This window comes from Candidatus Thiothrix sulfatifontis, from assembly GCA_022828425.1.
GTDB lineage: Bacteria > Pseudomonadota > Gammaproteobacteria > Thiotrichales > Thiotrichaceae > Thiothrix > Thiothrix sulfatifontis.
The window spans coordinates 3,448,377-3,504,841 of record CP094685.1 but is presented as its reverse complement, the minus strand read 5'-3'; the positions used below and the strand labels follow the sequence as shown (position 1 = coordinate 3,504,841).

The window sequence follows — 56,465 nt, the reverse complement described above, 5'->3', positions numbered from 1 at the left end:
GGCTTGTGCCTGCCAATATGTCCAGCGGTTGGCTAATATCGGGATTATCCTGGCTGAACGGGTTACGCTCGGAAAGCAGGCTGGCAAGGGTGGCGGCGGCGTTCAGGTGTCCGGCTTGTGCGCCGCAAATCAGCAGGTGGGCGAGACGCGGATGCACGGGTAAATTGCACATCACTTGCCCGTGTGCCGTCAGCACCGTGGCTTTACCCTTGCGTGCAATCGCGCCGAGCGTTTCCAGCAAATCCAGTGCTTGTTGCCAAAGACCGGAAGGCGGCACATCCAGCCAGCGCAGTTCCGTCGGATCATCCACCCCCCATTGCAGCAATTGCAGGGCGAGTGGGGCGAGATCAGCGCGTAAGATTTCGGGGGTATTGTGCGCGGCAAGTTGTTCTTGCTGACTTTCCGTCCAAAGCCGGTAGCACACACCTGGGGCAAGGCGGCCTGCACGCCCGGCGCGTTGGGTGCTGGAAGCGCGGGAAATGCGGGTGGTGTGCAAGCCGGTCATGCCCGTGCCGGGGTCGAAACGGGCTTCGCGCACCAGCCCGGAATCCACCACCACATCCACGCCTTCGATGGTCAGGCTGGTTTCAGCAATGTTGGTTGCCAGCACCACTTTGCGTTCACCAGCACTTGAACCTGTGAGCGGCGCAATGGCTTGTTGCTGTTCGTCCAGCGTGAGGTTGCCGTACATGGGGCGTAAATGCACGCCGCGAATTTTGCGTTCCACCAGCCATGCGCCGAGAGCTTCGGTGGTGCGGTGAATTTCGCCTTGACCGGGCAGGAAGGCGAGGATGCTGCTGTCAGGGTTGTCGGTTAAGGCTTGCCGCAAGGTGGCAACCATGCGCTCAACGATACGCTCATTGGGTTTGGCTGCTTGCCCATAGCGTATGTTTACCGAATAAGTGCGGCCTGCACTGCGTACTACGGGTGCGTCATCCAGCAAGCTGGCAATCGCAACGCTATCCAAGGTGGCGGACATCACCAGCAGTTTCAGCGGATTGCTGTCGTCGCGGAACAGCTCGCGCCCTTTCAGACACAAGCTGAGGGCGAGGTCGGAATCGAGATTGCGCTCGTGAAATTCGTCGAAAATGACCAAACCAACGCCTTCCAGCGATGGGTCTTGCTGCAACTGGCGGGTAAGGATGCCTTCGGTAATGACTTCGATGCGGGTCTGGCGGCTGATTTTATGGTCGAGGCGCATCCGGTAGCCGACAGTTTGGCCTGCACCTTCGTTCAGCAGGCTTGCCATGCGGTGCGCGGCATTTTTGGCGGCAATGCGGCGCGGTTCGAGCATGAGGATTTTTTTACCGGCAAGCCACGGCTCATCCAGCAAGGCGAGTGGGACGCGGGTGGTTTTGCCCGCGCCCGGTGGGGCTTCCAGCACGACTTCGTGGCGTTCACGCAGGGCTTGTTTGAGGTCGTCGAGGACGGCATCAATGGGGCGGAGTAGTTCGTTACATAGCGTTTTCATGCTGGGCATGATAGCCAGTGACACCCGCCGCTGCCAGCAAATCAGCCACATCCGCCGCGATAATCTCAATCCCCATCCGCGCACAAAACCGTACTTCCTTGTCGGTCGGTTGCGGAATCAATGCCCAGCCTTTCGGTTCAGCCGAGGCATAGGTAATGTCCGACATCACCATACGGTCGGTGTCGCGTTGCAAGCGCATCCCGATGAACAAATATTGCTTGCCCTTGCGGTATTCCTTGAGGAAATCGGGGATCGCAAACCCACCCATCAGCTCGGTGATGTAATCCACATAATCCGCGTCGGAGGCAATGTAATTCGCATCCGGGCGCGGGCTACCCATTGGTTTGAAGAGGATTGGCAGTGCGGGATTGACCTCTTCCTGCGTAATCTCGCGGTAGCCGCCGCTGCCCACGTATTCGTTCAGCACGAAACGGTAATTCGTGCCAGAAATCCGCGCCGTTCCCGAATCAGGGTGTGCGGCTGGTCGGCATAGTATCCTGCAACTGGGTGTCGCGGTTGCTGTCGATCACGTAATGCGGCTGGATGCTGGCGAGCCAATCGTGCAACGGGGCGCGTGTCCACTTGCGCTTGCCGTAGGTGTCTTCGAGGAAGTTGTGCACGGCTTTGCGCCCGCGTTTCAGCTCCACATCCATCGCCGCACGCGGGAATTCCCACATCAGGCGTTGCGACATCGGCTTGCCGCCGTTCATGGCGAGGATCAGGCTGTCGCTGTCGGCAGGGATGGCAACGCCGCTCAGTTTATCGACCGAACCTTGCAGCGCACCTGCGCCGAGGTAGGGGACAATCGTGTTGTTGGCGATCCCGGCGAGCAGGGTTTGAAGCGTCATTTCTGACATGGTGATTCCTCGTGATAGTTGTCAATGCGATTATCGACAGGCGGCGTGAGCGATTTACGTCACTGGCGGCGTGAGCGATGTATGACATGTATGACATCACTCACGCGCTGGTTAAATCTGCCGTACTTGAATATTGAGTATTTGAATACGGTAGGCAATTTGGCGCGGGGTCATATTCAGCAATCGTGCTGCCTTGGCTTGCACCCAACCGGCTTCTTCCAGTGCCGCAATCACGCGCTCACGTTCGTCCAGATCCGGCGAATCCAGATCAATCTTGGGTGGTTGTTTGACAGTAGTGCTGCTGGTTTCTACCGGGAAATGGCTATCCAGCCCCGTCAGGCGGATCACCTGCTGATCAATATGCCCGTCGGTGCTGAGAATCGCGGCACGTTCCATGCAGTTTTCCAATTCACGCACATTGCCCGGCCAGCCGTGGTGCATCAGCGCACGAATCGCGCCATCGCCAATATCCAGCGGTCGCGCTTGCTTGTTGCTGATTTTATTGACCAGAAAGCGGGCAAGGTCGGGGATGTCTTCCAGCCGTTCGCGCAATGGAGGCATAATGATCGGCATCACGTTGAGGCGGTAATACAGGTCTTCACGGAATTCGCCCGCCCGCACTTCCTGTTCCAGATTGCGGTTGGTGGCGGCGATGACGCGCACATCGACGTGCAGGGTTTTGCTGCCGCCGACGCGCTCGAATTCGCCTTCCTGTAACACCCGCAGCAATTTGGCTTGGAACGCCGGGGTGATTTCGCCGATTTCATCCAGAAACAGCGTGCCGCCATCGGCTTGCTCGAAACGCCCTTTGCGTTGGCTGATTGCGCCAGTAAATGCACCTTTTTCATGCCCGAACAGTTCGGATTCCAACAAATTGTCCGGCAATGCGGCGCAGTTGAGTTTGATGAAAGCGTTGTTGGCACGCGGTGAATGGTAGTGGATGGCGTTGGCGATCAGCTCTTTACCCGTGCCGGATTCGCCGCGAATGAGTACCGTGGTGTTCCATTTGGCGACTTGCCGTGCTTGGTCGAACACCACCTGCATCACGCGAGTGCGTCCGATCAGGTTGGCGAAACCGGATTCGCCCTTGACCTTGCGGCGCAGCGAATCGCGTTCTTTTTGCAGTTCCTGTTTGTCGCTGGCGACTTCGTTGGCAAGGACTACATTTTGCCCGATCAGGTTGCCAATCATTTCAAGGAAACGGCGGCGTTCGCCCAGCAAATGCAGTTCGGCGGGCGGTTGCGCGGCTAATACGCCGACGATTTCATCGCCACGCGCACGGATCGGCACGGCAATCAGCGGCAACACCGGGTTGTATACGCCGAGTTTGTCGAGGAAACGCGGTTCATCGGCTAACTTGCGGATAATGAGCGGCTTATCCATTTCAATTGCCAGCCCCATAATGCCTTCGCCCGCCCGGTAGCGTACATTTTCTACGGTAAGTTTGTCGGCACGGTGCAATTCGAGCAGCAGCAAATCGCCGCTGTCGCCGTCCAGCAGGCTGACCATGCCGTGTTCGAGCTGCCCTTCTTCGTGCAGCACGCGCAACACTTCGCGCAAGGTTTCATTGAGGTTGAGGGAACGGCTTAACACCTTGCTGACGGCGTAAATGCAAGATAATTCGTCTTCCAGCAAGTTCAGGGTTTGTTGCAATTGCGCATTGTCGTGACTCATTCCATTGCCCCGTGGTTGGCTTTGAGGGGCAAATTAACGTGGATACGGCAACCGTTGGGGTAATCGGGGTCGATGTTGATGCTGCCGTTGTGGTTGTTGACGATTTCTTGCGCCATGCACAAGCCCATGCCGACATTGCCGTTGCCGCGTTTCCAGCCGCTGTGGAAGGGTTCAAACACTTTTAAGCGTAGCGCGGGGTGAATGCCAATGCCGTTGTCGGTGATTTCCACGCTCAGGCTGTCGCCGTGCAACCGGGTGTGAATGCGCAATTCGCGGTACACGCGCCCGGCTTCGTGCAGCGCGAGCAGGGCATTGTCGAGCAGGTAATTGAACATGCGCCGCAGCGAGGCTTCGTTGCCCATGATGGCGGGCAACACAGGTTCGGGTCGCCAATCGACGACCACGCCTTCTGAGAGCATCCGGTCAGTCGCAATAATCAGCAAGTCTTTGAGCACCTGATTGATGTTGACCAAGGAATACGTGCCGTGTTCGGCTCTGGGGATTGCCATGCGCATGGCGTTGATGGCGCGGTAGGACGATTCCAGTACTTGTTGCAGCACCGGGTACAAGGCTTCGGTGGAAGAAGGTGGCATCACCAGCGCGGCTTGGATGACATTGAGCGGGGTTTCCAGTTGGAAAATTGCGCCTGCCAAGGTTTCGCGGACGCTGCTGGTGAGTTCTTGTTCCGCCATTTGCACTTTGAGGTGTTGGATACGGGCGCGTTCCAGCTCGGCTTTGCGGGTGGTGATGTCGGTGGCAACCAAGAGCAAGTAATGCCCGCCGCCGTTGGTTAGCGCGAAATAGTTTTTGGCGGCATCGTCGAGTTCTTCAACATGAATGCCGGAGAGGGTGAACCAGCATTCGTTGCCATTGGGTGCGTCGAAACGGACTTGCACGTCGTGGAAGTTGTCGAAGGTTTCACCGTCGAGCGAGGGCAGGCGATCTTTGAGCGCGTCGAGGAATAGGTGGATGGGTTCGATGCTGCCGAATTCGACCTTGAGGCTTTTGTAGGCTTTGTTGTCCATCAGGATATTGCGGTTGCTGTCGAGCAATACCACGATAGCGGGGGCGAGGTCGAAAATGGTGTCGGAAAGGATTTTTTGGTGTTTGAGTTGCTGTTCGAGGTTGTGGATCACCGATATGTCGCGGTGCATTCCGAGGAAGTTGGTGATATTGCGCTGGGCATCCAGCACGGGGGCAACGGTGACTTCAGCGAGGTAGCGGTCGCCTGCTTTGTTGCGGTTAATCAGTGTGCCGCGCCATTCTTTGCCGCTTTGGATGGTGCGCCACAGGGTGCGGTAAATTTCCAGCGGAGTGGTTTTGCAGGACAGCACCGATTCGTTTTGCCCACAAATCTCGTCACGGGAATAGCCAGTTAATTCCTCAAACGCGCTGTTCACGTAGAGGATATTGGCGCGGGTGTCGGTGATGGAAATCGCAACGGGGGCTTGCTCCACGGTTTCGAGGATGGCTTGCAGCGATAAGCCGGGGGTCACATGCTCGAATCCGGCAATGTGCGAAATGTCGGCGTAGTGTTCGGCGAATGAGGTGCTTGGCTTGTGCATAACGGTTTCCACGGTTGCTGTGCATTATTACGGTAGTTTTCCAATTCACGCACATTGCCCGGCCAGCGGTGGTGCATCAGCGCACGAATCGCGCCGTCGCCAATATCCAGCGGTCGCGCTTGCTTGTTGCTGATTTTATTGACCAGAAAGCGGGCAAGGTCGGGGATGTCTTCCAGCCGTTCGCGCAATGGCGGCATAATGATCGGCATCACGTTGAGGCGGTAATACAGGTCTTCGCGGAATTCGCCCGCCCGCACTTCCTGTTCCAGATTGCGGTTGGTGGCGGCAATGACGCGCACATCAACGTGCAGGGTTTTGCTGCCGCCAACACGCTCGAATTCGCCTTCCTGCAATACTCGCAGCAATTTGGCTTGGAAGGCGGGGGTGATTTCGCCGATTTCATCCAGAAACAGCGTGCCGCCGTCGGCTTGCTCAAAACGCCCTTTGCGTTGGCTGACCGCGCCGGTAAATGCGCCTTTTTCATGCCCAAACAGTTCGGATTCCAACAAATTGTCCGGCAATGCGGCGCAGTTGAGTTTGATGAAAGCGTTGTTGGCACGCGGTGAATGGTAGTGGATGGCGTTGGCGATCAGCTCTTTACCCGTGCCGGATTCGCCGCGAATGAGTACGGTGGTGTTCCATTTCGCCACTTGCCGCGCTTGATCGAACACGACTTGCATGACGCGAGTGCGTCCGATCAGGTTGGCGAAACCGGATTCGCCCTTGACCTTGCGGCGCAGTGAATCGCGTTCTTTTTGCAGTTCCTGCTTGTCGCTGGCAACTTCGTTGGCAAGGACGACGTTTTGCCCGATCAGGTTGCCGATCATTTCGAGGAAACGGCGGCGTTCGCCCAGCAAATGCAGTTCGGCGGGCGGTTGTGCGGCTAATACGCCGACGATTTCATCGCCACGCGCGCGGATCGGCACGGCAATCAGCGGCAACACCGGGTTGTATACGCCGAGTTTGTCGAGAAAACGCGGTTCGTCGGCTAACTTGCGGATAATGAGCGGCTTATCCATTTCAATCGCCAGCCCCATAATGCCTTCGCCCGCCCGGTAGCGCACATTTTCTACGGTAAGTTTGTCGGCACGGTGCAATTCCAGCAGCAGCAAATCACCGCTGTCGCCATCCAGCAGGCTGACCATGCCGTGTTCGAGCTGCCCTTCTTCATGCAGCACGCGCAGCACTTCGCGCAAGGTTTCATTGAGGTTGAGGGAACGGCTTAACACCTTGCTGACGGCGTAAATGCAGGATAATTCGTCTTCCAGCAGGTTGAGGGTTTGTTGCAATTGTAGGTTGTCGTGACTCATTCCATCCCCTCGTTGTTGGCTTTGAGGGGTAAATTGACACGGATACGGCAACCGTTGGGGTAATCGGGGTCGATGCTGATGCTGCCGTTGTGGTTGTTGACGATTTCTTGCGCCATGCACAAGCCCATGCCGACATTGCCGTTGCCGCGTTTCCAGCCGCTGTGGAAAGGTTCAAACACTTTTAAGCGTAGCGCGGGGTGAATGCCAATGCCGTTGTCGGTGATTTCCACGCTCAGGCTGTCGCCGTGCAACCGGGTGTGAATGCGCAATTCGCGGTACACGCGTCCGGCTTCGTGCAGCGCGAGCAGGGCATTGTCGAGCAGGTAGTTGAACATGCGCCGCAAGGAGGCTTCGTTGCCCATGATGGTGGGTAGCACAGGTTCGGGTCGCCAATCGACGACTACACCTTCCGAGAGCATCCGGTCGGTGGCAATAATCAGCAAGTCTTTGAGCACCTGATTGATGTTGACCAAGGAATACGTGCCGTGTTCGGCTCTGGGGATTGCCATGCGCATGGCATTAATGGCGCGGTAAGACGATTCCAGCACTTGTTGCAACACCGGGTACAAGGCTTCGATGGAAGAAGGCGGCATGACCAGCGCGGCTTGGATGACATTGAGCGGGGTTTCCAGTTGGAAAATTGCGCCTGCCAAGGTTTCGCGGACGCTACTGGTGAGTTCTTGCTCCGCCATTTGCACTTTGAGGTGTTGGATGCGGGCGCGTTCCAGTTCGGCTTTGCGGGTGGTGATGTCGGTGGCAACCAACAGCAAGTAATGCCCGCCGCCGTTGGTTAGCGCGAAATAGTTTTTGGCGGCATCGTCGAGTTCTTCAACATGAATGCCGGAGAGGGTGAACCAGCATTCGTTGCCATTGGGTGCGTCGAAACGGACTTGCACGTCGTGGAAGTTGTCGAAGGTTTCACCGTCAAGCGAGGGCAGGCGATCTTTGAGCGCGTCGAGGAATAGGTGGATGGGTTCGATGCTGCCGAATTCGACCTTGAGGCTTTTGTAGGCTTTGTTATCCATCAAGATATTGCGGTTGCTGTCGAGCAATACCACGATAGCGGGGGCGAGGTCGAAAATGGTGTCGGAAAGGATTTTTTGGTGTTTGAGTTGCTGTTCGAGGTTGTGGATCACCGATATGTCGCGGTGCATTCCGAGGAAGTTGGTGATATTGCGCTGGGCATCCAGCACGGGGGCAACGGTGACTTCAGCGAGGTAGCGGTCGCCTGCTTTGTTGCGGTTAATCAGTGTGCCGCGCCATTCTTTGCCGCTTTGGATGGTGCGCCACAGGGTGCGGTAAATTTCCAGCGGAGTGGTTTTGCAGGACAGCACCGATTCGTTTTGCCCGCAAATCTCGTCGCGGGAATAGCCAGTTAATTCCTCAAACGCGCTGTTCACGTAGAGGATATTGGCGCGGGTGTCGGTGATGGAAATCGCAACGGGGGCTTGCTCCACGGTTTCGAGGATGGCTTGCAGCGATAAGCCGGGGGTCACATGCTCGAATCCGGCAATGTGCGAAATGTCGGCGTAGTGTTCGGCGAATGAGGTGCTTGGCTTGTGCATAACGGTTTCCACGGTTGCTGTGCATTATTACGGTGCAATAGGCGTGCCAGCCCTAACAACGCATGGTAAATGGTGGGTATCACGTTCGCTCCACCCACCCTACGTTGTCGCAAACCCGACAATTCCCCTCCTTTGTCACAAACCCCACCCCGCAAAATCCGCCCCAAACCCACGCCACGCAAGGCTTGCAGAGGCTGGCACGCTCCCTGCATTGCCTTTGCCACAGATGATTCTCAGGGAATGCGCAATGGAATATTTCATGATTCTGCTAGGTACGGTACTCGTGAACAACGTGGTGTTGGTCAAGTTCCTGGGGCTTTGCCCGTTCATGGGGGTTTCCAAGCAGATTGATTCGGCGATTGGCATGGGCATGGCGACGACGTTTGTGCTGACGCTGGCTTCGGTGGCGGGCTGGATGCTGGAGCATTGGGTGTTGCAGCCGTTTGATCTGGGTTTCCTGCGGATTTTGTCGTTTATTTTGGTGATTGCGGCGACGGTGCAGTTTACCGAAATGGTGATTAAGAAGGTGTCGCCTGCGTTGTATCAGGTGTTGGGGATTTTCCTGCCGCTGATTACCACCAATTGCGCGGTGCTGGGCGTGGCTTTGCTGAATGTGCAGGAAGCTCACAGTTTTCTGCAAACCTTGTTGTATGGCTTTGGGTCGGCGGTGGGGTTTACCTTGGTGCTGGTGATTTTTGCGGGTTTGCGGGAACGGCTGGCGTTGGCGCAAGTGCCAGCGGCGTTTGGCGGGTTGCCGATTGCGTTCATTGTTGCCGGGTTGCTGTCGCTGGCCTTTATGGGTTTTGCGGGGCTGGCGAGCCAATAGGAAAGGGAGAAAGAGCATGACTGCGATTCTGATTCTGATGACCTTGGGGTTGTTGCTGGGCGGGCTGTTAGGGCTGGCAGGACAGTATTTCAAGGTGGAAGGCAATCCGTTACAGGAAGAAATTGAATCACTGTTGCCTGGTTCGCAGTGTGGGCAGTGCGGCTTTCCCGGTTGCAGCCCGGCGGCGGAGGCGATTGCGAATGGTGCAGCCCCCGTGACCGCTTGCCCGCCCGGTGGCAAGGCGTTGGCGGAAACCTTGGCGGCGAAACTGGGGGTGAGTGTTGACCTTTCCGGCGTGGCGGATAAGGGGCCGATGATTGCGTATGTGCATGAAAACTTGTGCATCGGTTGCACCAAGTGCTTTAAGCGTTGCCCGACGGATGCGATTTTGGGCAGTTCCAAGCAGATTCATGCGGTGTTTGCGGATGCTTGCACCGGCTGTGAGAAGTGCTTTGAGGTTTGCCCGACGGAATGTATTGAAATGCGCCCGCTGACGCATACGGTGCAGACGTGGTATTGGCCGAGTCCGGCGGTGGGTAGCATCGCCTGAGCCGTGCTACAATCTGGAAGGTATATCCGCTAGATTGAGGCTTGAGAATGATCCTATTTCCCTACGGTATCAGCGATTTCCACCATATCCGCAGCAAAGGCATGTTGTATGTGGATCGCACTGCCTGCATTTCTAGGCTGGAGGCAGCGGGGCAGCAACTGGTCTTTCTGCGTCCGCGCCGTTTCGGAAAATCCTTGCTGCTATCCACGCTCGCCAATTATTACGACATCAACACGTCGGGTGAATTTGAAGCCCTGTTCGGCGGGTTAGCCGTTGGCAATAACCCCACACCCGAACACAACCAATACCTGATCCTGCGCTGGGATTTTTCCAAGGTGTCGGGGCAAGGTGATATTGAGCAAATCAAGCAGAATTTGTTTGAATACATCAACGCCACGATGCGCGAGTTTGTCGAAAAATATCGTTCTATCTTGACAACAACGCCCAACATCATCGATGACAATGGAATAGCCTCTTTCGATTCATTGGCGGGTGTGGTCAAAAACAGCGGTCACACCGTCTACCTGCTGATCGACGAATACGACAACTTCGCCAATGAAGTGCTGGTACATGATGCAGGCAACGCCAAGCGTTACTACGACCTGCTCGAAAGTGAGGGTATCGTCAAAACGCTGTTCAAAGTCATCAAAGGCAGCGTATCCGAAGGCAAAATTTCCCGCGTCTTCATTACGGGCGTATCGCCCCTCGTATTAAGCGACATGACTAGCGGCTACAACGTTGCCACCAATATTTCTTTGGATGAAGACTTTAACGGGCTGTGCGGGATTTCCGAAGAAGAATTAAGCGGATTGGTCAGCGAGGTATTAAACGATTGCCGTGTGTCCACTACGCCAGCAGCCACGGTGCTGGATACCATGCGCCAGTTTTACAATGGCTACCGCTTTTGCGCGGATGCCAGTTTCCCCACCGTTTACAATCCCACCTTGTGTTTCTACTTTTTACGGGCCTATCAAAAACGTTGCAAGCCCCCCGCCGAAATGCTGGATGGCAATTTGGCAATGGATGCCAGCCGTGTGCGTTACATCGCCAGCCTACCGGAGGGTGGCAATGTGATTGCCAATATCCTCGACGAACAAAACCCGGTGGTGTTGCCGTATTTGGAAACCCAGTTTGGGGTGGAACAATTACACAAGCTGCAAACCGACCCGCGCTACATGGCATCGTTACTGTATTTTTTTGGGGTATTGACCATCGGTGGCACGGCGGGGCCGTTGGAGGAGATGAAGCTGGAAGTCCCCAACCGCGTTATTTTCGCGCTGTATGTGGAGACCTTGCGCGAACAGGTATTGCCCGATTTGGCAGACCGCCGCCGCGTTGAAGCCCTTGCCAAGCAGTTCTACCAAACGGCGGATTTGCACCCTTTGGCGGACTACCTCGAAACCAGCTATTTCAAAGCCTTCAACAACCGTGACTACCGTTGGGGCAATGAACTGACCATCAAAACCGCCTTTATGAGCCTGTTGTACGATGATATGTATTACATCATGGACTCAGAGGCTGCTGTGCAACGGCGTTATGCCGATTTGCTGATGATTATCCGCCCTGATCAGCGTCGCCTTGCGGCCTTGCAGGATTTTGTGCTGGAATTCAAATACATAAAACTGAAGGCGCTGGGGCTGACGGCGGAAGAGGTACGGGCGCAAAGTCGTGAAGCCTTGCAACAACTGCCTGCTGTACAAGCCGCATTGCAGGCAGCGTTATTGCAATTGCAGGATTACCGCCGGGTGTTGGTGGAAAAATACCGTGAACCGCACCGCCTGCATTGCTTCGCGGTGGTGGCATTGGGCTTTGAGCGGTTGGTGTGGGAAATCTTGCCTTAGGTATGTCGCAAACCTAACATTTCTGCTGTTTTGTCGTAAATGATCCCAGCAGTTCTTAGCACTACTGTTCTTATTTCAATAAGATAGCCCGCTGGCACGCCTCCTGCATAACCCCTCCCATAGCCATTTCCGGGAAAATGTCATGGGATTCCTAGCCACCCAAAAAATCAGCAAGCTGTTCCGCATCCGTGGCGGCGTACACCCGCACGATTGCAAGACCCTAAGCGCGGACAAAGCCATCGAAGACCTGCCGATGCCCAGCCTGTTGCACATTCCCTTGCAGCAGCACATTGGCGCAGCGGCGAAACCGGCGGTCAAGCGCGGCGATCACGTCCTCAAGGGGCAGTTACTCGCTAACAGTCAGGGAATGATTTCCGCCCCCATCCATGCCCCCACCTCCGGGCGTGTCGTCGGGGTCGGGCATTACCCGGCGCACCACGCCTCCGGCCTGTCGGTACACACCATCACCCTGCAACCGGATGGCAAGGATGAATGGATAGCCCTCCATCCGCCCGCTGACCCATTCACCCTCGACCCTGCCGAAATCGCCACCCGCGTCGCTGCTGCCGGAATCGTCGGCATGGGCGGCGCAACCTTCCCCTCCGCCGTCAAGCTCAACCTGCGCAACCGTTACCAGTTGCACACGCTGGTGATCAACGGCGCGGAATGCGAACCCTACCTGACCTGCGATGACCGCATCATGCGCGAATATTCCGCCAACGTCATCGACGGCATCCGCCTCATGGCTTACGCGCTGGGGGTGGAAAACATCATCATCGGCATCGAAAACAACAAGCCGCAAGCACAAGCCGCGATGCGCGAAGCCGCCACCGCTTTCGCCAATATTCAAGTGGTCGGTTTACCAATGCGCTACCCGATGGGGTCGGAAAAACATCTGGTGCAAACCCTCACCGGGCTGGAAACGCCTGCGCGTGGCTTGACCGCCGACATCGGCATTGTGGTGCATAACCCGGCAACCGCCTTGGCAGTCCGCGATGCCCTGCGCGAAGGCAAACCGCTGGTGTCGCGTGTCATGACGGTTTCCGGCGGGGCAATCCAGCAACCGCGCAACCTGCGGGTCTTGCTCGGCACAAAAGTACAGGACGTGATTGACTACTGCCAAGGGTTCAGGGAAGAACCCTCCCGTTTGATCAGCGGTGGCCCCATGATGGGCAATGTGTTGCCCGATACCCGTGTGCCGACCGTCAAGGGTTGCAACGGCATCCTCGCCCTCACCGCCAAAGAAGTGTCCGAAAATCAGGAGTCGCCCTGCATCCGTTGCGCCAGTTGCGTGCAAGCCTGCCCGTGTGGGTTGTTGCCGCTGGAAATGGCAGCCAATGCCCGCGCTGGCAACCTCGATGCCGTCACCAAACTGGGGCTGATGGATTGCATCGCTTGCGGTTCATGTTCCTACGTTTGCCCCGCGCACATCCCGCTGGTGCAATATTTCAACTACGCCAAGGGTGAACTCGCCAACCGCCAACGCGCCAAGCACAAGCAGGACGAAACCAAACGCCTGATCGAACAGCGCAACGAACGCACGGCAGCCCAAGAACGTGCCAAAAAGGAAATGATGGAACGCCGTAAACTTGAAGCCGCCGCCAAGAAAGCGGCAGCCGCAGCCGTTAAACCCAAACAGGAGGCCAGCGCATGAGCCTGTTGATTTCCAGCCCGCACACCCATTCCGGCACAAGTGTCCAGAACACCATGTTGCTGGTGATGTTGGCACTTGCCCCCGCGACTATTTTTGGCTTGTACCTGTTCGGTTTGCCTGCCATCAGCCTGTTCCTGATCACCATCCTCGGCTGCGTGCTGGCGGAGGCGATGGCGTTGAAAATCATGGGCAAGCCCATAGGCAAATACCTCAGCGACGGCACAGCGATCCTCACCGGCTGGTTGCTGGCTCTGAGTTTGCCACCGACTGCGCCTTGGTGGATTGGGCTGCTGGGCGCATTCCTCGCCATCATCATTGGCAAGCAAGTGTTTGGTGGCATCGGGCAAAACCTGTTCAATCCGGCAATGGTGGCACGGGTGGCGTTGCTGATTTCTTTCCCGCTGGAAATGACCACGTGGGTGACGGTCGATGGCGTGAGTGGCGCAACGACGTTGGGGCATATTCGCACTGAAACTGGGCAGGGGCATACCTTGGCGAGTTTTGCCGACAGTTTGTCGAGTGTCAGCGATATGGGCTTGGGGATGATCGGCGGCAGTATGGGTGAAACCTCGGCGGTATTGCTGCTGCTGGGTGGGCTGTTCCTGCTGTGGAAGCGGGTGATTACTTGGCACATTCCGGTGTCGCTGCTTGGCACCTTGTTGCTGTTGGCGGGGATTATGCACGCCATTGACCCGGACGTTTATCCCGGTGTGGAAATACATCTGCTGGCGGGGGCGACCCTGTTGGGGGCGTTTTTCATCGCTACCGATTTGGTTACGTCACCCGTGTCAGCGACCGGGCAACTGATTTTCGGCGCGGGTTGTGGGCTGCTGGTGTACGTGATTCGTACATGGGCAGGCTACCCCGAAGGCATGGCGTTTGCTGTCATGTTGATGAATGCGCTGACCCCGCTGATTGACCACTATTTCCGTCCACGCATTTACGGACGTGACCGCAAGGGCGAACCGCTCAACTATGCCAGCGGGGAGAATAAATCATGACTACCGACACCAAAGATACCAAAACCCCGTTGCTGGAACGCATTCCCTATCAGGCGATTCTGTTGGGTGCGTGTGCTGCGATTGCTGCCGCGCTGCTGCTGGGCGTGGATAACGCCACCCGTGAACCGATTGCGCAGCGCAAGATGGAAGATTTGCAACAATCGCTGGCGCAAGTCGTGCCGGATGATTTGCACGATAACAATATGGTTGCCAAACCCTTGCTGCTCAAAGGCGCAGATGGCAAGGACGTGACGATCTACCAAGGTACAAAAGCAGGCAACGTCACCGCGCTGGTATGGGAAACCATCGGCTTCGGCTACGCGGGCGAAATCCGCACCATTATCGCACTTGACCCGCAAGGCAAAATCCTCGGTACGCGAGTGTTGTCGCACAAGGAAACACCGGGCTTAGGCGACAAGATCGAAGCCGCCAAGGATGACTGGATTACCAAATTTACTGGTTTGTCACTGGGCAACCCGTCCGAAGACCAGTGGAAGGTGAAAAAGGATGGCGGGCAATTTGACCAATTCAGCGGCGCAACCATTACCCCGCGTGCGGTAGTGAAAAGCCTGCACGAAGCATTGCAATTCTTTGCAGCCCACAAGGCGGAAATGCTGGAGGTGAAACCATGAGTACCGATTATAAAACGCTTACCCGTGACGGGTTGTGGGACAACAACGTGGTGTTTGCACAAGGCTTGGCGCTATGTCCGACACTGGCTGTGACCAGTACGGCGACGAACGGTTTGGGGATGGGGCTGGCAACCACGGCGGTGTTGGTGGTTTCCAACCTGTTGGTGTCGTCGGTGCGCAATATTGTCAGCCCTGCGGTGCGGATTCCGGTTTACATTGTGCTGATTGCCACACTGGTGACGCTGGTGGATATGGCTCTGAATGCGTGGGTGCATGAGTTGTACAAGGTGCTAGGGCTGTTCATTGCGCTGATCGTAGTCAACTGCGCGATTTTGGGGCGGGCGGAATCGTATGCGTCCAAGAATTCGCTCATACCGTCAATGGTGGATGGCTTGATGATGGGGTTGGGTTTCACGCTGGCCTTGGTGATCCTCGGTGGGGTGCGTGAAGTGCTGGGCAGCGGTACGTTGTTTGCCAGTGCATCGTTGTTGCTGGGCAAAGCATTTTCCTTTATGGAGCTGACCATTATCCCCGGTTACAAAGGCTTTTTGTTGATGATTTTGCCGCCGGGCGGGTTTATGGCACTGGGTTTCCTGCTCGCGGGTAAACGCATTCTGGACAAGCGCACGGCTGAAGCTCGCGAACGCAAAGCCAAGCACGCCGCCGAGCAAGCCTTGGCAGGAGACGCAGCATGAACGTCGGAATCGCTTACGCGGACAAATTCAAGCAAACCTGGTTGAAGCTGGAAGTGCCGGATGGCAGCAGCATCAAGGAGGCGATTGAGTTTTCGGGCTTGCTCAAGCAGTTCCCGGATATTGATCTGGAAAATCAGGCGGTGGGCATTTTCGGCAAGATCAGCAAGCTGGATACCAAAGTAGCGGATGGCGACCGGGTGGAAATTTATCGCCCGATTACGGCTGACCCGGAGACGGTGGAGCGGCGTGACCGCAATAATGATGATGATTAAGGAACTACCATGACTGAAACTGTCAGCTTTACCGGCTCAGGCTACGGCATCATTGCGCTGCTGATCTTTTTTGCCGCTTACACGCTTGTGATACTGGAAGAGCGTTTCCATTTGCGTAAATCCAAGCCTGTCATGTTCGCCGCCGGACTCATCTGGGTATTGGTTGCGCTGGCCTATGGCAGCGTGGGCAAGATCGAGGAAATGCAGGAAATCTTCAACCACAACTTGTTGGAATACGCCCAATTGTTGCTGTTCCTGCTGGCGGCGATGACCTACATCAGTACGCTGGAAGAGCGCAACATTTTTGAGGCGTTACGCGCCTGGCTGGTGTCGAAGGGCTTTTCGCTGTACTGGATTTTCTGGATTACCGGGATTCTGGCGTTTTTCATCTCCTCCGTGGCTGACAACCTGACCACTGCGCTGCTGATGTCGGCGGTGGTGATTGCGGTTGCGCCTAATCGTGCGGAATACCTTGCCATGTCGTGTGTCAATCTGGTGGTGGCGGCTAATGCGGGTGGGGCGTTTAGCCCGTTTGGGGACATTACTACGCTGATGGTGTGGCAGTCAGGTGTCGTCAAGTTCTGGGAATTTTTCAATCTGTTCGTGCCGTCACTGGTCAACTGGTTTGTGCCTGCTCTGGTGATGTCGTTTTTTATCGACAAGGGGCATCCTGATCCGTTGACAGCTACCGTTTCCATCAAGCGTGGTGGGTTGGTGATCCTTGCGCTGTTTATTGGCACTATCGTGACGGCGGTGACGTTCCACAACTCGCTGCATTTGCCACCTGTGCTGGGGATGATGACGGGTTTGGCGGCACTGCAATTGTTTGGCTGGTATCTGAAGGTTTCCGACAATATTCCCGACAACGACAAGGAAGCGGCGGAGGTCGGGCGTTTCGACATCTTTTCCCAGTTGCAGAAAGCCGAGTGGGATACGCTGCTGTTCTTCTACGGCGTGGTGCTTTGCGTCGGTGGGCTGGGTGCGCTGGGCTATCTGGCGCTGGTTTCCGACGTGATCTATACCGGCATGGGGCCAGTGTGGGCAGGCGTGCTGGTGGGGATCATTTCAGCGGTGGTGGACAATATCCCGGTGATGTTCGCCGTGTTGACCATGCACCCGGATATGTCGCTGGGTGGCTGGTTGCTGGTGACATTGACTGCCGGAGTCGGCGGCTCGCTGCTGTCGATTGGTTCGGCTGCTGGGGTGGCACTGATGGGTCAGGCTCGCGGCATGTATACCTTCAATTCTCATTTGAAATGGTCAGGTGCGATCATGCTGGGCTATATCGCCAGCATAGGGGTACACCTGTGGCTTAATGGTGTGTAACAGGAGCAAACACAATGGCAAAACCCGAAAAACACGTTTTCATTTGTACCCAGCAACGTCCACAGGGGCATCCACGCGGTTCTTGCGGGGCAGACCGGGATGCTTTCTCGGTGTTTGCCGCGTTTAGCATGGAACTGGATCAGCGTGGGCTGTTCAACAAGGTGCAGGTCACGTCCACCGGCTGCATGGGGCCGTGTAATCAGGGTGTCAGCGTGCTGGTGTACCCGGAAGGGGTGATGTATCGCGGCATTACGCAGGCGGATATTCCTGCGGTGATTGACCAGCATCTGGTGGGTGGCAAGCCGGTGGAAAGTTTGCTGATGCCTGCTGAGCATTGGGGTTGATTATGACCGCTAGTTTGGCAGACAAAATCAGTGCCGCCGCGCCGCAAGCCGCGAATATTTGTGCGGCGTTGAATCAGCAAATCCTCAAGCTGGGTTTTCCGCCGGAACGCGCCGATGTGACGCTGGGTAGCCATCTGCAATACAGCCTGGAGCGTGACCCGTTGTCGGGGTTGGATGCGCTGATCGGGGTGTGGATGCACCCCACCAGCGGCTACAAATTGGGGACGCTCATTTTTCACGTTGACGACAGTTTCTTCGCCGAATACGACGTATTGCAGCCGCACCCGACCAAGCGTAAGTGGTTTGTGGAGGCGGTGACAGTGTGGGGCAAGGATGACGACATCAAAGGCGACCCGCGTTTGTTGCCTGCCTTGGGGGAATAGCCTGTTGCGGTAACAGGCTAAGCCCAACGCCCAATAAACAGCTTCCCCCCGCCTTTTGCTCCATCAGTGTCCCCTTGTTCCTTAATCTTGAAGCGAATGGCTGCATTGTATGAGAAATTTCAGCACTTAGCCGGGCGAATTAGGGGCAAAACGCTTGGCTTCGTGGCGATGGAGCGCTGTTTGCAACGTTGGGTTTGCGCCGTACTGCTGTTCCCAGTGTTCCAACCAATGGCGGGTGCTGAGGTTGGCAGGCCAGCCGTGTGCGGCGGAACAGGCGTCTAATGCTTGGCGCACGCTTGGCACATCGAGATTTTGCTGCAAGGCTTGCTGGACTTGTCGCTTGTTATGCCAGCGGTGCAGACGGCGGTAGGTGAAGTATCCGGCGGTGCGAAACCCTAGCAACAGCAAGAGTCCGCCGCTAATGGCGAGTATCACCCGCCATGCCCATGCCAAAACCCACGGAGTCGGGGGCGCGTATTGTTGCTGTTCCAACCGTCCGGTTTCGGGGTCAAACCAATGCCATTGCAAGGTTGGTAACTCCAGCCGTCCGCTGCTTTGCGGCTTGAACGGGATGTGGTATTCGAGTCGGGATTGCTCACCTTTTTCGACTTTCGCAGGGAATAATTCCACCCCACTGCTGCGCATTTGTTTGAGAATTGGCGGAAATTGTGCCGTGTTTACTGCGTCGCTGTGCAAGCTGATGTGCCAATACGCGAGATGCCCCGGTTGCAACACGCCGCTGGGTTCGATACGCGATTCGATTTGCACCTTACCGACGGGGATGGTGGGCGGTAAATACGGCGGTAAGGCTTGCACGTCTAGCATTTGCAAGGGCGGTTGCCATTGCGCCGCATCGCGTCCGTTGAGGTTATAGCGGATGGCGGGAAGTTGAATCGTTTGTTTGCCGGGTGTGTGCGCAGACAATTGCCAAATCAGGCGCAGGATACGTTTGCCATCAGGACTTGCTTCATTGGTGGCAGGTAGGGCTTGCACATCGACACCTTCGATGCGCGGGAGGCTGGCTGCGAGGGTGGCGAAACGGTCGGTGGACTGTACTTCGACGGTCAAGGTGGTGCGTTCGCGCTGCCAGACTTGCGCATCTTCGAGTTGGATTGTCCACGGTAAATCGGCAGCTACCACGGCAGGACTCCCGGTAATGCGTTGGGTTTGGTTTGGGAGGCTGGGTAGCCTTCTTCGACTTCAAATAAACGTTTCCACAAAGCGGCAGGGTTGTCGTCAAGTTGTTGCAGGGCAATGCGGGCATCGTCGAGCGATTGTTGGCTTTTGCGCCATGTTTGCGGGTCGGTTGCGCCGGTTACTGCGAGTCTTGCCATGCCTTTGTTGACCAGTTGTTCGATATTTGGGGGTAAAGCGGGTGGTGGGGCGTTTGCGGGCGCGTCTTTGCCTTCGCCTAAGGTTAGGGTACTGGCTTGATCCCAGTCGAGGGTGTTGGTGTTGCGTTCGCGGCGTGCGCCAGTGCTGGCGTTGTCGGCGGCGGCGCGTTGTCCGGCGGCGCGGCGGCGTTCGAGTTCGGCCTGGACTTCGGCGGCGAGTTCGAGATTTTGCTGGGTGGCTGGGTGTTCAGGGCGATAGGTGAGTGCATCGCGGAACACTTGCGTGGCGGCAGCGTAATCGCCTTGCTGGAAGTAGCTGTTGCCAAGGTTGTGCAGGGCGCGGGCGCGTTCGGTATCGTCGCGGGCGGCGAAGACGGCGGCGGTGAAGTGTTGGGTGGCGGTATCGTAGTGTTCGGCACGGTAGGCTTGGATGCCGTTGTGTAGGTCGGTTTCATCCGCTTGGACGCTACATGTCAACAGCAGTAGTAGCACAAACAGCTTATGTTTCATTTTTTCTCCCTCTTATTGCCAGCCATACGCACATCATTCCCAATAACAACGTCCATACATATAACTCCCGCCACTGTTGCGTATCGCTGGTGGTGGTCGGAAACGCTTGTGCAATTCCGTTGGTGTACAGCGTTTGCCAATCGCTGGCATCGTCTTTCACCGCGCTGTACGCACCGCCCGCTTGCGCGGTCAGGCTTTGCAGCAAGGCACTATCGAGGCGCGAACGCACCGCTTGTCCGTCGTGTTCCAGCCATTTGCCGCCGGGTAGCGGGATAGCTTCGCCATCTTCTGTGCCAATGCCTAGGCTGTAGAGCGAAATGTCAGCCGTTTGCAGGGCTTGCACACGGGTTTGCAAGGCGGTGTGTTGGTCGGTGGGAATATCGCCATCGGTAATCCACAGCACGGCAGCGGGTAACGCTTGTTCACGCGCGGCGAGTTCGTGCTGGGCAAAGTCAAGCGCGGCGGCGTGGTCAGTGCCGTGCGTCGGCAGCACCAGCGTTTCCAGATGTTGCAGGTAAAAGCGCACGGCGTTGGCATCGTTGGTCAGCGGCGCGAACAGGTGCGGGCGTGCGCCATACACCACGATCCCGACGCGGCTTCCTTGGGCAAGGCTGAGGAATTCATGCAATTCCAGCGCGGCGCGTTGCAGGCGGTTGGGGGCAAGGTCGGTGGCTTGCATGGAGCGCGAAATATCCAGCACCACCAGCACGTCAAATTGCGCAGGGCGCAGGTCATCGGGCTGGGTTTGCGGAATGCGCGGCCCCGCAAGGCTGATAGCGAATAGTAGCCACGCAACAGCCCACAGCGTTTGCGGTGAGAGCAGTTTGCGCCAACCGTGTTGGCTGGTGGTCACTTGTACCCACGGCAGTAAATGCGGGTCGGCGTAGGTTTGCGCTTGGTGGCGTTGCTGGAAATAGCCCCATGCTGCCAGCAGCAGCGGGAACAGTGCCAGCAACAGCCACAAGGGTTCGCGCCAGTGTAGGGTTTGCCATAAGTTCATGCGTTTGCCCGCCGTTGCCAGATTTGCCACAGCATCAACGGCAATAAGCCTGCCAGTAGTAGCCAGTGGTAGAGCGGTTGCTGTTCGTAGCGTGGGGTTTGTTCAGCGGCGTTTTGGTGTTGGCGGGTAATGTCGGTAAGGGCTTGTTCGACGGCTTGTGTGTCTCCGGCTTGGTAGGTTTTTGCGCCTGTGCGTTCTGACAAGGCTTGTAGCAGAGCGAGGTTGACGGGTTGGTAGGCTATCCGCCCGTGTCGCCTTCCATCGTGGCTGCGGTTGAGCCGATGGCGATGGTGTACAGCGGAATGTTGCTTGCGGCGGCGAGGGCAGCGGCGGCTTCGGGGTCTACGCGCCCGATGGATTCGTCGGCATCGGTGAAGAGTACGAAAATGGGTTTGCGTTGTGGCTGTTTGCCTGCTTCCTTGAGCGCGAGGGTGATGGCATCGCCGACGGCACTGACGCGCCCCGCCAGCGTTGGGGTGAGGCGTTGCAGTTGGCGTTGTACTAGCGTTGGGTCGCGGGTGAGTGGCACGAGCAGGTAGGGGTTTTCGGCGAACACGATCATGCCGAGACGTTCGCCTTGCAGACGGTTGGCGAAATCGTGCAATAGGGTTTTGAGGACATCCATGCGGCTGCGCGGCTGTCCGTCAAGGGCGTAGTCGGTGAGGGTCATGCTGATGGATACGTCAACCAATAGCAGAATGTCGCGTTCGGGCGGCAGGTCGGGGAGTTTTGCGCCGCGTTGCACGGGTTGGGCGATGGCTATGGTTAGGCAGAGCCAGAGCCATGTGAAGAGGGCGCGGCGGAGGTGGCGTTGCCATGTGGGGATTTTGGTGGTGGGTAATAGGTGCGCTAGGGGGTGGAGGAAGATTCCCGTTCCTGTGTTGTTCCCTTCGACTTCGCTCAGGGAACGGTCGGTGCGTTGGCTGAGCGAAGTCGAAGCCAACAGTAGCAGCATAGGAATAAGAGCGAGATACGGGGTCAGCCAGTCGATGTTCATCGGGCTTGCTCCAACAGGGTGCGGGCTTCGCGTTTGAGGGTGGCGAAGATGTCGGGGGTGCAGGGTGTTGGGGCGAAGCGGGCGTGGTCGAGAGTGACGGGGGAAGTAAGCCCTGCTTCCCGCAAAATGCTTGCCAGTTTCGCCGGATTTGGGGGTGAATCGGGCAAGCGTTCAAGCTGACACAAAGCACGCGCTACGGGGTGTTGGCGTTTGCGCCACCACGCTAATCCAGCAATTAGCAACAACAGCACAACCAATGTTAGCAGCCACCACACATAATCCGGCAAGGGTGCAGGCGGAAGTTCCAGATCGTGCAGCGTGGTATTCATGTTCCCATCCCGTGCGGCAGTGGTACGGCTAGTTCTGGCGCATCTACCTCCGCAAGTAACTGGGTGTAATGGCAACCCCAGCCACGTAGACGTTGCGCTTGCCCGTCATGCAATGCCGCTGCTTGCTGGCGAAATTGTTCGCGCAAGGCGGGATCAGCGAGATTGACGCGGTGGGTCACGCCATCCAGCCCTTGCAGGTGCAAACGTCCGGCAGCGGGCAATTCGCATTCGGCAGTGTCTAATACTTGCACTGTGAACAGCGGGTGATGATGGAGGAGTTGCAGGATATGTGCCTCACAAGCCGCGTCCAGATCGGTGAAATCGCTCAGCAAATAGACGTGTGTACCGCGCACTAATTGCGCATTGATGAGCGGTAGCAGGGTTGCCAAGGCGGGTTCATCCGTCGGCGGTAATGGTGGGCAAGTTGCTGCGCACTGGCGCACAAATTCCCACACAGCGTGGGTATCGGTGGAGGCAGGAAACCAGTGCGGTTGCGCTTCCAATACCACGCCGGAAACTGCCCAGCCCTGTTGTGTGGCGGCGAACGCGACCAGTGCCGCAACACGGGCGGCTTGCGCAGCTTTGAGACGTACTTTCGTACCGAAGCGCATGGCGTTGCGCCGATCCAGCAGGATGAAGACGGCGGGGCGGCGTTCTTCACGGAATTGTTTGACGTGCGGTTTGCCGGTGCGGGCGGTGACGCTCCAGTGCATAAAGCGCGGTTCATCGCCGGGTTGGTAGGGGCGGCTTTCGGCGTAATCCAGCCCAGCACCGCGATAGCGCGAGGCTACATCACCGGCTTGGCGTTGTTCCAGCAGGTTTTGCAGGGAAGTATCGGCGGCGGCACTGCGGGCGCGTTGGTAAAGGGCTTGCAGTTCGGGTTGGGTGAGGAGTAAGGGAAGCGTATGTGACACCTTCATGCCTAGACCAAACCCTTGCCCCGCAAGCGGCTCATAAACGCCGGACGGCGACTGTACTGATTCGCCAGTGCAATCAACTTAGGTTGAAATACTGGCAATGTCTGCTCGCGTTCTGCCAGTTCGCGCAAATCACTCAAATGACGAACCGCTTGTTCATAGCTTTTGGCATTGCCCTCACTAATCAGATTGTCGATCTCGTGCCATACACGATTTTCCCGCTGCTTCAGTTCATCAAGGTACTGCTGGCGTTTTTGTGCATCGGCTTGGCGTTTTGCTTCGGCTTTGATAGCGGCTTGACGCTGGGCTTCGCGATCAGCCGCTTCCTTACGCGCATCATAAGTGGTTTGCATATCCACAAAGCGACGGCGTGTCGGTTGATGTTGGGTTGTTCCCGTTTGTGTTGGAGTCTGGAACAGGGTTTGTAACCGCCGGTTTAAGTGCGTAGCGAGGTTGGGTTCATGACGACACAGACGCGCCAGAAAATCGTTTTTTTCTGCATCGGGGAGTTGCGTTACCCATGCCTCCGCCTGAAAAGCAGTCTGCTGGAGCGGCGAGCTATTGTCAGCAGCAATGTTGATCATGATCTCATCCACCCCAAACAAGGCCGCAAACCGTTGCTGGGCGTGAGAAAGTTCAGCCAATCCCGCAGGAACGACGGGTTCAAGCGTTTCATCATCCGCTTCTCTTTCTGCTGCTTTTAGCCATGCCAAATACAACACGCGGAAATCTCCCTGCAAGAGTTCATCACGCAAGGACAGCATTTCGTCTAATAATCCATCACCTTCCAGCCAGTCGCCATCCGGCTCTTCTTCGCTAAAATGCAGGTCGATGATGACGTATTCACCGTGTTGGTGATGGTCTATTTCGTCGGAAATAAAATAATCACGCACCGCCGACACGTTAAACAATGCCTTAGGCAGCCTGAACATTAAGCGGTACGTTCCCCAATTGGCGACGTACAACATCATGTCAAAGGTTTCACGCATGAGCTGGGTCACATTGCCCCGAAAATCGCCGTAGTGGTAAACGAATTCGGCACGTTGCGAACTCACCTGCGCACGGCTAGACAAACTGGCAACATTTGCCCTCTGTTCAGCGGTTAACGACTGGTCAATCGCTCGAAAATCATAATATTGGTATTCACTCATGCACTTACTCCTTGTCGTTTGACTATACCACTACGCGAAACTCTCACGGAATCGCCACGCCCGCCAACACCTTGCGCACCACCGCATTCGCATCCACCCCTGCCGCCCGTGCCGCATACCCCAACACCAACCGATGCCGCAACACATCCGGTGCAATCTCCAAAATATCATCCGGCACGACGTATTCCCTGCCACGCAAATACGCCAAGGCGCTGCTGGCTCGCAGCAACGCAATCGACGCACGCGGCGATGCTCCCACCTGCAAATAATCTGCCCACGCTGAATCAAACTGCCCCAAATTACGGGTAGCCCCGACCAGCGCAACAATATACCGCTCCAGTTCCGGTGCAACGTGGACTTCGGCAACTTCGCGGCGGGCTTGCAGGACTTGCTGCGGGTGCAAGGGCGAATGCAGCACGGGTTTATCCGCGCCGTAATGCCGCGCCCGGTCGCGTTGCAAAATCAGCAATTCGTCGTCAGCCGTGGGGTATTGCAGCACCACATGCAGCAAAAAGCGGTCGAGTTGCGCTTCGGGCAAGGGGTACGTGCCGCTTTGTTCCAGCGGGTTTTGCGTTGCCATCACGATGAAGAGTTCGGGCAAGGGGCGGGTCACGCCACCGACGGTGATCTGGTGTTCCTGCATGGCTTCGAGCAGCGCGGATTGCACTTTGGGCGGAGCGCGGTTGATCTCATCCGCCAACACGATTTCGTGGAATAACGGCCCTGCGATAAAGCGGAATGTGCCGTGTTGCGGCTCGAAAATATCCGTTCCGGTCAAATCCCCCGGCATCAAATCCGGTGTGAATTGGATGCGCTGGAAGCTGGCGTGAACTCCGCTGGCGAGCGTGGTGACAGCGGTGGTTTTCGCCAGACCGGGCAGGCTTTCCAGCAGGATATGTCCGCCCGTGAGCAGTGCAATCATTAGGCGGTCGAGCAAAGCGGATTGCCCCACGATCACCTGTTCGAGATGCGAACGCAGTTGCAGGAATTCGGTTTGGGTTTGCATGGGTTACTCCTTGGTGAATGCCAGCGCAACCCACGCGCCGGAGAGCAGCATTGCCACCCCGACTAGCCAGAAGGTTACGTCCAAGCCTTGCGCCCATTGTGCCAGCAAGCCCATGCTCAGCGCACCTACCGCGTACCCGAAGTCGCGCCAGAAACGGTATACGCCGAGCAAGGTGCTGCGTTGTGCGGGTGGGCTAACGTCGGCGACTGCTGCGCCCAGCGTGGGGTAAAGCATCGCCATGCCGAAACCGATTAACCCCGCTTCCAGCGTCCACAGCCATACGGTGTGCGTGAGTACCAGCAGCAATACGCCGATGCCGCACAGCCACATGCCGCCGACAATCAAGGGTTTGCGCCCGAAACGGTCGGAGGCGGGGCCGGTGATGAGTTGGCTTGCACCCCATACCAGCGCGTAGACACCGATGATGGAACTGGCTTGTACGAGGGTGAGGTTTTGCGCGACGAACCAGACGGGGAGGATGATCCATACCAGTGCGTCGGTGAATTTCTCCACCAATCCGGCTTGGTTGAGGGCTAACAGGTTGCGGTTTTGCCAACTGGCGTAGAGGAAGGCTTGACCTAGTGCTGGTTGTAAAGCCGTTCCCTGAGCGAAGTCGAAGGGAACATGAGCCAACGCCCAAGGACGGGTTTCCTTCACCACAAGAACCGCCAAGATCAAGCCCAGCACAATCACCGTTGTGCCAAATAGAAACAAGCCCAACCGTGCGCCGTACACCCCTACCAACCACGCGGTCACAACACCCGCCAGCGCAACCGCCGCATAACCAGAAAACTCATTCATCCCATTGACCAGCCCTTTTTGATTCAGATTGGTCATGTCGAGTTTGCTGTTCAACGTCATCGACCAGCACAAGCCTTGATTGATGCCAAGCAACGCGGTAGCGGCGACGACCCAACCCCAATTCGGCGCGTAAAGCAGCAGAAACGGAATCGGCAACGCCGCCATCCACCCCGCCACCAACACCCGCTTGCGCCCAAAACGGTCGGAAAACCGCCCCGCAAACAGGTTCATCACGGATTTGACTGCGCCGAATACCACCACAAACGTGGTCAGCAAAAAGAACTGTTGCCCTCCCAACCCGAATTCGGTTTCCGCCAATCCGGGGACGACGGTGCGCGTCATACCGATGGTTAAACCGACCAGAAACACCTGTAACAATTGGTGCAAGATTGGCGCAAGATTGGCGTGAATGCCGTGCTGAAGCTGAGGCATGGAGAAAACCTGTGGTGGAAACAGCTTGCAGGATACGCATTGTCATGCAATCATTCAACTCATCAATTGAATGAGAAATCCCTGATGTCAGCCTCCGGTTTCAAACAGCAAGTCAACGCCCAATTCGCCCTGATTGCGCAAGCACTTGCCTCCCCGCAACGCTTGGAAATCCTCGACTACCTCGCACAAGCCGAGCGTAGCGTGGAAGAACTTAGCCAGCTTGCTAACCTCACGGTAGCCAACACCTCGCGGCATTTGCAAACCCTCAAGCAAGCCGCACTGGTGAATGTCCGCACCGACGGCAAACGCCGTTGCTACCGCCTCGCCGGGGATGACGTGGTGCAACTGATTGCCAGTTTGCGACGCACGGCGGAATTGCATCTGGCAGAAGTGGAGCGCCTTGCCCACACCTACCTGACCGACAAACAGGCGATGGAAGCCATTAGCGCGGAAGAATTGCTGACCCGCATTCAGCGCGATGAAGTCACGGTGCTGGATGTGCGCCCCCAAGCCGAATACGCCGCCGGACACATCCCCGGCGCGATTCACCTGCTGCCGGAAGAAGTCGCCGAACGCCTGCACGAACTCGATGACAGCAAAACCATTGTCGCGTATTGCCGAGGGCCGTATTGCGTGTATTCCTACCAGATGGTGCAAGCCTTGCGCGGGCATGGCATTAACGCCGTGCGCCTTGTCGATGGCTTGCCCGAATGGAAAGCCGCTGGATTGCCTGTTCAAACTGTTTAGGAGGATTCTCCATGTTTTTCTTGCAACGTGCTGCACCGTCGAACCCTTCCTCGCTTGCTTATCTGTTTGGCTGTGGCGGTAAAGGTCATGCCATCGCGGTCGATGTCCATGCCGAAGATGTGGAGTGGTTTTTGCAGCAAGCCGCGCAACAGGCGGTGAAAATTGATTACGTGATCGACACACACATCCACGCCGACCACGTATCCGGCGGGCGTGAACTGGCGCAACGTTGCGGCGGGGCGTATTGCTTGCACGAAAGTTCCACGCCGCAGTTTGCCTTTACCGCGCTTAAGGATGGGCAAGTGTTGACCATTGGCAATGTCACTGCGCAAGTGCTGCATACACCGGGGCATACAGCGGATAGCATTTGCTTGCTGGTATCGGATGTGCGCCGCAGTGCTGAACCGTGGTTTTTGTTGAGTGGGCATACGCTGTTTGTGGGCAGTGCGGGACGACCGGATTTGCGTGGTGAAGAAGAACGTATGGGCGGCTTGCTGCACGATTCGCTGTTCAACAAGCGGCTGACGCTGCCGGATCACATCGAAGTTTTCCCCGGTGCGCAAGCGGGTAGCGTGTGTGGGGCGGGGATTTCGGGCAAACCGTCGTCCACGATTGCGTTTGAAAAGCGCTTTAATACGGCGTTGCTGGCAGATAAAACGGCTTTCGTGGCGGCAATTCTCGCCGATTTGCCTCCACAGCCAGAAGGCATGGCGGAGATTATTCGCCGCAATGCCAGTGCGACGTTTTAGCGAATTTACAGCCGCTGGAGCAATTCCGCTTTTTTGCTGGCAAATTCGTCGTCGTTGAGGATGCCTTTTTGCTTCAAATCTGCCAGCCGTTCAATCAGGGCAAAAATATCGCCGTTGTCTGCGGGAGCGTTATTGCTGTTGTTATTATTGCTAACATTGTTGTTGCTTGGGTAGTACGGGGCAGGGGCGGGCGCTGGCACGAAGGGGGCAACGCCATTCACCGACACGATGGGCAATTGGTCAACTGCCACCGTGCCGTATTGACTGCTGAATGTCATGGAATTGTTGCCGCCTTGCTGTTGCGATACGCCGCCGATTTGGTGATCCAGCGTGTTATAAACAGTGACTTGCCCGTTAATATCGACCGCTAAACGGCAGGTAGACGGGAAATAGGCGTAACGGCTGTTGTTTTGTGCGCCGGTAGTGGATGCCATGCCCAGCTCATCCGGCCACCAGTTGCGGCTGCCTTGGGGGTTGCTGGGGTTATTGACTGGCATGAATACCGCTTGTTGCCCGCCTAACAGATTGGACAATTCCACGCACAGGCCGTCGACTTTGGCTTTCAGGCCGTAGTTGAACATATCGCCCACCATGGTCATGCCGCCTTGCATCCACTGCCCGCCGCCGCCGAGTTCGGGGTAGTTGAATTGCGCCATGGTGCCGTTGCCATTCATCACGGCGTACAGCATGTGGGTGACGGCATCGTTGGAAACGCCATAGCGTTGCGCCAAATTATTGATGGCATTTTGTCCGTAATCGGTGAACGTTTGCATGGAATGGCCTCCAAATACCCTCATTATCGAGTGTTCCTAGGGAATTGCAATGTTTTTACTGGCGATTGATTAAGATGACAGCGGCGAAAATATGAATATTCTGTGATGCTGTTTGTGCCATATTTAATATATTCGTTTTAGCGTATACTGTGGGCTTCTTAGCAATCTTGAGATGAGGCATACCATGTTTAATGTTCTGTTTCTTTGCACGGGCAATTCTGCGCGTAGCGTGATGGGGGAAGTTATCCTCAACCGTTTGGGGATGGGTAAATTCAAAGCGTACAGTGCTGGCAGTCACCCGCGTGGCGAAGTACACCCGATGACTGTCGACCTGCTCAAGCGTTTAAACTACGAAACCGCCGAGTTGCGCAGCAAAGATTGGGCAGAATTCGCTACCCCTGATGCCCCCAAGTTGGATTTTGTCTTTACCGTGTGTGACAAAGCTGCGGCGGAAATGTGCCCAGTATGGCCGGGTCAGCCGATGACCGCACATTGGGGCGTACCTGATCCAGCGGAAGTAGAAGGTGACGAAATCACCCGTTTAGCCGCTTTCCGCGAAGCCTACCGTCAGCTTTACAATCGTATTGATATTTTCACCTGTTTGCCGATGAATACATTGGATACATTCGCCCTGCAAAAGCATTTGGACGACATCGGTCAAACCACGCTTGCCTCCGAACAGGGAGCCTAAACATGAGCGCCCAATGTGAAATCACCGCGAAACAAGCTGCTGGCGCGTCGATGGGATTATTTGAACGCTACCTGACCGTGTGGGTGCTGCTGTGCATCGTGGTCGGTATCGCATTGGGTAGCTTATTCCCTGACCTGTTTCAAGCGATCAGCACGCTGGAAGTGGCAAAAGTGAATTTGCCCGTCGCTGCGCTGATCTGGCTAATGATTATTCCGATGTTGTTAAAAATCGACTTTGGCGCGATGCGCGAGGTGGGGCAACACTGGAAAGGCATTGGTGTGACCTTATTCATCAACTGGTTGGTGAAACCGTTTTCGATGGCATTGCTGGGCTGGTTGTTCATCCGCGTGCTGTTTGCCGAATGGCTTCCGGCAGATCAATTGGATAGCTACATTGCTGGGCTAATTTTGTTGGCAGCAGCGCCTTGCACCGCGATGGTGTTTGTGTGGAGCAATCTGTCGAAAGGCGATGCTAATTTCACCCTCTCGCAAGTAGCGTTGAATGACACCATTATGATTGTTGCATTTGCGCCGCTGGTGGGCTTGTTGCTGGGTATTTCGGCAATCAGTGTGCCGTGGGATACGCTGTTTTTGTCGGTACTGATTTATATCGTGATTCCGGTGGCGCTTAGCCAAGTGTTGCGTCAGGTGTTGCTGTCCCAAGGTAAATTGGAAGCCACCCTGCACACGTTGCAACCCGTTTCGCTGGTGGCGTTGTTGGTGACGTTGGTGTTGCTGTTCGGGTTTCAGGGGCAACAGGTGTTGGCGCAACCGCTGATTATTCTGTTGTTGGCGATCCCGATTATCATTCAGGTATATTTTAATTCGATGCTGTCGTATTGGCTGAACCGGCAGTTTGGGGTAGCGCATTGCGTGGCGGCACCTTCCGCGCTGATTGGGGCGAGCAATTTTTTTGAATTGGCGGTGGCAACGGCGATTGCGTTGTTTGGCTTTAATTCCGGGGCAGCGTTGGCAACCGTGGTTGGGGTGTTGGTGGAAGTGCCGGTGATGTTGTCGGTGGTTGCGATTGTTAATCGTAGCCGGGGTTGGTATGAAGCGGGTTTGATAGGAAAACAATCATGAGCGAGCAAACAATTCCCTTACATTCTTCTATCGTCGCGCTGGTATCATTGGCGGCGGGCATTGCGGCGAAACACCCCAGCATGGGGCTGTGCCAAGTGCAGCGGCTGCGTTCCTTGGGCGTGTCGGAAGATCACATCCAAACAGCGGTAGAAATTGCCCGCCATATCCGCGACGAAGCGGCGCAAAAGCTGGATGCGGCGTTTGATGAGCAATTCTCAGGTGCGCCAGTCGTGGAGGCTGGCGGCGCTTGCTGCACGCCGACGGCATCCGGGCAAGCGTGTTGCTGACATCATCAAGGTGTTGATAGCTGTCACAGCTTTATTTTGCACAAAAGGTAAACTGGCACACTCACCCGCCAATTGAGCCGTAGCCGCATGGATAAACGCACCCTCACCGAACGCGATATTTGTACCAAATACATCACGCCCGCGTTGTTGCAAGCGGGTTGGCAACAACACCAATTCCGTGAGGAAGTGATCACGGCGGGGCGCGTTAAAGTATGGGGCAATCTGGCAGTGCGCCTGACCGACCCTGACGTGCAAGGCGGTTTGCGCCGTGCGGATTTTGTGCTGTATGCCCGCCCTAATTTGCCGATTGCGGTGATTGAAGCCAAGCAAAACAAATTTTCCATCGGGCATGGAATTCAGCAAGCACTCGCCTATGCGGAAATGCTGGATGTGCCGTTTGCCTTCAGCTCCAACGGTGATGGTTTTGTGATGCAAGACCGCAGCGGCATTTCGCAACCTGTTATCCAAGAATTCGCGTTGGATCAGTTTCCTACCCTCGCCACCTTGTTGGCGATTTACCTGCAATGGAAAGGTTTAACTGACTTGCCCACCCAGCAGTTATTGGAACAGCCGTATTATTCTGCGCTCCATGCTAACCAACCGCGTTATTACCAGCGCGTGGCGATTAACCGCACCATCGAAGCGGTTGCCAAGGGTCAGCAGCGCATTTTGCTGGTCATGGCAACAGGAACGGGCAAAACCTATACCGCTTTTCAAATCATCTGGGGACTGTGGAAAGCCAAGGCGAAACAGCGCATTTTGTTTCTGGCGGATCGTAACGTGCTAGTCGATCAAACCATGCGGCAGGATTTCGCTCCATTCGGCGAATACATGCACAAGATCGAGAATCGTACTGCCAAAAAGAACTTCGAGATTTACCTATCACTCTACCAAGCGGTCACAGGCAAAGAAGAAGAGCAGCAAATCTACCGCCAATTTCCGGCAGATTTCTTTGATTTGGTAGTGATTGATGAGTGTCATCGCGGCCGTGCGGCGGAAGATTCCTCATGGCGTGAGGTGCTGGATTATTTCAGCAGTGCCACACATTTGGGTTTGACCGCAACACCCAAAGAAGTGAAACCCGCCAAAGGCGACAATGCCGTCAAAGTGCCGGAATTCAACCTCAAGTATTTTGGCAATCCGATCTACACCTATTCGCTGAAGCAAGGCATTGAAGACGGCTTTCTCGCACCATACAAAGTGATTCGGGTCGTGACCGATGCGGACGCGCTTGGCTATACCCCAGAAAAAGGCACAACCGACCGCGATGGCAAAATCGTAGAAAACCGCCAGTACAACACCAAGGATTACGACCGCACGTTGGTGTTAAAACAGCGCACTGCTCTCGTTGCCAAACGGGTGTGGGAGTTCTTAAGCAAAACCGATCCGCTGGCAAAAACCATTGTGTTCTGCGACGACCAAGACCACGCCGAACGGATGCGCCAAGCATTGGTAACGCTGATTCCTGCCGCTGCCAGCAATCGCCGTTACGTGATGCGCATTACCAGCGATGACAAGGAAGGCAAAGCCGAGTTGGAAAACTTTATCGACAATGACCAGCCGTTTCCGGTGATTGCCACCACCTCCAAGCTGTTAACCACGGGGGTGGATGCGAAAACCTGCAAGCTGATTGTGCTGGATCAGAACATCAATTCGATGACCGAATTCAAGCAGATTGTTGGGCGTGGCACACGCATCCGCGAGGATTACCACAAACTGTATTTCACGGTGATGGATTTCAAAAATGCCACGCGCTTGTTTGCCGACAAGGATTTTGACGGCGAGCCAGTGACGGTTTACGAACCCACAGCGGACGAGCCGATTGTTCCACCCGATGATAGCGAACTTCCGCCGTTACCCATCGACGGGTCAGAAGAGGCAGAAGTGCCGCCTTATGGCAAAGGCAAAACGGACACAGGTGGCACGGGCAAACGCGAAAAATACTATCTCGACGACGTGAAAGTGAAACTGGCAACCGAGCAAACCCAATACCTTGATGCCGATGGCAAGCTGGTCACAGGGCAATACCGCGTGTTGCTCAAGCAACAGTTACAAAGCAACTTGCGCGAACAATTCGCTTCACTCGATGATTTTTTGCGGCGTTGGAACAGCGCGGAACGCAAGCAAGCTGTGCTGGATGAATTGCAAGTGCTGGGTGTCACGCTGGAAACCTTGCATGAGGTTATTCCCAACAGCAGCGACATGGATGTGTTTGATTTGATTGCGCACCTTGCGTTTGACCAGAAGCCGCTTACCCGTCAGGAACGCGCCAAACGGGTGAAAAAGCGCGATTATTTCAGCCAATACGGCACAGAAGCGCGGGCGGTGCTGGATACCTTACTGGAAAAATACGCCAGCAACGGCATTCAAAACATCGAAGATCCGCAAGTGTTGGAGATGCCGCCGTTTGATCGTTTTGGCACCAAAATGCAGATTCGGCGCACGATTTTCGGCGGGGTGGCGCAGTACAACCAAGCGGTGACGGCATTGGAGCAGGCGTTGTATCGAAGTGAGGGTTAAAATCTTCAATCTGTTCTTCTGAAAGCGTCTATAATTGGTAAATACTGTTCTTTTTTAGAAGGAAAGAAACGCCATGCAAGCACTCTTTCAGCGGCTCATTACTGATTTTCAGGATGCACCACCCAAACAGGTGATTGCGCGTGAGCAAGTGATCCCCGTGGATAGCCGCAAGATCATTTCCCTGATCGGGGTGCGCCGCTGCGGTAAAACTTACTTGCTGTATGGGCTGATTAATCAACTACGCGCCAGCGTTGACCCGCGTAATATCATCTACTTGAATTTTGAGGATGACCGTCTGCATCCCTTAACCTTGCAAGATTTAGACAGTCTGATGGAAGGTTATTACGCGCTTTACCCCGACAAGCGCACCGAAAAGGTCTACTTGTTCCTTGATGAAATTCAGAATATTCCTGAATGGGAACGCTATGTGCGGCGCATCCACGACACCTTGAATGTACAATTGTTTGTAACAGGTTCATCGTCACGCTTGTTGAGCCAAGAAATTGCTACCAGTTTGCGCGGGCGAACCCTGACGTATGAAGTCTTCCCGTTTTCCTTCCGTGAATATCTGGCTTACCACCAGATTGACGTTAACCTGCATTCATCCCATAGCCGCAGCTACATCCAACACGCTTTCAACAACTATTTGCATCAGGGCGGGTTTGCGGAAACCTTTGGGGAAACACCCGATATTCAGCAGCGCACTTGGCGTGATTATCTGGATTTAATCATCTACCGCGACTTGATCGAACGTTATGACATCAAAAACACCACGTTATTGCGTCATCTGATTCGCTACGCGATGAGCAATATTGGCACACTGATTAGCGTTAACAAGCTGTTTAATGAATACAAAGGGCTGGGGCATAAAGTCAGCAAAGAAACGTTGTACCACTATTTGGGCTATCTGGAAGATGCCTATACCTTGTTCAATGTGTCGATTTTCCGCAATTCAGTCCGCGAGGAACAACATCAACCCCGTAAGATTTACGCGGTGGATAACGGTTTTAAAACGCTGTTGCACACCTCCCTGTCACCGGATTACAGCAAGTTGTATGAGAATCTGGTATTCCTGCATTTACGCCGCCAAAGCCGTGAAGTGTATTACTACAAACAAACGCAGGAAGTGGATTTTTACGTACCGGGCAAGCCATCCCAACTGGTCAATGTGAGCGTGGATATACGCACACCCGCGACATTGGAACGTGAAATCAATGGCTTGCTGGAAGGAATGCGTTATACCGGCTTGGAGGAAGCAACGCTGGTCACGCAAGAACGTGCAGACGTGCTGACTATCGACGGTAAGCGCATTACTATCGTGCCTGCTTGGCAATACTTGCTTCAATAACCTAATCCCCCGTTTCTACTAGGAATATCCATGAATCTCAGCAGCACCATCAAAACTATCCAGGACATTATGCGCAAAGACGCAGGGCTGGATGGCGACGCGCAACGCATTGGGCAATTGGCGTGGATGCTGTTCCTGAAAGTGTTTGATCAGCGTGAAGATGAGTGGGAAGACGACGATGCCCGTTACCAATCCCCATTGCCGGAGGATTGCCGCTGGCGTAATTGGGCGGCATATCTGGTGGATAGTCAGGGCAAAATGCAGCCGCAAATGAAGCCGAGTGAGTTGATTGAGTACGTCAATAACACCGTGTTTCCGCAACTCAAGGAACTGGAAGTCCACGGCGATCTGAAAAAGCAGGTCATCCGCAGTGTGTTTGAAGATTCCAACAACTACATGAAATCCGGCACGTTGTTGCTGGAGGTGATCGAAAAGCTCGAAGAAGGCATCGACTTCCACGACCTCAAAGAACGCCAGCACATGGGCGACATTTACGAGCAAATCCTCAATGACTTGCGCAGCGCGGGCAATGCGGGCGAGTTTTATACCCCGCGAGCCTTGACGCATTTCATGGTGCAAAGGGTGAATCCGCGTCTGGATAAGCGCGAAACTGTGCTTGACCCGGCGTGTGGTACGGGTGGCTTTTTGACTGCGAGCATTGACCACTTGCACGCGCAACTCACCGCGCAATCCAGCACCGCAGACAAGGTGGCGATTGAAGCCAGCATTTTCGGCTTTGAAAAGAAGCAGTTGCCGCATTTGCTGTGCAGCACCAACTTGCTGTTGCATGGCATTGATGTACCCAGTCAAATTGAACACCGCAATACGCTGGCAAAGGGCTGGAACGAATGGTCGCCGCTGGATCGGCGCGATTGCATTATCACTAACCCACCGTTTGGCGGCATTGAAGAAGGCACATCCGGCAACGATTACCCGCTGGATATCCGTACCCGCGAAACCGCCGATATGTTTCTGGTGCTGATCATCGACAAATTGCTCAAAAGTGAGGGGCGCGGTGCGGTGGTGCTGCCCGATGGCACGCTGTTTGGCGAAGGCGTGAAAGCCAAGGTCAAAAAGAAACTGCTGGACGAATGCAGCCTGCATACCATTGTGCGCTTGCCGAATGGGGTGTTTAGCCCGTATACCGGCATCAAATCCAACCTGCTGTTTTTCACCAAGGGCAAGCCGACGGAAACCATTTGGTATTACGAACACCCGTATCCGGCGGGTTACAAGAGTTATTCCAAAACCAAACCGATCCGGCTGGAAGAGTTTCAGGCGGAAACAGACTGGTGGGGCGATGAAGCCGACGGCTTTGCGGCACGGGTCGAAAACGCACGCGCTTGGAAAGTCGATTTCAAAGCTTTGAAAGACGATGCCGAAAGCCGCGCCCAACCGCATTGGGACAGGGCGGAAAACTTAGGCAATCAAGCCAGCGATATGGAAAGCAATATCAAAGGCTTGCGGGACAGCATCAAGGGCGACAAAGACGCAGCGCAACGGTTGGCGGTGGAGGAACAAATCGCGGCTTTGCGTTTGGAGGTGGAAGCCCTACGTCAGCAAGAGCGCGACGAACGCAGCGCGGGGGATCGGATTTTCTGGCCGATTTACAACCTCGACCGCAAAAACCCGAACGCACTGGAGGCGGCAAGCCATGACCCCGATGTGTTGCTGGAAAAATACCAGCGGTTGTTGGCGGAGATTGCAGCAGTGCAGGATGAGTTGAAAGTAGAGTTGGCAAGCGCATTGGAGAAAGCATAATGGCAGTTGAAAACGAACAAAACTTTATCATTTACAATACCAAGGATGGCAAAGCCGCCGTATCACTCTATGCGCGTGATGGCAATGTGTGGATGAACCAAAACCAATTAGCAGAACTGTTTGCCACCTCTGTACAAAACACAAACACACATATCAAGAACATATTGAAAGAAAAGGAATTAGAGGCAGATTCAGTTATTAAAGATTATTTGATAACTGCCGCTGACGGCAAGTCATACAGTGTAAAATTTTATGCGCTCGATATGATTCTTGCCATTGGTTTTAGGGTGCGAAGCTCTCGTGGTACAGAATTCAGGAAGTGGGCGAATACTCACCTGAAAGCGTATCTGATCAAAGGGTTTGTGATGGATGACGAGCGCCTGAAAAACCCCAATGGGCGAGCCGATTACTTCGACGAACTACTGGAGCGCATCCGTGATATACGCGCTTCAGAGAAACGCTTTTACCAAAAAGTGCGTGATTTGTTGATGCTGTCATCCGATTACGATGCAACCGACAAAGCTACCCAGATGTTTTTCGCGGAGACACAGAACAAACTGCTGTATGCCGTCACGGGCAATACCGCTGCCGAAATCATCCTGCAACGCGCTGATGCTGATGCGCCTAATATGAATCTCACAACGTGGAAAGGCAATGTAGTACGCAAAGCAGACATTATCATTGCCAAAAACTACCTGACGGCGGATGAGGTGGATAGCCTAAATCGCCTCACCGTGATTTTTCTGGAAACAGCCGAATTGCGGGTTAAAGATCGCCAAGACCTCACCTTGCAATACTGGCGCAACAATGTCGATAGACTGCTAACCTTTAACGATAAGCCTATTTTGCAAACGGCTGGGCGCATCAGCCACGCACAAATGGAACAGAAAGTTGCCGCAATCTATGCTGAATTTGACGCACGGCGCAAACACGAGCAGGCTTTAGAAGCCGATGCCCAAGACCTGCAAGACTTAGCAGCAATATCCAACACCGTTACCAATAGCAAGCGGGGTGAAAAATGAAACAAACTATATCCATTACGTGTCCGTCTGAAATTCTGATCGGACTGCATTTGAACGCTGAACGGTTTGCGGAATACCTCAAACAGCAAGCCGCGATTAACCTGTTTAAAGAAGGACGTATCAGCTCAGGTACGGCGGCAAGTTGGCTAGAAATCCCCCGTGTTGCCTTTTTGCGGATGGCGTGGGATGCGGGTGCGGTATTGCTGGAAGATTCCAGCGATGATTTTGAACGTGAAACGGCGTTACTTTGATGATTTTTTGCAATACAACTCCCTTCATTTCTTTAGCGGGTATTCACCAGCTTGAGCTGTTGCCGCAAGTGTTGGGTGAGATTCATGTTGTTTCCGAAGTCATCGACGAGTGTGCGGTTGGCGGGGTGGTTTCCGTTCCTGACTTGCGCACATTGCCGTGGGTTCGAGAAGTGACATCGCTGCCCGTTATTCATACCGGCATATTGTTGGAATTGGATAAAGGCGAAAAGCATACCATCGACATGGCAAAGCGTATGGGGGCGGAGTGGGTCATTATTGATGAAAAACTGGGGCGCAACGTGGCGGAATACCTCGGAATGCGCGTGACGGGTACGCTCGGTATTTTATTGAAGGCAAAACAACAAGGTTTGATTGTTTCGTTTCGTGATGCTGTTAATGCCATGCTGGAAATGGGCATTCGGTATCATCCTGCTCTCATCGAAAAGCTCGCTCGAACAGCCGGAGAATAACCTCTGAACACCTCCCAATTCCTTGCCGAATTCGGCACGATTGCCGCCGCGCCCAATGGCGTGCAACGCTTGCGTGAAATGATTCTGCAACTCGCCGTCATGGGTAAACTCGTCCCACAAGACCCTGACGACGAACCTGCATCCGTGCTGCTGCAACGCATTGCTGCCGACTTTCCCACATCACCTTTCGCAAAGGGGAGAGCAGAAAAATGCTTTGATCTCCCCCAAACTTGGGAGTGGGCCAGTCTTGGTGATTTTAGCAAAATTAAAGGAGGCAAACGCCTTCCACAAAATCATAAATTTTCAAGCAATAAAACTCCGTATATTTATATTCAAGTAACAAACATGAAAAATGGGACGATTTTGAGTGATAATCTCAAGTATTTGTCTCAAGAAACACAACAAGAAATAAGTAAATACACTATTTCAAAAGATGATCTCTATATTACGATAGCCGGTACTATTGGAGATATTGGAATAGTTCCAGAAGAGTTTGATGGAATGAACTTAACGGAAAATGCTGCCAAGATAGTCTTTAAAATCATCAATAGAAATTGGCTTAAAGAAGTATTATCTAGTAATTTGTTACAAACGCAGTTTTTTGAAAAAACTAACCAACAGGCACAACCAAAGTTAGCATTAAATCGAATTGCCAGTGCATATATTCCACTTCCGCCATTGGCAGAGCAAAAGCGGATTGTGGCGAAGGTCGATAGCCTAATGGCACTTTGCGATAAGCTGGAAACGTTGCAGCAACAACGCCAGCAGCTTGACCCGATGACGCAAACGGCGGTGCTTGATGCCTTACTCACTCCGAATACGGGGGGTTCTTCGGCGTGGCAACGCCTTAACCAACACATGACCACGCTATTCCACACGCCGGAAAGCGTCAAAGCCTTGCGCGAAACCATCCTGCAACTCGCCGTCATGGGCAAACTCGTCCCGCAAGACCCGAACGACGAACCCGCCGCCGTGTTGCTGCAACACATCGCCGCCGAAAAAGACCGCCTGATTCAAGCGGGCAAAATCAAACGCCAAAAACCATTACCCGCGATTCGTGACGACGAAAAACCGTTTGAATTGCCGAATGGCTGGGAATGGTCAAAACTTGGAGAATACCTTGATATTGTTAGCGGTGTTACATTAGGTAGAAAAAATCTGGGTAATGATTTGATTGAGCTGCCGTATGTAAGAGTCGCCAATGTAAAAAGAGGATTTCTTGAGTTATATGACATCAAAACTGTTGAGATTAAGAAATCAGAAGTAATCAAATATCAGCTTATACAAGATGACTTACTGGTTAATGAAGGTGGCGACTGGGATAAAGTAGGAAGAACAGCGATCTGGAATAGTGAGATTCCACTTTGCCTCCATCAAAATCACATTATTAGGATGAGGAAGCTATCAAATAAGTTTTTAGCGAAGTGGATAGAAATGTATATGAACTCTTTTGCCAAAAATTATTTTCAGAATGCCTCAAAGCAAACGACTAACTTAGCATCCATTAATATGACTCAATTGAAAAACTGTCCGTTGGTCATTCCGCCGTCAGCAATTCCCGCTATCCATCGGTAATCAGAGCTTCGCAGGCTTGCGAGGGCTTTGATTTTTACGGGCACAACCCCACCCTCCAAGCCCTGAAAGCCTGCCCGAATACCGCCTGACTTTTGCATAACCCAACACCCTGTTGGAAAACTCCAGCGTACCCTCAAGCCTGATTTTCATCCGCTGCGAATGCCTTTGGGTTTCAGGTCGGTACGTTCGTAACCCCAAATGATGGCGGCGTAAAATGTTTCCCAATCGCTAATCAGATGCTCACGGAACATCCCGCGCATCTTCTCCCACAATGCGGTACGGCTCTGTAAGCGGGTGCGTGCGGCTTGGAAGTACTGGCAGCAAGCTTCCTGTATCTGGTCGATAAGGAAGGCCAACATCATCAAGGTGGCGAACACGGTGGAAAGGTGTTGCTTGCCATGACCGTAATTATGTTCGAGGTTGTAACCGAGGTTTTTGAGGGTGTTAAAGGTTTCGTTCTCCACCTTCCAGCGGGAACGGCCTGCGCGTACCACATCCGCCACGTTGTCGGCGGTGAGGGGGATGTCAGTCACGCAGTCATAGATAAAGGTTGTACCGTCGGGGCGTTCCTCCCAATAGTCGATGTAGTTGACCCGCACGTCTTGGTTGGCATGATTGAGCGGGATGTCGTTGGCATAACGGTAGCCACACCGTAACTTTTTGCTCGTCGTGCCTGCCAATTCTTGGGTACTGCCATTGGCTAACCCGTCCAATACCGTCTTCAGTAATAGGCTGCCACTACGGGCTTTGGCGGTAATGATAAAGCTGTAACCGTTTGATTTCAGAAGACGGATGTGCGGTGCATTGCAGGACAGGGCATCTTGCAGCAGGATCATCTCCATGCGCGGGAAGTCTTGGCGCAACTGGGGGATGAGCCGTTTAGAGGCATTGTGTTCGCAATCATTTTTCTTGCTGCCATCCTGCTTGGTGATGGCCTCTGGGAAAAAGGGTAATACGGTATTCTTGTCAGGGTGAACCAGCACTGCCGCCAGCATCTGGTGGTAATACTCCTCACGTCCGTCCTTGTGTGTCTTAATGCAACAATCCGGGCAAGAGATAGCCCCAGAGCTAAAAATACCTGTTCCATCAATACTGACTAAATACTTTCCTAGAAAACGGTAGCCTTCCAGTATGCCTTGCCGTTGCAGCTCCTGATGGATGGCGCGAAACACCGGGCGCAGACGCTGCGGTTTTACCCCGTCCAATACCGTGCGCATTTGGCTGTCACAGGGAGCATCGGGGATGCCAAACAGGGTTTTCAGGTTGTGCCGCCGCGCCTTGTCCCCGCGCTGTTTGTCAAACTGCAACAGTGAGCCGTCTTTCAACGAAAATAGGGCAAGCCCTGACATCAACACGTCAACCAAGGGATAGTCGGGTTTGGTTTTACGGTGCTCAGTGACTTCGCTGAAACAGCCGCGCACACGTTCCAGCAATCCGGGGGCTGAGAGGGTCTTGCGTAGCTTCAGGCTACCAACAGGAGGCAGGGGAGGTGGTTTTGCAGGCATTTCGTTGCACAGTGACTCGTTTTACAAGACCATGATTATACTGTCATTTTAAGATCGGCGGGAATTGCTGTTCCGCCGTTGGCGGAGCAACAGCGGATTGTGGCGAAGGTCGATAGCTTGATGGCGTTGTGCGATAAGCTGGAAACGCGCTTGCAAGCAGCACAGGAAACGGCGCGGTTGTTTGCGACAGAGGCAGTAGCAACGGTATAACCAACATCAACTTAATGAGGAGAAGGAGTCGGTATGAGCGTGACGTTTACCCAATATTTTGACGGTTCATTTCAGGGCATTTTGCGCTGGCATCAGTTGGATGCACTCTGGGAAAAAGTACGGGCGCAACCGGAAGGCTGGTACGCCAGTTTGGTCGGCGAAGCCTTGCCGGATGCGCCCTTAGCGGCAGAGGCACTGGAACAATTCATCCGCGAAATGGATACCCTGCTGCGCGAAGAACACGATTACGACTACTGCGGCGTTGTTTACGCTGACAACCCCGCCGCGCCCACCATGATCAAAATTTACGACCCGCACAATATGGGCAGTTCCTGCGGATGCAGCGGGGAACGCATCTGGCCGCGCTGGGTATTAAGCCACCTCAAACCCGAACCGTTGGCAGAAACCGCGCCGTTACCGAGCAACCGCAAACGTTGGTGGCAAAAGTTATTCGGTTAAAAACGGCATCCTGTTGCACTTACATTCGTCTATCCGTATATAATGCAAAAATGCTCACGCTTTAGGAGATGACCGATGCCAGCGCTTCAACAATTACGCCGCTTTCCCGCGCAGCAACCGTTGCTGTTTTTATTGCTTGCCACAGCGGTATGGTTTTTGCTGTACCGCTCACTGATTCCGGCTTCGGAAGCACTGGTGGCGGCACTTCCCATCGAGCGTGACAGTCACCTTGGCGGAGCATTGCAATTCTTTTTCTACGACACCCCGAAAGTGTTGCTGCTGCTCACCGGCATTGTGTTCGTGATGGGCATTATCCACACCTTCATTTCGCCAGAACGCACCCGTGCCATGTTATCCGGCAAACGGCTGGGCGTGGGCAATGCGATGGCGGCAACCTTGGGCATTGTCACCCCGTTTTGTTCCTGTTCCGCTGTACCGTTATTCATCGGCTTTTTGCAAGCCGGTGTGCCGTTGGGGGTGACGTTCTCGTTCCTGATTGCTGCGCCGATGGTGAATGAAGTCGCGCTGATTTTGCTATTCGGCTTGTTTGGCTGGAAAGTCGCCGCGCTGTATCTGGTCATGGGCTTGCTGATTGCGATTGTCGCCGGAATGCTGATCGGCAAGCTGAACATGGAAGAGTACCTCGAAGACTGGGTACGCAAGATGCAAAACACCCAATCCGCTGGCAATGTCGGTGCCAGCGCGATGTCGTGGGCGGAACGCATCCAGCACGGTTTCGGGCATGTGCGTGAAATTGTCGGCAAGGTCTGGCCTTACATTGTTGTCGGCGTGGGTTTGGGGGCGCTGATCCACGGCTTCGTGCCGGAAGATTTTATGGCATCTTTCATGGGTAAAGATGTGTGGTGGGCCGTGCCTGCGGCGGTGTTGCTGGGTGTGCCGATGTACACCAATGCTGCCGGGGTCATTCCGATTGTGCAGGCATTGCTGGCAAAAGGCGCAGCATTGGGTACGGTGCTGGCGTTCATGATGAGTGTGATTGCGTTGTCTGCGCCGGAAATGATCATTTTACGCAAGGTGCTGAAACCGCGTTTGATTGCCACCTTTATTGGCGTCGTGGCGACGGGTATCTTGCTGGTTGGGTATATTTTTAATCTCGTTTTGTAATTTACGGAATCAAGGAGCATTTCATGCAAATCAAAGTTCTCGGCACAGGTTGTGCCAACTGCAAAACCACCTTCAAGCTGATCGAAGACATGGCCAAAGAAAAAGGCGTGGCGGTGGAACTGGAAAAAGTCGAAGACCTGCCTTCCATCATGGGCTACGGCGTAATGTCTACCCCCGGCGTAGTGGTGGATGGCAAGGTCGTTCATTCAGGCGGCATTCCTTCCAAAGCGAGTATCGAGTGCTGGCTGTTGGGGGAAACCACCACGAATGCGGGCGATTGCTGTAGCGGCGGTAAGTGCTGCTAAGCTCAAAAATCAGGGATGTATTCTATTAACCGTTGCGCACACCGGGCAATTGGGGTCACGCGGCAGTTTTAGCGCCATCCATTCCATGCGTTGCCCGTCAAACAGCAAGACCCGCCCGGTCAGCGTTTCGCCAGTGCCGACCAGCAATTTGAGCGTTTCCAAGGCTTGCATACTCCCCAGAATGCCCAATAACGGGCCTACTACGCCGTTTTCACTGCACGTTTGCGCAATGCCGCCCACTTTGCCGTAAAAGCAGTGGTAACACGGGTTGTCGCCCAAATACGGCTGAAATACGCTGATTTGCCCTTCCCAACGGATGGCGGCAGCGGATACCAAAGGTTTGCGGGCAAGCACCGCAACCCGATTAATCAGCAAACGCGCCTCCAGATTATCGGTGCAATCCACAATCACATCGGCTTGTTGCATCCGTTGCCGTAAGGTCGCTTCATCCAGCTTGGCGGGAATGGTTTCAACGACGATTTCGGGGTTGAGGCGTTGCAAGGTTTCGGCGGCAGAGTCGACTTTCGCCATGCCCACTTTGGGCGTGTCGTGGACAATTTGGCGTTGCAGGTTGGTCAGGTCAACCACATCCGGGTCACACAATACCAGCTTACCGACACCGCTGGCGGCGAGGTACATCGACACCGGCGAACCCAGCCCGCCCAGCCCCAAAATCAGCACGCACGCGGCATTCAGTTTCGTTTGCCCTTCCAGATCAATTTGCGGCAACATAATCTGGCGGCTGTAGCGGAGAAGCTGTTCGTCTTGCATGGGGTGATTCCTGTGGGTATACATTTCCGCACAAATAACGCATTATGTAGCGACTGCATCACGCGCTAGGGCTTGGTGCAGGGTCAGTTTATCCTGCAAACAGCAAGGGTAACAAATCATCACGAGAGGAAGAGGACGATTTCATGAAATACACTAAAACAGCACTTTTCATCGCAGGGCTTGCCATGTCTGGTTTGGTTTCTGCTGAATTTACGGATGGTTTTGATAACGGTAGCGCTACTGGTCAAGGTTATAGCAGTGGGCAGGGCAATACCAGCGGTTCCGGTCAAGGTTACGGCAGCGGTGCCAGCGATGCTTCCGGTTATGGGCGTGGCAAAGGCGATGCTGACGGCGAAGTCGATTTCACTATCACGTTGAAAGGCAAAGGTAAAACCGATTTAGCCAGCGACATGGCAGGCAGCGGGCGCGGTGATGGCGCCAGCAATTTGCAAGGCAGCGGCTATGGTACCGGCAACGCGTACAACAATTTGTACGGCACTGGCAATTCTTCACAAGCAGGCAACAGTAACCCGTGGGGCGGTTACGGTGGTATGCCAAACACCATGATGCCGGGTGCGCAAATGCCAGCAATGCCCATGCAAGGTGCGCAAATGCCGATGATGATGCCGGGCTACGGTGCAGCACCAGTGCAGCAAGCGCCTAGCTTTGAGCAAATTTATCAGCAAATGTTGATGCAGCGTGCGCAAGCTGATGCCTTCTTCAAAAAGGTAGAAGAGCAGCGCAAAGCAGCGGCAGCACGTCAAGCGGCGGCTACTGCACCCGCTGCGGCTACTGCACCCGCTGCGGCTACTGCTCCAGCAGCAGCAACGCCTGCACCACCAGCAGCGCCTGCCGCAAAGCCAGCCGCAGCGGATATGCCACCAGCGCCACCTGCACCTGTCGCTGCCCCGGCTGCTCCCGCAACACCTGCGGCTAAGTAAGCCCGTCGGTATTATTGCTGAGTAAAAAAAGGGCTGCATGTGCAGCCCTTTTTTTATGGCAACACCACCTTAACGGATTCCGAGGGGCGCAACAATTCTTTGCTATTGGGTTTGAAGAGAATATCCAGCTCGTAAATTGCGCCTTCCGGCTCGATCCGCACGGCTTCTACGCCTTGGCGATAGACTTTGCCATTGCGTGAGCCGCCATTCATGACGATTTGTGCCGTGGAACCAACGGGATAGCGGCGTAACATATCAGCGGTGACTAATACCCGCGCTACCATTTCATCGTCGGGTGCCAGCGTGACTAAGGGCTGATCTTGTTTGCCTGCAAAAATCACTGCGCCTTGCCAAGCGGTATTTGCGGCGATAATGCCCGAAAACGGGGCTTTGAGTTCGGTGTGTTCCAAGGCGACTTGCGCGGCTTCTTCGGTGGCTTTGGCGGATTCCATTTCGGTTTGTGCCACGGCTTGTTTCAGCTCGCCGTCTTTCAACTCTTCTTCAGCAATCAGGCCACGATCGAACAGTTCTTGGGTACGTGCCATGTCGCGGGCGGCATCGTCCATGCTTAAAGTTGCGCGGGCAACGCGGGCTTTGGCTTCTAGCAGCGTGGCTTTTTGTTTGCGTTGATCCATGCGCACCAAGACATCACCGGCCTTGACGTGTTGCCCGGTGGTGACATTCACTTTTTCGACAATGCCGTTTTCAATGACGCGCATGTCAACTTTGTGCATCCATTCCAAACGGCCTTTGAGTTCCAGCGCGTGCGCGGGCAGGCTGCACACTAGTAGGGCGGGCAAAAGTAACCGGATGCTTAGCGGGATCGATCTCATTCGGGCTTTTCCTCTTGTTTCGCGGGTTGGGGCAATGGCCAGACGGGTTTGCCTTGCAGGGCATTGAGTTGCGCAAGGCTGAGCGCTTGGCAAAACTGGATTTGTTGTTCTTGCAAACGCGCTTTGCTTTGTTGGGTCATGGCATCGCCAATGTCGGATTTCACTTCCTGTTCGTACAGGGTGCGGCTGCGTTCCAGATAATAATCACGCCACAGCATTTCGGCTTTAGAACGGCCTTCAGCAACTTTGAAAATATCCAGACGCAATATAATTTCGAGAATTTGCTGGCGTAATTCCATGTCGATGATAGCGCGTTCGTCGGCATTAGCAGCGTCGCGGCGCTCTTTCAGCCACTTATTGCCTTGCAAACTGGCTGCGACCAATTCATCCAGCGTCGGCATTTCGGCGGGAAGTTTGCCAAGGGTGAGGGGATTCAGTTCGTTCGGCAAGGTCTGCGGGTTATTGATGGCTTGCGCCAGTAAAGCACGGGTCAAGCGTTGCGAGGCCATGCTTGCCGCCCCTTGCTGGCGGACGATCTGGTATTCGGCATCCAGTTCCGCGACATCGAGTTCGGAAAACTCTTTCAATTCCATGCGGGTGCGGGTGCGATCTAGGGGGATGAAATACACCGCCATGTTTTCGTTATCACGCACGGCGCTGCCATCTGCCAACAACACATCGAAAAAGCGCTGAAGGATTTCCAAACGCTGATTATCCAACGGGGAAATCAGCGCGGCTAATGGTCGGTCACGCTGATTATCGGGGCTGGTATTGTTGTTGTACGCCAAGTTATGGCAGTCCAAATACACCGGCTGGGGTGTGGGGTGGCGTTGCGCAATTTCCGCTGCAAGCTGGGTGCGCGGATGACCGTCAGCAAAATTCAGCGCTTGATCCAAACTCAAGGGGTCAGGTACTTCTGCCGCCTGAGCCACCGAAAATAGCAAAGCACTGGCGAATAACAGCGGGAAGTGCTTAACTTTTGGCATCGCTGGTTTGCTCGCGCTTGAATTTGGAGAACGGCACGTCTTCATTCTTTTTGTCGACCACATATTTGCCGAACAGCATGAATTCATCCGCATCCTTGGTTGCGCCGATCAAACGTCCGTTTTTCACGGGTTCACCATCCAGCCCAATGAATTGAAATACCGGCGTGGCGCGTACTCGGAATTCTTTCAGGGCAAAATCTTTCTGGGTGGTGGTTTCGCCTTTGAAATTGGTTAATTCCACATCGCCTTCAATGTCGACGCTCACGATACGGAAATTTTCTTTGTAGTAATCCTGAATATCGCTGCGATTAAGCACGGTGGTTTTCATGCGGTGGCAGAACGGGCATTCATCCATTTCAAACATCACCAGCAAGCCCAGTTTGCCATCGGCTTTGGCGGTTTCGATTTCATCCTGCATATCATTGAAGGTTTCGTCGAAGAATTTTGTTGCTTCGCGAATTTCGACTTTAGCCGGTTCGCTGCTCTCCGCCGCTTTGTCGGGCGGGGTGCTAATGTCGGTGGAGGGTGCGGCTGCCGGTTTGTCTTCTACGGGTTTGTCAGCAGCAAATACGGTAGTCACGGAAACGCTCAACGCCATGAGCGCGGTGATCAGCATGGTTTTCATCACGGGAAATCCTCCTTTTTGCGATATGTCATTGACACTTATGGTTAGGAGTATGCTAGGGGGAATTCAAACAGCATTCAAGCACCAAAATTGCCACAACGCTAATGCGGCAGGGCAAACCACAATACGGCTGGCATAATCACCAAGCTTGCTAGATTCCCCAGCAATACAATCGAGGCGACCCTATCCGGTTCTTGTTGGTATTGCTCTGCCACCAGCACATTCAACACCGCCGGTGGCAGCGCTGCAAATACCAGCAACAGGGCGTAATGCGTCGTGCTCAAGTCCAGCCATTGTGCCATTAAGAATGCGCTGATGATTCCGGCAGCAGGGCCTGCGAATGCGCCAAGCGTGCCGAGTTTCCAATCGCGAAAATTTACCTCCAGCAGGCGCACGCCCAGCGAAAAGAGTAGCAGGGGAATCGATACTTGCCCCAGTAATTTGACCGTATTCGCCAAGGCATCCGGCAAAGTAATGTGCAAACTGCTAAACAGCAAACCCAGAATCGTGGCTTGAATCATCGGCATTTTCAGCAAATGCAATGGATTGGTGCGATGGTTTAAAATGTAAAAACCAACCGTGAAATGCAGCACCATTTCAATAATAAACAGCACCACGGCGGCTTGCAGTGCTGACTCTCCAAACGCAAACAGGATCAGCGGGATACCCATATTGCCGGAGTTATTAAACATCATCGGCGGCAAAAAGGTTTTCAGATTGATGCGCAATACCCACGCCAGCGGTAACAGCAGCAAACCCGAACCCAATACCACGGCAACGCCGCCAATGGCTAAGTCGCGGAACGCCAGAAAATCGAAGGGCTTATCCATTAGCGCCCAAAACACGAGGAAGGGCGCGAAAAATTCCATATTGAGGCGGTTGACCACCGCCATATCCGGGCGGCGGAAATAGCCATACGCCGCTCCCAATGCGGAGCAGGCAAATACGGGAAAGATAATGCTGAAAATGCGTAGGGCGGTATCGAGCATGAGGTGTTTAAAAATCCGTTACCCAAGCAATTTTATTGTCACCGATTATCCAATGCCCTGCTTGCACCCCGGCAAACGCACCGAGCGCATCCCATGCCAAATCTTTGGTACTGAATCGGTTGCCTTCCTCCTGGCTATCAATAACTTCCTTGAGAACACCGGGGGCGATTGCCCAAGCGAACGCTTTGGTTCGATCATGTGTTTGCGAATAGGCAGTAACGCCCAATGCGGTAGAGACACCAAAGTGCAATGACTTATCATTGCCTGTCCACTCATCGGCATGGGTCAGATGCGTGGAAAGCAATAACATGGCGAAAGTGCTTGCGTGCAATGCTTGGGAAGCTTTCATGGGGGCGGCTCAATCCATTATTCGGACTGCCATTACATCACACGGAACGCCTTTGAGGGTAGCTTCAGCGGTGGAACCCATGAAGCCCAGCACACTTTTTTTACCGCTGTTACCAACGACCACTAACTCAATGCCGTTTTGTTTGACGAATTCGATAATGGCATCGCTGGGTTTGCCGCTGGCATAGGTCACTTCTAAAGCAACGTTTGCACCTAAACCCAAGCTATCAACTAGTTTTTGCAGTTTTTCAGTGGCGAGGTTGATTTGATTTTGTTTGATGGCGGGGGGCATTCCCAGTTTATCCGTGCCGCCGAAAGCGACATTGCCAAGTGAGGCATCTTCCAGCACATTGAGCAGGGTCAGCTTGGCTTGGTAGCAGCTTGCCAATTCATGGGCGCGTGTCACGATGGTATTGCTGATTTTAGTGAAATCGACGGGTACTAAAATACGTTGGTAGGGCTTCATGGGGTTCTCCTGTGGGTGGCGATTGCTCCATCATGTTATGGATTGCGTGTGACGGGAATGATGTACGTCAATTTTTCGGTGTTCTCACAATTTCCCCGTAATTCCATTACACTCAAATCATTATATTAACAGTCGGTGAAGAGGAGCAGTCGATATGGGTATTCCAGCGGCGTTGTCGCGGTATTTAGGCCAATGCTTGGTGATGTTCAGCTTGTTATTTGTGCTCACACCTGCACTGGCCATGGATACCAGCTTTGATTTTGGGGATGACAGCCTGACGTCTGAACAGGCATTTGCGTTGGGACAGCCTGTCTTGGCGGGCGATAAATTAACCTTGCAATGGGTGATCGCGCCTGATCATTACCTTTATAAAGATCGGTTTCTGGTTAAAGTCTTTGAGCCGCAAGGTGTGACCGTCGGCGACCCTGAGCTGCCGAGTGGTGAAGTTAAGCAAGACGAATTCTTCGGCAAAATTGAAGCGATACACGACCTTGCCGCCATCCAATTGCCGGTGAAACGCACCGAAGCGAGCAAAGCAGGCAGTTTCGTGTTGGAGCTAGGCTGGCAAGGTTGTGCGCAGGATGTGTTGTGTTACCCGCCGGAACTCAAAGCGTTCAAGGTGAGTTTGGCAGCTTCCGCTGCGGGTGAGCAGCCTCGCGTGACTTGGGTTGAAACCACGCCACCGGAGGCGGTTGCCAAAGCAGCCGATAGTCCTGCTCCCATTACGACTGGCGCAGATGTGCCGCTGTCTGAGCAAGATGAAATCGCGCAAACCCTCGCCAGTGGCAATGTGTTGCTGACCTTGTTGGGCTTTTTAGGCTTTGGGTTGTTGCTGGCGTTTACCCCGTGTGTATTCCCGATGATTCCGATTTTGTCGGGCATTATTGTCGGGCAGAAAAACATGACCGGGCGCAAAGCGTTCATTCTGTCACTGGTTTATGTGTTGGCGATGGCGCTGACTTACACGGTTGCCGGTGTCTTGGCGGGCTTGTTTGGGGAAAATTTGCAGGCGATGTTCCAGAATCCGTGGGTATTGGGTGCTTTTAGTGCCATTTTTGTGTTGCTGGCCTTGTCGATGTTTGGCTTTTACGAATTGCAAATGCCTTCCAGCATCCAAAGCCGTTTGAATAATCTGAGCAATCAGCAAGAAGGCGGCAGCTTGATTGGCGTTGCTATCATGGGTGCATTGTCGGCGCTGATTGTGGGGCCGTGTGTCGCCGCGCCGTTGGCGGGGGCGTTGATTTATATCGGGCAAACGGGTGACGCGGTGTTAGGTGGCATGGCGTTGTTTGCGCTGAGTATCGGCATGGGAATTCCGTTATTGCTGGTGGGAACATCCGCCGGAAAATGGTTGCCGCGTGCGGGCATGTGGATGGAGGCGATTAAAGCGGTCTTCGGGGTGATGATGCTGGCGGTGGCGATTTGGATGCTGGAGCGTATTTTGCCCGAATCCGTGAGCCTGTTGCTGTGGGCAGCGTTGTTGATCATTTCGGCGATATTCTTGGGTGCATTGAGCAGCTTGCCGGAAAATGCCAGTGGTTGGCGCAAGTTTTGGAAAGGCTGGGGGATTTTGCTGCTGATCTATGGCGGTTTGTTGATGGTCGGCAGTGCTACGGGGAAAGGCGATTTGTTCCAGCCGTTGCGCGGTTTGAGCATGGGGCAAAGCGCGGTTGGCAACAGTGCGGGTGGTGAGGTTGCGGCTGCGAATTTGCAATTTAACACGGTCAAAACCTTGGCGGATTTGCAGCAAGCAGTCAACGATGGCAAAGGGCAGCCGGTGATGGTGGATTTTTATGCTGACTGGTGCGTGACGTGTAAGGAGATGGAAAAGTATACATTTACCGATCCGTCTGTGCAGGCGTTATTGCGCAATGCGATTTTGGTGAAAGCAGATGTGACGGCAACGAACGCGGAAACCAAAGCGTTGTTGAAGCATTTCCAGATTGTGGGGCCGCCTGCCATCCTGTTCTTTAACAAGGATGGCGAGGAATTGCGCCCGTTTCGGCAGGTTGGCTTTATGCCAGCGGCAGCGTTTGCGGAGCATTTGAGTAAGGCGTTGCAGTGAGAAAGAGGGCGTATGCAATACGCTCCTACTCCATTAGGTCGGCTGGGAAGCCGTGGGCTGCAAGGGCTTCGCGGCGGTGTTGCAGGTAACGTTGGAATTCGGGCATCCACGTATACGCGCTGGAGGTGACGTAATCGAGTGCGCCGTGGATGTGGAAGGCTTTGAAGTAAGCTTCGGTGCGGAACACTTCTTTGCCATCGGTATCGAAGAATAGCAGGCTGGGGCTGTATTTGATGTCGAGCGATTTTGCCCAGTCAGCAACCGTCATGTCTTTACCATCGGGCGTTTGGATAGTGGCGGTGTCATCGGGATTGGCTTGGGCGAGATCGAGATTGCTGAGGGAATACGCGACTTCTTTGCGTTTGAAAATGTCGTTGTAGAGTTCGTCGCAAGTGTCGCATTCGGTTTGCGCGAATACCACCATCAGCGGACGTTTGCTGTCTTTGCGGGCGTCTTGCAGGCGTAACGGTGTGGGCAGTGCGGCTGGCAGGGTGTAGGTTTTCTCAGTCGTGGCGGCGACTTTGCTATCGGTTTTTCCATCGGCTTTGAGTTTGGCGAAGTAGTCTTTGAAACTGCCGTCTTTTTCGTGTTTACCAGAGACAAAATCCAGCGCCATCTCGAATTTGTTGGGGGCGTAATAGCCGTTGACCCGCAATACCACTTTTCCGGCTTCGTCGAGGAATAGCATGGTGGGGGTGTATTGCACTTTCAATTCAGCAGCGAAGGCTTTCTCGGTGGTTTCTTTGCCTTCAACGTCGGTTACGTTGCGGTCGCCCCACATATTGATGGCAATCACGTCGAAGTTTTTTTGGGTCTTGGCGGTGATGTCTTCCTTGCTGAAATTTTCTTGGATCAACTTGGTGCAATACGGGCAGCCGTCTTGGTAGAAATACAGCACGGTGCGTTTATTCGCGGCAGTGGCATCTTTGATGTCGTCGCGCAGATCGAGGAAGGATTCTTTGAACCAAGCGGGTTTGTCGATTGCGCCGGGGTTGACTAAACCGGCTTCCAGTTGGGTGGGCGTGGCGGGCGTGGCAGCGTGGGTTGCTCCGGCGAGTAATGCCAGCGCGAGGGGGATGGGTAATAGGTATTTCATGGGATGGCCTCCTCAGACAGCGGTAACGCGGTGATATTATTGAGTTATGGAGGCAGTTTAGCAGGTTGTTTGTGAGGGGGATATTTCTAGGATTGCTTGGTGTTGCACATCGCTGTATTGTTTAGTGAGATAGCACACTGCCAATAATCGAGAGTTAAGCCATGCAACCCACCCTCAAACTCATCGCCTTCGACCTGTTCGGTGTCGTGATTTCCGACGGACACCTCGTCACCCACGGTTTGCTGCCGTTGTTACCACCCACCGTGACCAAAGCCGCCGTCAAGCCGTATTACGATGCTTACACCGGCGGGCAGATTAGCGAAGCGGCGTTTTGGGAAGGCATCGGCTTGACGCTGGAGTCACCCATCCGCCAGCAATTCCTCAACTTTTTTGAGTTGGATGCGGACTTGGCGGAAGTCACGTACACGCTGTCACAGCGTTACCGCCTCGGCATTCTCTCCAATTTGGGGGCGGAATGGGGTGACATGTTGGAAGCGCGTTTTGCCTTCAGCGAACGTTTCGAGCCGCGCATTATCAGCGGCGCGGTCAAGTGCCAAAAGCCCGAACCCGCGATTTACGAAGTGCTGATAACAGCCAGCGGGGTAGGGGGTGAACACATCGCCTTCATCGACGACCGCCGCGAAAATCTGGCGGTGGCCAAGCGTTTCGGCATGACCACCATCCATTACCGGCGCGAAGCCGACGCACACCCGTTTGAGCCGGATTACACCATTGAATCCTTGGCGGACGTGTTGGCGATTTTGTGAGATTTGCCGAACAGTTTAGCGGGCAATTCGCGCACATCGCCTCCCATTAAATACAAGGCGGGTACTAAATACAGCGCCAAAAATGTCGCAAACAAAATCCCGAACCCCAGCGTGACCGCCATTGGAATCAGGAATTGCGCTTGCGTGGTTTTGTCCAAAATCAGCGGTGTCATCCCCGCAAACGTGGTCAGGGACGTCAGCAAAATCGGGCGGAAACGTGCCACACCCGCCTCACGCACCGCATCCGCCACCGCTAAACCGTCTTTAAGTTTTTGGTTGATGCGATCCACCATCACCAGCGCGTCATTCACCGCCACCCCAAACAGTGCCAGCAAACCGAACATGCTGCTGATGCTCAAATCCATGCCCATCAGCAAATGCCCGCCCAACGCGCCAATGATGGAAAACGGAATGACGCTCATCACCACCAGCGGTTGCGTATACGATTGCAGCGGAATTGCCAGCAAAATATAAATCGCCAGCAACGCAAAACCCAAGCCCATCATCAAGCTGCCCATCGACTCCTTCTGCTCTTTCTGTTCACCTTCCATGTCGTAACTGACGCTGGGGTAGTCGGCGAGTGCTTCCGGCATCCACGCCTTGAGATCAGCCACGACTTTGGGAATATTGATGCGCCCTTTGTCCACGTCAGCGGTAATGTCGATCACGCGCTGGCGGTTGACCCGCGAAATTTTCGGCGCCCCTTGCCCCAAAGTGATGTCCGCCACTTCACTGAGCGGAATTTCTGCGCCATCCGCGCTGCGAATCAGTAAGTTTTGCAAATCGGAGAGCGAATAACGCTCCTCTTTGGGGTAACGCACCATGACTTTAACTTCGGACTGGTCGCGCTGAATGCGTTGCGCTTCTGCACCAAAAATCGCGTGGCGCACTTGCGTACCCACCGTGCCAAGCGTTAAACCCAGTTGTTCGGCTTCGGGGCGGATGCGCAATTGCACTTCCTGTTTGCCGCCTTCAAAGCTGTTTTTAATGTCGAATACGCCTTCGTATTCCGCCATTTTTGCTTTGATTTTGTCGGCAACCTTTGCCATGTCCTCGAAATTATTGCCGCGCAATTGCACTGCTAACGGGCTGCCGCCTTGCCCGATTTCCGCCCGGAAACTGACTTCTTGTGCGCCCGGAATCGGCCCGATCAGCTTGCGCCATTCGCTGGTTAAGGCGTTACTGCTGATGTCCAGGGTGCGCTCTTCCGGTGCGGTGATTTCAAAGGTGACGCTGGCAAGGTGTGATTTGCCTGCACTTTCGCCGCGTCTGCCGGATGAGCCCGTTGCACCGACCGTGACCAGAATATGTTGAATAATGCTCGCGCCAGTGCTTGGCTCGATGTATTTTTCCTGCAATTGCTGGGCTGCGTTTGCCATGCGTTCCACGTTTCGGGTGGTCACTTCGATAGGCGTGCCTTCCTGCATTTGCAGCGTGCCAGTGGCGTATTCACCTTGGATGCGCGGGAAAAACGTGAATTTCATGCGCCCGCTCATGGGGATGGTCAGGCTGAGGATGAACAGCGCAATGAACACGCTGATCACCAGATAACGCCAGTTGAGCGCGGTGTTCAATGAAGGGCGGTAAACACGCTCGATAAACGTTTCCAGCCCGTGTGAAAACTTGCGTTGGAAACGGGTAAATGCCCCGATTTCATCGTCACGCCGTGGGTGCATATGCCGTAAATGTGCCGGTAAAATCAGCTTGGATTCGATCAATGAGAAGATCAATACCGGAATCACAATCAGCGGAATTTGCGCGAAAATCGGCCCCCGATCCCCCTGCATGACCAATAAAGGCGTAAAAGCCGCGACCGTTGTTAGCACACCAAACGTGACCGGCACACTGACTTCTTGCGTTCCCTCTATCGCTGCACGGAATGGGTCATCATGAATTTTGACGTGCGAGTAAATGTTTTCCCCCGTCACAATCGCATCGTCGACCACGATCCCCAGCACCAGAATAAAGGCGAACATACTGACCAGATTTAGGGTCACGCCGAGTTCCGGCATCAGCCACAAAGCACCGAGGAAGCTCACCGGAATCCCCAACATGATCCAAAACGCCAAATCAATGCGTAAAAACAGCGTCAGCACAATAAACACCAAAATCGCACTCTGAATAGCGCTGGAGGTGAGGGTGGACAGACGCGCTTTAATGGTTTTGGAGTTGTCGCGCCAATAGTCCAGCGTGGTTCCGGCGGGTAGGCTGGCGCGGCGTTCCGCAATGTAATCCTTGATGGTGTTGGCTAAGGTAATCGCGTTTTGGTCGCCAATGCGGTAGACGTTGATAAACGCCGCTTTTTGCCCGTCGTATTCGGAATAGAGTTCGTCTTCGTTAAAGCCATCGTTGATGGTGGCAATGTCACCGAGGCGAATGCGCGAGCCATCCGCGCCGCTAATGACGGTGATATTGGCAAACTCGGCTTGCTTGTAGGCTTGCCCCAAACTGCGCACCAGAATATCGCCGCCACTGGTTTTGACCGTGCCGCCGGGAATATCCCGTGAGGCATTGCGGATCGCTTGCGCAATGGTGTCGAGTGTAATCCCGTATTGGCGCAAAGTGGCTTGCGGCACGCTGATGCTGATTTCAAACGGACGTACCCCGCCCAAATCGGCTTGGGTAATACCGGGCAGGCGCAGCATTTCATCGCGCACGGCTTCGGCTTGCAGGCGCAATTCGGTTTCCGACAACACATTGCTGCCGAGCACCACGCTGATCACTTCGCGGCGGCGGGTTAGCTGTTCAACCACGGGGCGTTCGGCATCGGCGGGCAAGCGGTTGGTAATGCCATCCACACGGGTTTTGATTTGGTTGACCAGCTCGGTCACGTCATGCTGTTTGTCGATTTCGACGCGCATTTGTGCCGAGCCTTCGGATGCATCGCTGAGGATTTCGGTAATGCCTTGCAGGTCGGCAATCGCTTCTTCGACGCGGGTGATAATGCCGTCTTCGACTTCGCGGGGCGTTGCACCGGGGTAGGCGACGGTAATATTGACAATATCCAGCTCAAATTCGGGGAATACTTCCAGTGGAATGCGTTTGAGGGCGGAATACGTCCCCAGCACCATGATTAGCACCATCATAATGTTGGCGGCAACGGGGTTGCGGACGAACCAATCGATCATGGTTTGGACTCCTGTGGCTTGGCATTTTTCTTTTCGCCAGCCACTTGCACGACTTGACCAGCGGTTGCCAGCGGGAGGGGCGTGGTAATCACGCGCTGCCCGTTGAGGTCGGTATCGGTTTGAAACA

General features: G+C 54.4%; 58 protein-coding genes (2 of these 58 cut by a window edge). 29 read left to right on the top strand and 29 right to left on the bottom strand.

Features of this window, described 5'->3' with window-relative positions:
* The 7 genes from hrpB to nifL (L3K52_17515) form a co-directional block, all read right to left on the bottom strand.
* On the bottom strand, positions 1-1,471 hold the 5' portion of the coding sequence (hrpB, locus tag L3K52_17545; protein ID UOG91969.1) for an ATP-dependent helicase HrpB. 1,103 nt of this gene lie to the left of the window's left edge; the window shows 1,471 of its 2,574 coding nt (coding positions 1-1,471); the start codon lies at positions 1,469-1,471; the stop codon falls past the left edge of the window.
* Positions 1,455-1,898 carry an SIR2 family protein gene (locus L3K52_17540; protein UOG91968.1) on the bottom strand — a complete coding sequence of 148 codons (444 nt, stop codon included), beginning with the start codon at positions 1,896-1,898 and terminating at the stop codon, positions 1,455-1,457. Before L3K52_17540 ends, hrpB begins: the two co-directional genes overlap by 17 nt.
* Before the next feature lie 40 nt (positions 1,899-1,938).
* Positions 1,939-2,328 carry a hypothetical protein gene (locus L3K52_17535; GenBank protein UOG91967.1) on the bottom strand — a complete coding sequence of 130 codons (390 nt, stop codon included), beginning with the start codon at positions 2,326-2,328 and terminating at the stop codon, positions 1,939-1,941.
* Positions 2,329-2,439: 111 nt separating this feature from the next.
* On the bottom strand, positions 2,440-4,002 hold the full coding sequence (nifA, locus tag L3K52_17530; GenBank protein UOG91966.1) for a nif-specific transcriptional activator NifA: 1,563 nt from the start codon (positions 4,000-4,002) through the stop codon (positions 2,440-2,442).
* Positions 3,999-5,567 carry a nitrogen fixation negative regulator NifL gene (gene nifL, locus L3K52_17525; protein UOG91965.1) on the bottom strand — a complete coding sequence of 523 codons (1,569 nt, stop codon included), beginning with the start codon at positions 5,565-5,567 and terminating at the stop codon, positions 3,999-4,001. Before nifL (L3K52_17525) ends, nifA (L3K52_17530) begins: the two co-directional genes overlap by 4 nt.
* Positions 5,495-6,877 carry a nif-specific transcriptional activator NifA gene (gene nifA, locus L3K52_17520; GenBank protein ID UOG91964.1) on the bottom strand — a complete coding sequence of 461 codons (1,383 nt, stop codon included), beginning with the start codon at positions 6,875-6,877 and terminating at the stop codon, positions 5,495-5,497. Before nifA (L3K52_17520) ends, nifL (L3K52_17525) begins: the two co-directional genes overlap by 73 nt.
* Positions 6,874-8,442, bottom strand: coding sequence for a nitrogen fixation negative regulator NifL (gene nifL / locus L3K52_17515; GenBank protein UOG91963.1), 1,569 nt, complete (start codon positions 8,440-8,442; stop codon positions 6,874-6,876). Before nifL (L3K52_17515) ends, nifA (L3K52_17520) begins: the two co-directional genes overlap by 4 nt.
* Before the next feature lie 247 nt (positions 8,443-8,689).
* Here nifL (L3K52_17515) and rsxA point away from each other — a divergent pair, with 247 nt between their 5' ends.
* From rsxA to L3K52_17460, 11 genes are all read left to right on the top strand, one after another.
* Positions 8,690-9,268, top strand: a complete 579-nt coding sequence (gene rsxA, locus L3K52_17510) for an electron transport complex subunit RsxA (protein UOG91962.1) — start codon at positions 8,690-8,692, stop codon at positions 9,266-9,268.
* A 16-nt stretch (positions 9,269-9,284) separates the two neighbouring features.
* Complete coding sequence (gene rsxB / locus L3K52_17505; protein ID UOG91961.1) at positions 9,285-9,818, top strand: electron transport complex subunit RsxB; 534 nt, start codon at positions 9,285-9,287, stop codon at positions 9,816-9,818.
* 47 nt (positions 9,819-9,865) lie between these two features.
* Positions 9,866-11,659 (top strand): ATP-binding protein, encoded by a 1,794-nt coding sequence (locus L3K52_17500; GenBank protein ID UOG91960.1) that lies wholly within the window; start codon positions 9,866-9,868, stop codon positions 11,657-11,659.
* A 142-nt stretch (positions 11,660-11,801) separates the two neighbouring features.
* Positions 11,802-13,313, top strand: coding sequence for an electron transport complex subunit RsxC (gene rsxC, locus L3K52_17495; protein UOG91959.1), 1,512 nt, complete (start codon positions 11,802-11,804; stop codon positions 13,311-13,313).
* Positions 13,310-14,314, top strand: a complete 1,005-nt coding sequence (locus tag L3K52_17490) for an RnfABCDGE type electron transport complex subunit D (protein ID UOG91958.1) — start codon at positions 13,310-13,312, stop codon at positions 14,312-14,314. The genes rsxC and L3K52_17490 overlap by 4 nt, the downstream gene beginning before the upstream one ends.
* The gene (rsxG, locus tag L3K52_17485; protein UOG91957.1) at positions 14,311-14,946 is read left to right on the top strand and encodes an electron transport complex subunit RsxG; all 636 of its coding nucleotides are present in this window, start codon (positions 14,311-14,313) and stop codon (positions 14,944-14,946) included. The genes L3K52_17490 and rsxG overlap by 4 nt, the downstream gene beginning before the upstream one ends.
* Positions 14,943-15,641 carry an electron transport complex subunit E gene (locus tag L3K52_17480; protein ID UOG91956.1) on the top strand — a complete coding sequence of 233 codons (699 nt, stop codon included), beginning with the start codon at positions 14,943-14,945 and terminating at the stop codon, positions 15,639-15,641. Before rsxG ends, L3K52_17480 begins: the two co-directional genes overlap by 4 nt.
* Entirely contained in the window at positions 15,638-15,913 is a 276-nt protein-coding gene (locus L3K52_17475; GenBank protein ID UOG91955.1) for an RnfH family protein, read from the top strand. Before L3K52_17480 ends, L3K52_17475 begins: the two co-directional genes overlap by 4 nt.
* A gap of 9 nt (positions 15,914-15,922) precedes the next feature.
* Positions 15,923-17,239 carry a sodium:proton antiporter NhaD gene (gene nhaD / locus L3K52_17470; GenBank protein UOG91954.1) on the top strand — a complete coding sequence of 439 codons (1,317 nt, stop codon included), beginning with the start codon at positions 15,923-15,925 and terminating at the stop codon, positions 17,237-17,239.
* 14 nt (positions 17,240-17,253) lie between these two features.
* On the top strand, positions 17,254-17,583 hold the full coding sequence (locus L3K52_17465) for a (2Fe-2S) ferredoxin domain-containing protein (GenBank protein ID UOG91953.1): 330 nt from the start codon (positions 17,254-17,256) through the stop codon (positions 17,581-17,583).
* A 2-nt stretch (positions 17,584-17,585) separates the two neighbouring features.
* Entirely contained in the window at positions 17,586-17,966 is a 381-nt protein-coding gene (locus L3K52_17460) for a hypothetical protein (GenBank protein UOG91952.1), read from the top strand.
* A gap of 126 nt (positions 17,967-18,092) precedes the next feature.
* On the opposite strand, the gene L3K52_17455 is transcribed toward L3K52_17460, so the two are convergent.
* The 10 genes from L3K52_17455 to L3K52_17410 are packed head-to-tail and all read right to left on the bottom strand — an operon-like array spanning position 18,093 to position 26,443.
* Entirely contained in the window at positions 18,093-19,106 is a 1,014-nt protein-coding gene (locus L3K52_17455; GenBank protein ID UOG91951.1) for a hypothetical protein, read from the bottom strand.
* The gene (locus L3K52_17450) at positions 19,100-19,810 is read right to left on the bottom strand and encodes a tetratricopeptide repeat protein (protein ID UOG91950.1); all 711 of its coding nucleotides are present in this window, start codon (positions 19,808-19,810) and stop codon (positions 19,100-19,102) included. Before L3K52_17450 ends, L3K52_17455 begins: the two co-directional genes overlap by 7 nt.
* Positions 19,800-20,810 (bottom strand): VWA domain-containing protein, encoded by a 1,011-nt coding sequence (locus L3K52_17445; protein UOG91949.1) that lies wholly within the window; start codon positions 20,808-20,810, stop codon positions 19,800-19,802. Before L3K52_17445 ends, L3K52_17450 begins: the two co-directional genes overlap by 11 nt.
* Positions 20,807-21,013, bottom strand: coding sequence for a hypothetical protein (locus L3K52_17440; GenBank protein ID UOG91948.1), 207 nt, complete (start codon positions 21,011-21,013; stop codon positions 20,807-20,809). Before L3K52_17440 ends, L3K52_17445 begins: the two co-directional genes overlap by 4 nt.
* 35 nt (positions 21,014-21,048) lie before the next feature.
* The gene (locus L3K52_17435; protein ID UOG91947.1) at positions 21,049-21,807 is read right to left on the bottom strand and encodes a VWA domain-containing protein; all 759 of its coding nucleotides are present in this window, start codon (positions 21,805-21,807) and stop codon (positions 21,049-21,051) included.
* Positions 21,804-22,136, bottom strand: a complete 333-nt coding sequence (locus tag L3K52_17430; protein UOG91946.1) for a DUF4381 family protein — start codon at positions 22,134-22,136, stop codon at positions 21,804-21,806. The genes L3K52_17435 and L3K52_17430 overlap by 4 nt, the downstream gene beginning before the upstream one ends.
* Positions 22,133-23,056, bottom strand: coding sequence for a DUF58 domain-containing protein (locus tag L3K52_17425; protein ID UOG91945.1), 924 nt, complete (start codon positions 23,054-23,056; stop codon positions 22,133-22,135). The genes L3K52_17430 and L3K52_17425 overlap by 4 nt, the downstream gene beginning before the upstream one ends.
* A gap of 2 nt (positions 23,057-23,058) precedes the next feature.
* The gene (locus L3K52_17420; GenBank protein ID UOG91944.1) at positions 23,059-24,204 is read right to left on the bottom strand and encodes a hypothetical protein; all 1,146 of its coding nucleotides are present in this window, start codon (positions 24,202-24,204) and stop codon (positions 23,059-23,061) included.
* A gap of 43 nt (positions 24,205-24,247) precedes the next feature.
* Positions 24,248-25,210, bottom strand: coding sequence for a MoxR family ATPase (locus tag L3K52_17415; protein ID UOG91943.1), 963 nt, complete (start codon positions 25,208-25,210; stop codon positions 24,248-24,250).
* 3 nt (positions 25,211-25,213) lie between these two features.
* The gene (locus L3K52_17410; protein ID UOG91942.1) at positions 25,214-26,443 is read right to left on the bottom strand and encodes an MFS transporter; all 1,230 of its coding nucleotides are present in this window, start codon (positions 26,441-26,443) and stop codon (positions 25,214-25,216) included.
* An 84-nt stretch (positions 26,444-26,527) separates the two neighbouring features.
* Here L3K52_17410 and L3K52_17405 point away from each other — a divergent pair, with 84 nt between their 5' ends.
* Together L3K52_17405 and L3K52_17400 are read left to right on the top strand one after the other, a co-directional pair.
* Positions 26,528-27,190: a metalloregulator ArsR/SmtB family transcription factor gene (locus tag L3K52_17405; GenBank protein UOG91941.1), complete on the top strand. Its 663-nt coding sequence runs from the start codon at positions 26,528-26,530 to the stop codon at positions 27,188-27,190.
* Between the two features lie 11 nt (positions 27,191-27,201).
* Entirely contained in the window at positions 27,202-27,939 is a 738-nt protein-coding gene (locus L3K52_17400; protein UOG91940.1) for an MBL fold metallo-hydrolase, read from the top strand.
* A 5-nt stretch (positions 27,940-27,944) separates the two neighbouring features.
* On the opposite strand, the gene L3K52_17395 is transcribed toward L3K52_17400, so the two are convergent.
* Positions 27,945-28,712, bottom strand: a complete 768-nt coding sequence (locus L3K52_17395) for an SHOCT domain-containing protein (protein UOG91939.1) — start codon at positions 28,710-28,712, stop codon at positions 27,945-27,947.
* 172 nt (positions 28,713-28,884) lie between these two features.
* On the opposite strand from L3K52_17395, the gene L3K52_17390 reads away from it, so the two are divergent.
* The 10 genes from L3K52_17390 to L3K52_17345 all read left to right on the top strand — a co-directional run bounded on the left by L3K52_17390 (position 28,885) and on the right by L3K52_17345 (position 39,719).
* Complete coding sequence (locus L3K52_17390) at positions 28,885-29,403, top strand: arsenate reductase ArsC (protein UOG91938.1); 519 nt, start codon at positions 28,885-28,887, stop codon at positions 29,401-29,403.
* A gap of 2 nt (positions 29,404-29,405) precedes the next feature.
* Positions 29,406-30,485, top strand: a complete 1,080-nt coding sequence (gene arsB / locus L3K52_17385; protein ID UOG91937.1) for an ACR3 family arsenite efflux transporter — start codon at positions 29,406-29,408, stop codon at positions 30,483-30,485.
* Complete coding sequence (locus tag L3K52_17380) at positions 30,482-30,772, top strand: hypothetical protein (protein UOG91936.1); 291 nt, start codon at positions 30,482-30,484, stop codon at positions 30,770-30,772. The genes arsB and L3K52_17380 overlap by 4 nt, the downstream gene beginning before the upstream one ends.
* 87 nt (positions 30,773-30,859) lie before the next feature.
* A complete protein-coding gene (locus tag L3K52_17375; protein UOG91935.1) occupies positions 30,860-33,292 on the top strand; it encodes a DEAD/DEAH box helicase family protein in 2,433 nt (810 codons plus the stop codon).
* Between the two features lie 73 nt (positions 33,293-33,365).
* Positions 33,366-34,640, top strand: a complete 1,275-nt coding sequence (locus L3K52_17370) for an ATP-binding protein (GenBank protein ID UOG91934.1) — start codon at positions 33,366-33,368, stop codon at positions 34,638-34,640.
* 30 nt (positions 34,641-34,670) lie between these two features.
* Positions 34,671-36,401: a type I restriction-modification system subunit M gene (locus L3K52_17365; GenBank protein UOG91933.1), complete on the top strand. Its 1,731-nt coding sequence runs from the start codon at positions 34,671-34,673 to the stop codon at positions 36,399-36,401.
* Complete coding sequence (locus L3K52_17360; GenBank protein ID UOG91932.1) at positions 36,401-37,423, top strand: virulence RhuM family protein; 1,023 nt, start codon at positions 36,401-36,403, stop codon at positions 37,421-37,423. The genes L3K52_17365 and L3K52_17360 overlap by 1 nt, the downstream gene beginning before the upstream one ends.
* A complete protein-coding gene (locus L3K52_17355) occupies positions 37,420-37,674 on the top strand; it encodes a UPF0175 family protein (GenBank protein ID UOG91931.1) in 255 nt (84 codons plus the stop codon). Before L3K52_17360 ends, L3K52_17355 begins: the two co-directional genes overlap by 4 nt.
* Positions 37,674-38,144: a DUF3368 domain-containing protein gene (locus L3K52_17350; GenBank protein UOG91930.1), complete on the top strand. Its 471-nt coding sequence runs from the start codon at positions 37,674-37,676 to the stop codon at positions 38,142-38,144. Before L3K52_17355 ends, L3K52_17350 begins: the two co-directional genes overlap by 1 nt.
* Positions 38,145-38,222: 78 nt before the next feature.
* Entirely contained in the window at positions 38,223-39,719 is a 1,497-nt protein-coding gene (locus L3K52_17345) for a restriction endonuclease subunit S (protein ID UOG94032.1), read from the top strand.
* Positions 39,720-39,865: 146 nt separating this feature from the next.
* On the opposite strand, the gene L3K52_17340 is transcribed toward L3K52_17345, so the two are convergent.
* Positions 39,866-41,224 (bottom strand): hypothetical protein, encoded by a 1,359-nt coding sequence (locus tag L3K52_17340; protein ID UOG91929.1) that lies wholly within the window; start codon positions 41,222-41,224, stop codon positions 39,866-39,868.
* A gap of 243 nt (positions 41,225-41,467) precedes the next feature.
* Between L3K52_17340 and L3K52_17335 the strand changes: the two genes are divergently transcribed.
* The 3 genes from L3K52_17335 (at position 41,468) to L3K52_17325 (ending at position 43,323) form a co-directional block, all read left to right on the top strand.
* On the top strand, positions 41,468-41,893 hold the full coding sequence (locus L3K52_17335; protein ID UOG91928.1) for a hypothetical protein: 426 nt from the start codon (positions 41,468-41,470) through the stop codon (positions 41,891-41,893).
* 75 nt (positions 41,894-41,968) lie between these two features.
* Positions 41,969-43,018, top strand: a complete 1,050-nt coding sequence (locus L3K52_17330; GenBank protein ID UOG91927.1) for a permease — start codon at positions 41,969-41,971, stop codon at positions 43,016-43,018.
* A gap of 23 nt (positions 43,019-43,041) precedes the next feature.
* A complete protein-coding gene (locus L3K52_17325; protein ID UOG91926.1) occupies positions 43,042-43,323 on the top strand; it encodes a thioredoxin family protein in 282 nt (93 codons plus the stop codon).
* Positions 43,324-43,332: 9 nt separating this feature from the next.
* Here the strand turns inward: L3K52_17325 and moeB are convergent, their stop codons facing one another.
* A complete protein-coding gene (gene moeB, locus L3K52_17320; GenBank protein ID UOG91925.1) occupies positions 43,333-44,094 on the bottom strand; it encodes a molybdopterin-synthase adenylyltransferase MoeB in 762 nt (253 codons plus the stop codon).
* Between the two features lie 143 nt (positions 44,095-44,237).
* Here moeB and L3K52_17315 point away from each other — a divergent pair, with 143 nt between their 5' ends.
* Positions 44,238-45,035, top strand: a complete 798-nt coding sequence (locus tag L3K52_17315; GenBank protein ID UOG91924.1) for a hypothetical protein — start codon at positions 44,238-44,240, stop codon at positions 45,033-45,035.
* A gap of 53 nt (positions 45,036-45,088) precedes the next feature.
* On the opposite strand, the gene L3K52_17310 is transcribed toward L3K52_17315, so the two are convergent.
* The 6 genes from L3K52_17310 to L3K52_17285 all read right to left on the bottom strand — a co-directional run bounded on the left by L3K52_17310 (position 45,089) and on the right by L3K52_17285 (position 49,282).
* A complete protein-coding gene (locus L3K52_17310; protein UOG91923.1) occupies positions 45,089-45,868 on the bottom strand; it encodes an efflux RND transporter periplasmic adaptor subunit in 780 nt (259 codons plus the stop codon).
* Positions 45,865-46,854 carry a hypothetical protein gene (locus tag L3K52_17305; protein UOG91922.1) on the bottom strand — a complete coding sequence of 330 codons (990 nt, stop codon included), beginning with the start codon at positions 46,852-46,854 and terminating at the stop codon, positions 45,865-45,867. The genes L3K52_17310 and L3K52_17305 overlap by 4 nt, the downstream gene beginning before the upstream one ends.
* Positions 46,841-47,479: a thioredoxin family protein gene (locus L3K52_17300; GenBank protein UOG91921.1), complete on the bottom strand. Its 639-nt coding sequence runs from the start codon at positions 47,477-47,479 to the stop codon at positions 46,841-46,843. The genes L3K52_17305 and L3K52_17300 overlap by 14 nt, the downstream gene beginning before the upstream one ends.
* A gap of 101 nt (positions 47,480-47,580) precedes the next feature.
* Complete coding sequence (locus L3K52_17295; protein ID UOG91920.1) at positions 47,581-48,468, bottom strand: AEC family transporter; 888 nt, start codon at positions 48,466-48,468, stop codon at positions 47,581-47,583.
* Positions 48,469-48,475: 7 nt separating this feature from the next.
* The gene (locus L3K52_17290; GenBank protein ID UOG91919.1) at positions 48,476-48,817 is read right to left on the bottom strand and encodes a hypothetical protein; all 342 of its coding nucleotides are present in this window, start codon (positions 48,815-48,817) and stop codon (positions 48,476-48,478) included.
* Positions 48,818-48,826: 9 nt separating this feature from the next.
* The gene (locus L3K52_17285) at positions 48,827-49,282 is read right to left on the bottom strand and encodes a universal stress protein (protein UOG91918.1); all 456 of its coding nucleotides are present in this window, start codon (positions 49,280-49,282) and stop codon (positions 48,827-48,829) included.
* A gap of 154 nt (positions 49,283-49,436) precedes the next feature.
* Between L3K52_17285 and dsbD the strand changes: the two genes are divergently transcribed.
* Positions 49,437-51,347 (top strand): protein-disulfide reductase DsbD, encoded by a 1,911-nt coding sequence (gene dsbD, locus L3K52_17280; protein UOG91917.1) that lies wholly within the window; start codon positions 49,437-49,439, stop codon positions 51,345-51,347.
* A gap of 25 nt (positions 51,348-51,372) precedes the next feature.
* On the opposite strand, the gene L3K52_17275 is transcribed toward dsbD, so the two are convergent.
* Positions 51,373-52,443: a thioredoxin fold domain-containing protein gene (locus tag L3K52_17275; protein UOG91916.1), complete on the bottom strand. Its 1,071-nt coding sequence runs from the start codon at positions 52,441-52,443 to the stop codon at positions 51,373-51,375.
* 161 nt (positions 52,444-52,604) lie between these two features.
* On the opposite strand from L3K52_17275, the gene L3K52_17270 reads away from it, so the two are divergent.
* Positions 52,605-53,210, top strand: a complete 606-nt coding sequence (locus L3K52_17270) for an HAD-IA family hydrolase (GenBank protein UOG91915.1) — start codon at positions 52,605-52,607, stop codon at positions 53,208-53,210.
* Here L3K52_17270 and L3K52_17265 read toward each other — a convergent pair.
* Both L3K52_17265 and L3K52_17260 read right to left on the bottom strand, forming a co-directional pair.
* Positions 53,168-56,338, bottom strand: coding sequence for an efflux RND transporter permease subunit (locus L3K52_17265; protein ID UOG91914.1), 3,171 nt, complete (start codon positions 56,336-56,338; stop codon positions 53,168-53,170). The two genes, L3K52_17270 and L3K52_17265, sit on opposite strands and share 43 nt — an antisense overlap.
* Positions 56,335-56,465, bottom strand: partial view of an efflux RND transporter periplasmic adaptor subunit gene (locus L3K52_17260; GenBank protein UOG91913.1) — the 3' end only. The gene runs 1,066 nt beyond the window's last position; the window shows 131 of its 1,197 coding nt (coding positions 1,067-1,197); its start codon lies off the right edge, out of view; it ends in the stop codon at positions 56,335-56,337. Before L3K52_17260 ends, L3K52_17265 begins: the two co-directional genes overlap by 4 nt.

What these genes read in the sequence shown, in the direction of transcription:
- L3K52_17445 (UOG91949.1), bottom strand. Translation starts at nt 20,810, where the DNA reads ATGAACTTATGGCAAACCCTACACTGGCGCGAACCCTTGTGGCTGTTG.
- L3K52_17350 (UOG91930.1), top strand. Translation starts at nt 37,674, where the DNA reads ATGATTTTTTGCAATACAACTCCCTTCATTTCTTTAGCGGGTATTCAC.
- nhaD (UOG91954.1), top strand. Translation starts at nt 15,923, where the DNA reads ATGACTGAAACTGTCAGCTTTACCGGCTCAGGCTACGGCATCATTGCG.
- L3K52_17335 (UOG91928.1), top strand. Translation starts at nt 41,468, where the DNA reads ATGAGCGTGACGTTTACCCAATATTTTGACGGTTCATTTCAGGGCATT.
- nifA (UOG91966.1), bottom strand. Translation starts at nt 4,002, where the DNA reads ATGAGTCACGACAATGCGCAATTGCAACAAACCCTGAACTTGCTGGAA.
- nifL (UOG91965.1), bottom strand. Translation starts at nt 5,567, where the DNA reads ATGCACAAGCCAAGCACCTCATTCGCCGAACACTACGCCGACATTTCG.
- L3K52_17265 (UOG91914.1), bottom strand. Translation starts at nt 56,338, where the DNA reads ATGATCGATTGGTTCGTCCGCAACCCCGTTGCCGCCAACATTATGATG.
- L3K52_17400 (UOG91940.1), top strand. Translation starts at nt 27,202, where the DNA reads ATGTTTTTCTTGCAACGTGCTGCACCGTCGAACCCTTCCTCGCTTGCT.
- L3K52_17460 (UOG91952.1), top strand. Translation starts at nt 17,586, where the DNA reads ATGACCGCTAGTTTGGCAGACAAAATCAGTGCCGCCGCGCCGCAAGCC.
- L3K52_17415 (UOG91943.1), bottom strand. Translation starts at nt 25,210, where the DNA reads ATGCAAACCCAAACCGAATTCCTGCAACTGCGTTCGCATCTCGAACAG.
- L3K52_17450 (UOG91950.1), bottom strand. Translation starts at nt 19,810, where the DNA reads ATGAAACATAAGCTGTTTGTGCTACTACTGCTGTTGACATGTAGCGTC.
- nifL (UOG91963.1), bottom strand. Translation starts at nt 8,442, where the DNA reads ATGCACAAGCCAAGCACCTCATTCGCCGAACACTACGCCGACATTTCG.
- L3K52_17410 (UOG91942.1), bottom strand. Translation starts at nt 26,443, where the DNA reads ATGCCTCAGCTTCAGCACGGCATTCACGCCAATCTTGCGCCAATCTTG.
- L3K52_17435 (UOG91947.1), bottom strand. Translation starts at nt 21,807, where the DNA reads ATGAACATCGACTGGCTGACCCCGTATCTCGCTCTTATTCCTATGCTG.
- L3K52_17295 (UOG91920.1), bottom strand. Translation starts at nt 48,468, where the DNA reads ATGCTCGATACCGCCCTACGCATTTTCAGCATTATCTTTCCCGTATTT.
- L3K52_17490 (UOG91958.1), top strand. Translation starts at nt 13,310, where the DNA reads ATGAGCCTGTTGATTTCCAGCCCGCACACCCATTCCGGCACAAGTGTC.
- L3K52_17405 (UOG91941.1), top strand. Translation starts at nt 26,528, where the DNA reads ATGTCAGCCTCCGGTTTCAAACAGCAAGTCAACGCCCAATTCGCCCTG.
- L3K52_17390 (UOG91938.1), top strand. Translation starts at nt 28,885, where the DNA reads ATGAGGCATACCATGTTTAATGTTCTGTTTCTTTGCACGGGCAATTCT.
- moeB (UOG91925.1), bottom strand. Translation starts at nt 44,094, where the DNA reads ATGCAAGACGAACAGCTTCTCCGCTACAGCCGCCAGATTATGTTGCCG.
- L3K52_17500 (UOG91960.1), top strand. Translation starts at nt 9,866, where the DNA reads ATGATCCTATTTCCCTACGGTATCAGCGATTTCCACCATATCCGCAGC.
- L3K52_17465 (UOG91953.1), top strand. Translation starts at nt 17,254, where the DNA reads ATGGCAAAACCCGAAAAACACGTTTTCATTTGTACCCAGCAACGTCCA.
- L3K52_17310 (UOG91923.1), bottom strand. Translation starts at nt 45,868, where the DNA reads ATGAGATCGATCCCGCTAAGCATCCGGTTACTTTTGCCCGCCCTACTA.
- L3K52_17370 (UOG91934.1), top strand. Translation starts at nt 33,366, where the DNA reads ATGCAAGCACTCTTTCAGCGGCTCATTACTGATTTTCAGGATGCACCA.
- L3K52_17425 (UOG91945.1), bottom strand. Translation starts at nt 23,056, where the DNA reads ATGAAGGTGTCACATACGCTTCCCTTACTCCTCACCCAACCCGAACTG.
- L3K52_17345 (UOG94032.1), top strand. Translation starts at nt 38,223, where the DNA reads ATGATTCTGCAACTCGCCGTCATGGGTAAACTCGTCCCACAAGACCCT.
- rsxA (UOG91962.1), top strand. Translation starts at nt 8,690, where the DNA reads ATGGAATATTTCATGATTCTGCTAGGTACGGTACTCGTGAACAACGTG.
- rsxB (UOG91961.1), top strand. Translation starts at nt 9,285, where the DNA reads ATGACTGCGATTCTGATTCTGATGACCTTGGGGTTGTTGCTGGGCGGG.
- dsbD (UOG91917.1), top strand. Translation starts at nt 49,437, where the DNA reads ATGGGTATTCCAGCGGCGTTGTCGCGGTATTTAGGCCAATGCTTGGTG.
- L3K52_17355 (UOG91931.1), top strand. Translation starts at nt 37,420, where the DNA reads ATGAAACAAACTATATCCATTACGTGTCCGTCTGAAATTCTGATCGGA.
- arsB (UOG91937.1), top strand. Translation starts at nt 29,406, where the DNA reads ATGAGCGCCCAATGTGAAATCACCGCGAAACAAGCTGCTGGCGCGTCG.
- L3K52_17475 (UOG91955.1), top strand. Translation starts at nt 15,638, where the DNA reads ATGAACGTCGGAATCGCTTACGCGGACAAATTCAAGCAAACCTGGTTG.
- L3K52_17290 (UOG91919.1), bottom strand. Translation starts at nt 48,817, where the DNA reads ATGAAAGCTTCCCAAGCATTGCACGCAAGCACTTTCGCCATGTTATTG.
- L3K52_17305 (UOG91922.1), bottom strand. Translation starts at nt 46,854, where the DNA reads ATGCCAAAAGTTAAGCACTTCCCGCTGTTATTCGCCAGTGCTTTGCTA.
- L3K52_17300 (UOG91921.1), bottom strand. Translation starts at nt 47,479, where the DNA reads ATGAAAACCATGCTGATCACCGCGCTCATGGCGTTGAGCGTTTCCGTG.
- L3K52_17340 (UOG91929.1), bottom strand. Translation starts at nt 41,224, where the DNA reads ATGCCTGCAAAACCACCTCCCCTGCCTCCTGTTGGTAGCCTGAAGCTA.
- L3K52_17365 (UOG91933.1), top strand. Translation starts at nt 34,671, where the DNA reads ATGAATCTCAGCAGCACCATCAAAACTATCCAGGACATTATGCGCAAA.
- L3K52_17380 (UOG91936.1), top strand. Translation starts at nt 30,482, where the DNA reads ATGAGCGAGCAAACAATTCCCTTACATTCTTCTATCGTCGCGCTGGTA.
- L3K52_17275 (UOG91916.1), bottom strand. Translation starts at nt 52,443, where the DNA reads ATGAAATACCTATTACCCATCCCCCTCGCGCTGGCATTACTCGCCGGA.
- L3K52_17420 (UOG91944.1), bottom strand. Translation starts at nt 24,204, where the DNA reads ATGAGTGAATACCAATATTATGATTTTCGAGCGATTGACCAGTCGTTA.
- L3K52_17535 (UOG91967.1), bottom strand. Translation starts at nt 2,328, where the DNA reads ATGTCAGAAATGACGCTTCAAACCCTGCTCGCCGGGATCGCCAACAAC.
- rsxG (UOG91957.1), top strand. Translation starts at nt 14,311, where the DNA reads ATGACTACCGACACCAAAGATACCAAAACCCCGTTGCTGGAACGCATT.
- L3K52_17480 (UOG91956.1), top strand. Translation starts at nt 14,943, where the DNA reads ATGAGTACCGATTATAAAACGCTTACCCGTGACGGGTTGTGGGACAAC.
- L3K52_17325 (UOG91926.1), top strand. Translation starts at nt 43,042, where the DNA reads ATGCAAATCAAAGTTCTCGGCACAGGTTGTGCCAACTGCAAAACCACC.
- L3K52_17285 (UOG91918.1), bottom strand. Translation starts at nt 49,282, where the DNA reads ATGAAGCCCTACCAACGTATTTTAGTACCCGTCGATTTCACTAAAATC.
- L3K52_17270 (UOG91915.1), top strand. Translation starts at nt 52,605, where the DNA reads ATGCAACCCACCCTCAAACTCATCGCCTTCGACCTGTTCGGTGTCGTG.
- L3K52_17360 (UOG91932.1), top strand. Translation starts at nt 36,401, where the DNA reads ATGGCAGTTGAAAACGAACAAAACTTTATCATTTACAATACCAAGGAT.
- L3K52_17315 (UOG91924.1), top strand. Translation starts at nt 44,238, where the DNA reads ATGAAATACACTAAAACAGCACTTTTCATCGCAGGGCTTGCCATGTCT.
- L3K52_17395 (UOG91939.1), bottom strand. Translation starts at nt 28,712, where the DNA reads ATGCAAACGTTCACCGATTACGGACAAAATGCCATCAATAATTTGGCG.
- L3K52_17430 (UOG91946.1), bottom strand. Translation starts at nt 22,136, where the DNA reads ATGAATACCACGCTGCACGATCTGGAACTTCCGCCTGCACCCTTGCCG.
- L3K52_17375 (UOG91935.1), top strand. Translation starts at nt 30,860, where the DNA reads ATGGATAAACGCACCCTCACCGAACGCGATATTTGTACCAAATACATC.
- nifA (UOG91964.1), bottom strand. Translation starts at nt 6,877, where the DNA reads ATGAGTCACGACAACCTACAATTGCAACAAACCCTCAACCTGCTGGAA.
- rsxC (UOG91959.1), top strand. Translation starts at nt 11,802, where the DNA reads ATGGGATTCCTAGCCACCCAAAAAATCAGCAAGCTGTTCCGCATCCGT.
- L3K52_17330 (UOG91927.1), top strand. Translation starts at nt 41,969, where the DNA reads ATGCCAGCGCTTCAACAATTACGCCGCTTTCCCGCGCAGCAACCGTTG.